This is a genomic window from Paenibacillus sp. HJGM_3, assembly GCF_045062745.1.
GTDB lineage: Bacteria > Bacillota > Bacilli > Paenibacillales > NBRC-103111 > Paenibacillus_AA.
In genome coordinates, this window is sequence record NZ_JBJGED010000046.1 from 1 (window position 1) to 49,110 (window position 49,110).

At 58.2% G+C, this 49,110-nt stretch carries 47 protein-coding genes, 17 tRNA genes and 1 pseudogene; 14 read left to right on the plus strand and 51 right to left on the minus strand.

Annotated features, from left to right (window positions below):
- The coding region (locus ACI5FR_RS32025) for an NAD kinase (RefSeq protein ID WP_405462180.1) at window positions 1-804 on the plus strand (804 nt) is incomplete at its 5' end.
- Between the two features lie 115 nt (window positions 805-919).
- Here the strand turns inward: ACI5FR_RS32025 and ACI5FR_RS32030 are convergent.
- Window positions 920-1,789 (minus strand): YutD-like domain-containing protein, encoded by an 870-nt coding sequence (locus ACI5FR_RS32030; RefSeq protein WP_405462287.1) that lies wholly within the window; start codon window positions 1,787-1,789, stop codon window positions 920-922.
- 47 nt (window positions 1,790-1,836) lie between these two features.
- Window positions 1,837-2,736: pseudogene (gene lipA / locus ACI5FR_RS32035) on the minus strand (lipoyl synthase); the annotation flags it as partial.
- 199 nt (window positions 2,737-2,935) lie between these two features.
- Between lipA and larE the strand changes: the two are divergent.
- From larE to larC, 3 genes are read left to right on the plus strand one after another with little or no spacing between them, the layout of a single operon-like run.
- Window positions 2,936-3,808 carry an ATP-dependent sacrificial sulfur transferase LarE gene (gene larE, locus ACI5FR_RS32040; RefSeq protein WP_405462182.1) on the plus strand — a complete coding sequence of 291 codons (873 nt, stop codon included), beginning with the start codon at window positions 2,936-2,938 and terminating at the stop codon, window positions 3,806-3,808.
- Window positions 3,808-4,611: a nickel pincer cofactor biosynthesis protein LarB gene (gene larB, locus ACI5FR_RS32045; protein WP_405462185.1), complete on the plus strand. Its 804-nt coding sequence runs from the start codon at window positions 3,808-3,810 to the stop codon at window positions 4,609-4,611. Before larE ends, larB begins: the two co-directional genes overlap by 1 nt.
- A gap of 4 nt (window positions 4,612-4,615) precedes the next feature.
- Window positions 4,616-5,659, plus strand: a complete 1,044-nt coding sequence (gene larC / locus ACI5FR_RS32050) for a nickel pincer cofactor biosynthesis protein LarC (RefSeq protein WP_405462187.1) — start codon at window positions 4,616-4,618, stop codon at window positions 5,657-5,659.
- Window positions 5,660-5,761: 102 nt separating this feature from the next.
- Here larC and ACI5FR_RS32055 read toward each other — a convergent pair whose 3' ends face one another.
- A complete protein-coding gene (locus ACI5FR_RS32055; protein WP_405462190.1) occupies window positions 5,762-7,633 on the minus strand; it encodes an LTA synthase family protein in 1,872 nt (623 codons plus the stop codon).
- Window positions 7,634-7,862: 229 nt separating this feature from the next.
- Window positions 7,863-8,333 (minus strand): nickel pincer cofactor biosynthesis protein LarC2, encoded by a 471-nt coding sequence (larC2, locus tag ACI5FR_RS32060; RefSeq protein ID WP_405462193.1) that lies wholly within the window; start codon window positions 8,331-8,333, stop codon window positions 7,863-7,865.
- A 189-nt stretch (window positions 8,334-8,522) separates the two neighbouring features.
- On the opposite strand from larC2, the gene ACI5FR_RS32065 reads away from it, so the two are divergent.
- The gene (locus ACI5FR_RS32065) at window positions 8,523-9,581 is read left to right on the plus strand and encodes a M23 family metallopeptidase (RefSeq protein ID WP_405462196.1); all 1,059 of its coding nucleotides are present in this window, start codon (window positions 8,523-8,525) and stop codon (window positions 9,579-9,581) included.
- 31 nt (window positions 9,582-9,612) lie between these two features.
- On the opposite strand, the gene yunB is transcribed toward ACI5FR_RS32065, so the two are convergent.
- Complete coding sequence (yunB, locus tag ACI5FR_RS32070) at window positions 9,613-10,434, minus strand: sporulation protein YunB (protein ID WP_405462199.1); 822 nt, start codon at window positions 10,432-10,434, stop codon at window positions 9,613-9,615.
- A gap of 230 nt (window positions 10,435-10,664) precedes the next feature.
- Here yunB and ACI5FR_RS32075 point away from each other — a divergent pair, with 230 nt between their 5' ends.
- The gene (locus ACI5FR_RS32075) at window positions 10,665-11,597 is read left to right on the plus strand and encodes a methylenetetrahydrofolate reductase (RefSeq protein ID WP_405462201.1); all 933 of its coding nucleotides are present in this window, start codon (window positions 10,665-10,667) and stop codon (window positions 11,595-11,597) included.
- Between the two features lie 52 nt (window positions 11,598-11,649).
- On the opposite strand, the gene ACI5FR_RS32080 is transcribed toward ACI5FR_RS32075, so the two are convergent.
- From ACI5FR_RS32080 to ACI5FR_RS32120, 9 genes are all read right to left on the minus strand, one after another.
- Entirely contained in the window at window positions 11,650-12,420 is a 771-nt protein-coding gene (locus ACI5FR_RS32080; protein ID WP_405462204.1) for a DeoR/GlpR family DNA-binding transcription regulator, read from the minus strand.
- Between the two features lie 50 nt (window positions 12,421-12,470).
- Entirely contained in the window at window positions 12,471-13,940 is a 1,470-nt protein-coding gene (locus ACI5FR_RS32085) for a rhamnulokinase (protein WP_405462207.1), read from the minus strand.
- 5 nt (window positions 13,941-13,945) lie between these two features.
- A complete protein-coding gene (gene rhaA / locus ACI5FR_RS32090) occupies window positions 13,946-15,205 on the minus strand; it encodes an L-rhamnose isomerase (RefSeq protein ID WP_405462210.1) in 1,260 nt (419 codons plus the stop codon).
- A 22-nt stretch (window positions 15,206-15,227) separates the two neighbouring features.
- Complete coding sequence (locus ACI5FR_RS32095; RefSeq protein ID WP_405462212.1) at window positions 15,228-15,602, minus strand: sensory rhodopsin transducer; 375 nt, start codon at window positions 15,600-15,602, stop codon at window positions 15,228-15,230.
- Window positions 15,603-15,639: 37 nt separating this feature from the next.
- A complete protein-coding gene (locus ACI5FR_RS32100) occupies window positions 15,640-17,709 on the minus strand; it encodes a bifunctional aldolase/short-chain dehydrogenase (RefSeq protein WP_405462215.1) in 2,070 nt (689 codons plus the stop codon).
- Window positions 17,710-17,831: 122 nt separating this feature from the next.
- The gene (locus tag ACI5FR_RS32105) at window positions 17,832-19,439 is read right to left on the minus strand and encodes a LolA family protein (protein ID WP_405462218.1); all 1,608 of its coding nucleotides are present in this window, start codon (window positions 19,437-19,439) and stop codon (window positions 17,832-17,834) included.
- Window positions 19,436-20,002, minus strand: a complete 567-nt coding sequence (locus tag ACI5FR_RS32110; RefSeq protein ID WP_405462219.1) for an RNA polymerase sigma factor — start codon at window positions 20,000-20,002, stop codon at window positions 19,436-19,438. Before ACI5FR_RS32110 ends, ACI5FR_RS32105 begins: the two co-directional genes overlap by 4 nt.
- Before the next feature lie 263 nt (window positions 20,003-20,265).
- On the minus strand, window positions 20,266-21,126 hold the full coding sequence (locus ACI5FR_RS32115) for a TrmH family RNA methyltransferase (RefSeq protein WP_405462222.1): 861 nt from the start codon (window positions 21,124-21,126) through the stop codon (window positions 20,266-20,268).
- Window positions 21,127-21,132: 6 nt separating this feature from the next.
- Window positions 21,133-21,795, minus strand: coding sequence for a potassium channel family protein (locus tag ACI5FR_RS32120; protein ID WP_405462224.1), 663 nt, complete (start codon window positions 21,793-21,795; stop codon window positions 21,133-21,135).
- 171 nt (window positions 21,796-21,966) lie between these two features.
- On the opposite strand from ACI5FR_RS32120, the gene sspI reads away from it, so the two are divergent.
- The 3 genes from sspI to ACI5FR_RS32135 all read left to right on the plus strand — a co-directional run bounded on the left by sspI (window position 21,967) and on the right by ACI5FR_RS32135 (window position 24,522).
- Complete coding sequence (gene sspI, locus ACI5FR_RS32125) at window positions 21,967-22,167, plus strand: small acid-soluble spore protein SspI (RefSeq protein WP_405462227.1); 201 nt, start codon at window positions 21,967-21,969, stop codon at window positions 22,165-22,167.
- A gap of 153 nt (window positions 22,168-22,320) precedes the next feature.
- Window positions 22,321-23,040: a winged helix-turn-helix domain-containing protein gene (locus tag ACI5FR_RS32130; RefSeq protein WP_405462230.1), complete on the plus strand. Its 720-nt coding sequence runs from the start codon at window positions 22,321-22,323 to the stop codon at window positions 23,038-23,040.
- A gap of 3 nt (window positions 23,041-23,043) precedes the next feature.
- Complete coding sequence (locus ACI5FR_RS32135; RefSeq protein ID WP_405462232.1) at window positions 23,044-24,522, plus strand: ATP-binding protein; 1,479 nt, start codon at window positions 23,044-23,046, stop codon at window positions 24,520-24,522.
- 110 nt (window positions 24,523-24,632) lie between these two features.
- On the opposite strand, the gene ACI5FR_RS32140 is transcribed toward ACI5FR_RS32135, so the two are convergent.
- From ACI5FR_RS32140 to zwf, 7 genes are all read right to left on the minus strand, one after another.
- The gene (locus ACI5FR_RS32140; RefSeq protein WP_405462234.1) at window positions 24,633-25,961 is read right to left on the minus strand and encodes an ABC transporter substrate-binding protein; all 1,329 of its coding nucleotides are present in this window, start codon (window positions 25,959-25,961) and stop codon (window positions 24,633-24,635) included.
- A gap of 266 nt (window positions 25,962-26,227) precedes the next feature.
- Window positions 26,228-27,058: a methyltransferase domain-containing protein gene (locus ACI5FR_RS32145; RefSeq protein ID WP_405462236.1), complete on the minus strand. Its 831-nt coding sequence runs from the start codon at window positions 27,056-27,058 to the stop codon at window positions 26,228-26,230.
- A 17-nt stretch (window positions 27,059-27,075) separates the two neighbouring features.
- Window positions 27,076-27,291: a helix-turn-helix domain-containing protein gene (locus ACI5FR_RS32150; protein WP_405462238.1), complete on the minus strand. Its 216-nt coding sequence runs from the start codon at window positions 27,289-27,291 to the stop codon at window positions 27,076-27,078.
- A gap of 10 nt (window positions 27,292-27,301) precedes the next feature.
- Window positions 27,302-27,784 carry a DUF2975 domain-containing protein gene (locus tag ACI5FR_RS32155; RefSeq protein ID WP_405462241.1) on the minus strand — a complete coding sequence of 161 codons (483 nt, stop codon included), beginning with the start codon at window positions 27,782-27,784 and terminating at the stop codon, window positions 27,302-27,304.
- Window positions 27,785-27,957: 173 nt separating this feature from the next.
- Entirely contained in the window at window positions 27,958-29,547 is a 1,590-nt protein-coding gene (locus tag ACI5FR_RS32160; RefSeq protein WP_405462243.1) for a peptide chain release factor 3, read from the minus strand.
- Between the two features lie 28 nt (window positions 29,548-29,575).
- Window positions 29,576-30,637 (minus strand): metallophosphoesterase, encoded by a 1,062-nt coding sequence (locus tag ACI5FR_RS32165; RefSeq protein ID WP_405462245.1) that lies wholly within the window; start codon window positions 30,635-30,637, stop codon window positions 29,576-29,578.
- 233 nt (window positions 30,638-30,870) lie between these two features.
- Window positions 30,871-32,445, minus strand: coding sequence for a glucose-6-phosphate dehydrogenase (gene zwf / locus ACI5FR_RS32170; protein ID WP_405462247.1), 1,575 nt, complete (start codon window positions 32,443-32,445; stop codon window positions 30,871-30,873).
- A 218-nt stretch (window positions 32,446-32,663) separates the two neighbouring features.
- Here zwf and ACI5FR_RS32175 point away from each other — a divergent pair, with 218 nt between their 5' ends.
- Window positions 32,664-33,152 carry a hypothetical protein gene (locus ACI5FR_RS32175; protein WP_405462249.1) on the plus strand — a complete coding sequence of 163 codons (489 nt, stop codon included), beginning with the start codon at window positions 32,664-32,666 and terminating at the stop codon, window positions 33,150-33,152.
- A 71-nt stretch (window positions 33,153-33,223) separates the two neighbouring features.
- Here the strand turns inward: ACI5FR_RS32175 and ACI5FR_RS32180 are convergent, their stop codons facing one another.
- The 9 genes from ACI5FR_RS32180 to ACI5FR_RS32220 all read right to left on the minus strand — a co-directional run bounded on the left by ACI5FR_RS32180 (window position 33,224) and on the right by ACI5FR_RS32220 (window position 39,998).
- The gene (locus ACI5FR_RS32180) at window positions 33,224-33,676 is read right to left on the minus strand and encodes a GNAT family N-acetyltransferase (RefSeq protein WP_405462251.1); all 453 of its coding nucleotides are present in this window, start codon (window positions 33,674-33,676) and stop codon (window positions 33,224-33,226) included.
- 290 nt (window positions 33,677-33,966) lie between these two features.
- Window positions 33,967-34,611, minus strand: a complete 645-nt coding sequence (locus ACI5FR_RS32185) for a response regulator (RefSeq protein ID WP_405462253.1) — start codon at window positions 34,609-34,611, stop codon at window positions 33,967-33,969.
- A 3-nt stretch (window positions 34,612-34,614) separates the two neighbouring features.
- Complete coding sequence (locus ACI5FR_RS32190) at window positions 34,615-35,643, minus strand: HAMP domain-containing sensor histidine kinase (protein ID WP_405462290.1); 1,029 nt, start codon at window positions 35,641-35,643, stop codon at window positions 34,615-34,617.
- Window positions 35,644-35,680: 37 nt separating this feature from the next.
- Complete coding sequence (liaF, locus tag ACI5FR_RS32195) at window positions 35,681-36,328, minus strand: cell wall-active antibiotics response protein LiaF (RefSeq protein ID WP_405462255.1); 648 nt, start codon at window positions 36,326-36,328, stop codon at window positions 35,681-35,683.
- A 205-nt stretch (window positions 36,329-36,533) separates the two neighbouring features.
- Complete coding sequence (locus ACI5FR_RS32200) at window positions 36,534-37,259, minus strand: PspA/IM30 family protein (RefSeq protein ID WP_405462257.1); 726 nt, start codon at window positions 37,257-37,259, stop codon at window positions 36,534-36,536.
- A 3-nt stretch (window positions 37,260-37,262) separates the two neighbouring features.
- Window positions 37,263-37,703 carry a PspC domain-containing protein gene (locus tag ACI5FR_RS32205; RefSeq protein ID WP_405462259.1) on the minus strand — a complete coding sequence of 147 codons (441 nt, stop codon included), beginning with the start codon at window positions 37,701-37,703 and terminating at the stop codon, window positions 37,263-37,265.
- The gene (locus ACI5FR_RS32210) at window positions 37,700-38,374 is read right to left on the minus strand and encodes a PspA/IM30 family protein (RefSeq protein ID WP_405462262.1); all 675 of its coding nucleotides are present in this window, start codon (window positions 38,372-38,374) and stop codon (window positions 37,700-37,702) included. Before ACI5FR_RS32210 ends, ACI5FR_RS32205 begins: the two co-directional genes overlap by 4 nt.
- 54 nt (window positions 38,375-38,428) lie before the next feature.
- Window positions 38,429-38,728 (minus strand): LiaF transmembrane domain-containing protein, encoded by a 300-nt coding sequence (locus ACI5FR_RS32215; protein WP_405462264.1) that lies wholly within the window; start codon window positions 38,726-38,728, stop codon window positions 38,429-38,431.
- Window positions 38,729-38,981: 253 nt separating this feature from the next.
- Window positions 38,982-39,998, minus strand: a complete 1,017-nt coding sequence (locus ACI5FR_RS32220; RefSeq protein ID WP_405462266.1) for a Gfo/Idh/MocA family protein — start codon at window positions 39,996-39,998, stop codon at window positions 38,982-38,984.
- A gap of 168 nt (window positions 39,999-40,166) precedes the next feature.
- Between ACI5FR_RS32220 and ACI5FR_RS32225 the strand changes: the two genes are divergently transcribed.
- On the plus strand, window positions 40,167-40,775 hold the full coding sequence (locus ACI5FR_RS32225; protein ID WP_405462268.1) for a hypothetical protein: 609 nt from the start codon (window positions 40,167-40,169) through the stop codon (window positions 40,773-40,775).
- On the opposite strand, the gene ACI5FR_RS32230 is transcribed toward ACI5FR_RS32225, so the two are convergent.
- The 3 genes from ACI5FR_RS32230 to moaA form a co-directional block, all read right to left on the minus strand.
- Window positions 40,695-41,885 (minus strand): GNAT family N-acetyltransferase, encoded by a 1,191-nt coding sequence (locus ACI5FR_RS32230; protein WP_405462270.1) that lies wholly within the window; start codon window positions 41,883-41,885, stop codon window positions 40,695-40,697. The two genes, ACI5FR_RS32225 and ACI5FR_RS32230, sit on opposite strands and share 81 nt — an antisense overlap.
- A gap of 457 nt (window positions 41,886-42,342) precedes the next feature.
- Complete coding sequence (locus ACI5FR_RS32235) at window positions 42,343-43,662, minus strand: molybdopterin molybdotransferase MoeA (RefSeq protein WP_405462273.1); 1,320 nt, start codon at window positions 43,660-43,662, stop codon at window positions 42,343-42,345.
- A 105-nt stretch (window positions 43,663-43,767) separates the two neighbouring features.
- Window positions 43,768-44,772 (minus strand): GTP 3',8-cyclase MoaA, encoded by a 1,005-nt coding sequence (gene moaA, locus ACI5FR_RS32240; protein ID WP_405462275.1) that lies wholly within the window; start codon window positions 44,770-44,772, stop codon window positions 43,768-43,770.
- Between the two features lie 250 nt (window positions 44,773-45,022).
- Here moaA and ACI5FR_RS32245 point away from each other — a divergent pair, with 250 nt between their 5' ends.
- Window positions 45,023-45,388 carry a response regulator gene (locus ACI5FR_RS32245; protein WP_405462277.1) on the plus strand — a complete coding sequence of 122 codons (366 nt, stop codon included), beginning with the start codon at window positions 45,023-45,025 and terminating at the stop codon, window positions 45,386-45,388.
- A gap of 182 nt (window positions 45,389-45,570) precedes the next feature.
- On the plus strand, window positions 45,571-45,963 hold the full coding sequence (locus tag ACI5FR_RS32250; protein ID WP_405462280.1) for a response regulator: 393 nt from the start codon (window positions 45,571-45,573) through the stop codon (window positions 45,961-45,963).
- A 72-nt stretch (window positions 45,964-46,035) separates the two neighbouring features.
- On the opposite strand, the gene ACI5FR_RS32255 is transcribed toward ACI5FR_RS32250, so the two are convergent.
- Window positions 46,036-46,797 (minus strand): sugar phosphate isomerase/epimerase family protein, encoded by a 762-nt coding sequence (locus ACI5FR_RS32255; protein ID WP_405462283.1) that lies wholly within the window; start codon window positions 46,795-46,797, stop codon window positions 46,036-46,038.
- A gap of 142 nt (window positions 46,798-46,939) precedes the next feature.
- Between ACI5FR_RS32255 and ACI5FR_RS32260 the strand changes: the two genes are divergently transcribed.
- Complete coding sequence (locus tag ACI5FR_RS32260; protein ID WP_405462286.1) at window positions 46,940-47,074, plus strand: hypothetical protein; 135 nt, start codon at window positions 46,940-46,942, stop codon at window positions 47,072-47,074.
- Between the two features lie 102 nt (window positions 47,075-47,176).
- Here ACI5FR_RS32260 and ACI5FR_RS32265 read toward each other — a convergent pair.
- The 17 genes from ACI5FR_RS32265 to ACI5FR_RS32345 form a co-directional block, all read right to left on the minus strand.
- Window positions 47,177-47,256 (minus strand) — tRNA-Leu (locus ACI5FR_RS32265).
- 14 nt (window positions 47,257-47,270) lie between these two features.
- A tRNA-Arg gene (locus ACI5FR_RS32270) sits at window positions 47,271-47,347 on the minus strand.
- Window positions 47,348-47,365: 18 nt separating this feature from the next.
- Window positions 47,366-47,454, minus strand: a tRNA-Leu gene (locus tag ACI5FR_RS32275).
- Between the two features lie 9 nt (window positions 47,455-47,463).
- A tRNA-Cys gene (locus tag ACI5FR_RS32280) sits at window positions 47,464-47,537 on the minus strand.
- A 7-nt stretch (window positions 47,538-47,544) separates the two neighbouring features.
- Window positions 47,545-47,619, minus strand: a tRNA-Gly gene (locus tag ACI5FR_RS32285).
- Between the two features lie 32 nt (window positions 47,620-47,651).
- Window positions 47,652-47,723 (minus strand) — tRNA-Gln (locus tag ACI5FR_RS32290).
- Window positions 47,724-47,737: 14 nt separating this feature from the next.
- Window positions 47,738-47,813 (minus strand) — tRNA-His (locus ACI5FR_RS32295).
- A gap of 20 nt (window positions 47,814-47,833) precedes the next feature.
- A tRNA-Trp gene (locus ACI5FR_RS32300) sits at window positions 47,834-47,907 on the minus strand.
- 29 nt (window positions 47,908-47,936) lie between these two features.
- Window positions 47,937-48,019, minus strand: a tRNA-Tyr gene (locus ACI5FR_RS32305).
- A 10-nt stretch (window positions 48,020-48,029) separates the two neighbouring features.
- Window positions 48,030-48,105 (minus strand) — tRNA-Thr (locus ACI5FR_RS32310).
- A gap of 17 nt (window positions 48,106-48,122) precedes the next feature.
- A tRNA-Phe gene (locus ACI5FR_RS32315) sits at window positions 48,123-48,198 on the minus strand.
- Window positions 48,199-48,238: 40 nt separating this feature from the next.
- Window positions 48,239-48,315 (minus strand) — tRNA-Asp (locus tag ACI5FR_RS32320).
- Window positions 48,316-48,321: 6 nt separating this feature from the next.
- Window positions 48,322-48,395: transfer RNA gene (locus ACI5FR_RS32325), tRNA-Met, on the minus strand.
- 29 nt (window positions 48,396-48,424) lie between these two features.
- A tRNA-Val gene (locus ACI5FR_RS32330) sits at window positions 48,425-48,497 on the minus strand.
- Between the two features lie 58 nt (window positions 48,498-48,555).
- A tRNA-Glu gene (locus ACI5FR_RS32335) sits at window positions 48,556-48,630 on the minus strand.
- A 172-nt stretch (window positions 48,631-48,802) separates the two neighbouring features.
- Window positions 48,803-48,890 (minus strand) — tRNA-Ser (locus ACI5FR_RS32340).
- Between the two features lie 7 nt (window positions 48,891-48,897).
- Window positions 48,898-48,970 (minus strand) — tRNA-Asn (locus tag ACI5FR_RS32345).
- Between the last annotated feature and the right edge of the window lie 140 nt (window positions 48,971-49,110).

A 49,110-nucleotide genomic window follows, 5' to 3' on the forward strand; every position in this document is an offset into this window, starting at 1 on the left:
TATAACGTAGTCCACCGCGGCGACGCCATTTCGGTACAGACGAAAGACCGCTTCCACGAGCTGGCGGCCGGCCGGGGGCTCGTGCTGGATCCCGAGCAGCCGGATATCGTCGTCTCCGTCGGGGGGGACGGCACGATGCTGCACGCGTTTCATCTGTACAAGGAGCAGCTCGAGACAACTTCGTTCGTCGGGATTCATACCGGCCATCTCGGGTTTTATGCCGACTGGAAGCCGGGAGAGATCGAATTGCTGGTGGACAGCATGGCCGCCGCCATGTCCTGCCCGCCCCTCAAGACGGTCAAGTACCCGGTCGTGCAAATTCAGATCGAGACGGAGCGCGGCACCCAGACGCATCTGGCACTGAACGAGTTCACGCTCAAAGGGGGCGAAGCGACGCTCGTCGCCGAGCTGCATATTAACGACGAACTGTTCGAGATGTTCCGGGGCGACGGCATCTGCATCTCGACTCCGTCGGGCAGTACCGGCTACAACAAGAGCTTGACCGGCGCGATCCTGCATCCGTCGCTCGACGCGATCCAGATCGCGGAGATGGCGTCGCTCAACAATCGCTTGTACCGCTCGCTCGGGTCGTCCATGGTGCTGCCGAAGCATCACCACTGCGACATTTACCCGAAGAAGAAAATGAACATGCTGCTCACGATCGACCACCTGAACGTACAGATGAACGACATCGTGTCGATCCGCAGCATGGTCGCCGAGGAGAAGGTGAGCTTCGCCCGCTTCCGCCCGTTCCCCTTCTGGAACCGCGTGCGGGAGGCGTTTATCGGCGAGATTGTGGAGTGAACACTCCCCGCCAAGTGACCTCAGGATTAATAAATTCTTTAAAAATAAAAAGACCTCCAGCGCCACCTGATCGGCGGAGCATGGAGGTCTTGTCTGTTCTATTCGCTGGAGCCGGTCAGGCGCGGCCTTGACGGTCGTGCTGGCGGCGGGGTTCTTGCTGGAAGGTTTGCTGTTGATTGTGCGCCTGCTGCTGCAGATTGCGGTCCTGATGCTGCTGCCGCTCCTGATGCGGATGCGGCTTGCCCTGATGCTCTTGCTTCCCTTGCGGCCTCACATCCCGATCCGGGCGCTCCTGCCGGTCGCCCCGCTCCGGCTTGTCCGGCCGGTTGTGCCGGTCTTGGCGCTCGGCTCGCTCATGCCGATCCGGCCGCCCATGGCGGCCAGGCGCGCCGTGCCCTTGAGATGTGTGCTGGCCTTGGTGACGCTGCTTTTGGGCGGCGCCTTGGCTCTGCCCCTGATAGACAGCACCGTGATGGCGATGCCGCGGCGACTGCTGCAACTCCTGGCTGGGCGGCGCCTGGTCCGGAACGGCCGAGGCTTGTGCGGAGTCGGTTCCTTGCCCCCTGAGCTGTCCTTGGCCTTTGGCGGAGTCATTATGCTGACCATGGCGGCTGCGCTGGTCGTACGGTCCGGACGCTCCGATCGAATGCCCCGGCTGACTCTGAGCCGATCCGTCCTCCTCATCCTCCGGTGCGTCCGAAAGCGATCGGGATGGGGACTTGGCGTTCGTCCGCTCCAGGACGAAATACGCGCAGCCGAAATTGCAATATTCGTTCAAATAATCGTTCAAGCCGGCTACCGTTGTGTCCCGGGTCGACTTTTGATTATTTTCCTTGAAAAACCCTTTCAGCCGCAGCTGATTGTAGCCCCAGTCTCCTACGATATAATCGTACCGCTCCAGCACTTCGCTGTATCGGTCGCGAAACGCCTCGTAATTGTAGGCATTCCGATGGTCGATTATCAGCTCGTAGACACGTCCCCCCATGTGAATCAATCGCTTTCCCTCCTCGACCTTGACATCTTCCAGCGCGATTAACGGCGCGCCCCGGCCTCGGCCGACCGCACCTGCTCATGCGCATGATAGGAGCTCCGTACGAGCGGCCCCGATTCCACATGGCTGAAGCCGCGCTTCATGCCCTCTTGCTTCAGCTCGGCGAACTGCTCCGGCGTATAGAACGCCTTCACGTCCATATGCTGCCGCGTCGGCTGCAAATATTGCCCGATCGTCATAATGTCGCAATCGACGGCCCGCAGGTCGTCCATCGTCTGCAAGATCTCGTCCCATTCCTCGCCCACGCCCACCATGATGCTGGACTTGGTCGGAATGTTCGGCTGCATCGCCTTCGCTCTCGCGAGCAGCTCCAGGGAGCGGCGATACTTCGCCTTCGACCGGACGCGATCGGATGTGCGTTCCACGGTCTCGAGGTTATGGTTCAGGATGTCCGGCTTGGCGTCCATCACGATGCGCAGCGACTCCTCGTTGCCCATGAAATCCGGGATGAGCACCTCGACGCCGCACATCGGCAGCCGCTTGCGCACCGCCCGAATCGTGGCGGCGAATATCGAAGCGCCTCCGTCGGTCAGATCGTCGCGGGCGACCGAGGTCACGACGCAATGCCGCAGCCCCATCTGCTCCGCGGCTTCCGCCACGCGCTCCGGCTCCTGCATGTCCAGCTCGGTCGGCAAGCCCGACTTCACCGCGCAGAACCGACACGCCCGGGTGCAGACGTCGCCCAGGATCATGAACGTTGCCGTCCGGTTGGCCCAGCACTCGTGAATGTTCGGGCATTTGGCTTCTTCGCATACGGTATGCAGCGTCTTGGAACGCATCATTTGCTTCAATTCTTTTACATGATGGAAGTCTTCGGCCGACGTCAGCTTGATCTTCAGCCAGTCCGGCTTCCTTGGGATCGGTTTGGTTGCCATGATTTTCTCGTCTTCTCGCTTTCTCGCGTGAAAATGCTAATCTGGTTTACTTTTCTGTATTATACCACGAATGCCGCAACATGCCACAAGCGCACCGACATTCTCCAGCTTTTCCGGCCGGCAATGGTTTCGGTGCCCTCCCGCTTTATGGTACACTTAGGCTGGAGTATTGCTAGCGAAGTCTGTAACGGATGGGAGATTGTACATGAGCGTGAGCGCTGACCAGTTGAAAGACGGCATGACTTTGCAGCAAAAGGATGAGGCGTTGGGCCGCATTTTTCAAGATATGGGCCGGGTTATGATTGCCTTCTCGGGCGGGGTGGACAGCACGTTCGCGTTGAAGAGAGCCCACCAGGTGCTGGGTGATCAAGTGCTCGCCGTCACCGCGGCTTCGGAGACCTTCCCTACGCGCGAGTTCAACGCGGCCGTCCGCATCGCGGAAGAGATGGGCGTGAACCTGCTCCGCACCGAGGTCAAGGAGCTCGACAACGCGGATTTCGTCGCCAACAACCCGGACCGCTGCTACCATTGCAAAACCGGACTGTATAGCCACCTCAAGCGGTTGGCCGCCGAGATGGGCTATCCTTATATCGTAGACGGTTCGAATATGGACGACCTGGGGGATTACCGCCCCGGACTTGCGGCCAAGAAGGAGCAAGGCGTGCGCAGCCCTCTGCAGGAAGCGCAGTTCTACAAGAATGAGATTCGCGAGCTGTCGAAAGAGTTGGGGCTCGTCACCTGGAACAAGCCGTCCTTCGCCTGCCTGTCGTCCCGGATCCCGTATGGGACCAAGATCGAGCGCTACAAAATCGACCAGCTCGACGAAGCGGAAGATTACTTGTATCAGCTTGGCTTCTGGCAAGTGCGGGTACGGCACCATGACAAGGTCGCCCGCATCGAAGTGATGCCGGAGGAGATCGCGCGGATTATCGAGCTGAAGGAAGACATCCATCGGAAATTCACGAGCCTAGGGTTCACATACGTGACGCTCGATCTAGCCGGCTACCGGACCGGCAGCATGAACGAGGTGCTCCAGGCCGCCAAGAAAACTCCAGAGAAAGAAGCGGCGGCTCTGTAATGGGACAAGATGAACGGACAACTCCACTGGACTTGGAACAACTTTTGAAAGACGTGCAGGCGGGCGCGCTCGATCCGCAGGAGGCGAAACGCCTGCTCGAGGAGCAAGCAAAGCGCGAGGCGGACGGCAAGGTCGACGACCTCGGCTTCGCCCAGCTCGATCTCGACCGCGAGAAGCGCACCGGCTTCCCCGAGGTCATCTATGGCCTCGGGAAGACCGCGGAGCAGCTGGCCGCCATCTTCCAGCGGCTCCAGCTGCATGCCGACCGCGTGCTCGCGACGCGGGTCGACGCGGCCAAGGCCGAGTACGTGCTCGCCGCCGTGGACGGCGTCCAGTACCACGCGACCGCGCAGGCGCTCACGTGGTTCAAGAAGCCGATCCTGCAAGTGAACGACGGCTATGTCGCCGTCGTCTGCGCCGGCACGGCCGACTTGCCTGTCGCCGAGGAAGCGGCCGTCACGCTGGAATGCATGGGCAACCACGTCGAGCGGGTATACGACGTGGGAGTCGCCGGCATTCACCGGCTGTTCCGGCGACTCTCCGTCATTCGCGAAGCGAATGTGATCATCGTCGTCGCCGGCATGGAGGGCGCGCTCGCGAGCGTCGTGGGCGGCCTGGTGGCGAAGCCGGTCATTGCCGTTCCAACCAGCGTCGGCTACGGGACGAGCTTCGGCGGCGTGTCCGCCCTGCTCACGATGCTGAATTCGTGCGCCAACGGAATCACCGTCGTCAATATCGACAACGGCTACGGGGCCGGCTACAGCGCCGGCCGGATCAACAAATTGATGTCGAAAAGAGCGTGACAAGATGCGAATCGTATATCTGGACTGCTTCTCCGGGATTAGCGGAGATATGACGTTAGCCGCGCTGGTGGACGCCGGCGCGGACCGCGACTACATCGAGCAGGAGCTCGCCAAGATTCGGATCGAGCCGTTCCGCCTCGAGTGGCGGCGCGTGAACAAGCGCGGCATCTCGTCGCTGAAGCTGGACGTGGAGCTCGATCCGAGTAAGCCGCCTACCCATCACCGGCACTATTCCGAGATCGTGCGGATGATCGAGACGGCTGGCTTGGGTGAGCAGGTGAAGCGGCTCAGCCTCGCCATCTTCGAGAAGATCGGCATCGCCGAAGCGAAGATCCACGGCATCCCGCTCGATAAGGTGCACTTCCACGAGGTCGGCGCGATCGATTCGATCGTCGACATCATCGGCATCGCTCTCGCCCTCGATTCGCTTCAGGCCGAGCGCATCTACTGCTCGCCGGTGCCGCTCGGCTCCGGCACGGTCAAGTGCGACCACGGCATCTACCCGGTGCCCGCGCCGGCGACGCTGGAGATGATGAAGGGGCTGCCGATCGCTCCGACCCCTTACACGATGGAGATGACGACCCCGACCGGCGCCGGCGTGGTGGCAGGCGTCGTACACGAGTTCTTCAAAGGCTTGCCGCCGATGGTCGTCGAATCGATCGGGTATGGCGCCGGCACGCGGGACTTGCCGAACCAGCCGAACGTGCTCCGGGTTGTCGTCGGCACGACGGATCCTTACCTGACCAAGGCGCAGGTGCAGCTTGGGCTGGCCCAATTGCAGCAGGCGCATGAGCATGCGGAGCATCATCACCATCATCATGGGCATGACCATGACCACGGACACCATCATGACCATGACCATGTGCACGATCATCACCACGGGCCGACTTACAGCGACCGCCTGGAGCCGGGGCCTCGGGTCCATGAGCGCAAAGTGCTCTACCGGCCCAAGCACAGTCACGACCACAGCCATGATCACGACCATGATCACGACCACGGCCATGACCACGACCATCCGCATTCTCACGGGTCTACGCCGAAACAATAACTATCCACCCGGGTTCCGGGCCTGCACACCCGTTCAATCCCAAAAAACCTCCGAGGCCTTCGCCTCGGAGGTTTCGCTTGTTTACGCCGACTCTGGCAACGTTTAATACCCCAACTCGCCCGCCAGCTTGCTGATGTCGCCTTCCGAATAGTACTTGGCGACATACTGCTGGCCGAAGAGCTGGTCGTACTGCAGCTGGCGGTACTGCTCCAGCGGCGCCTGCGCCGATTCCGGCGCGGTCGGGTACAGATTGCCGGCCGAGTCGACGGCCAGATTGCTGAGCAGCCCAGGCAGCGTCGCCGACAAGCCGCTGTTGAACGCGAACTGCGCCGGCTTCTCCAGATGCAGCGCATCGAGCACGAACGAGCCGAGGAACGAGTCGCTCAGGATCGGCACCGTCTGCTGCGGCATGTTGAAGTTCGACCAAGTAACGAACGGCACTTGGTGCATGCTCTTCAGCTCATCCAGCGACCACTGGGTCGCGTCGCTCGAACGGATGAAGCCCGCCTGCTTATAGACGTCATAGTCATACCCGAGCATCGGCAAATGGTCGCCGAAGAACACGATCAGCGTCGGCTCGTCGGACTGCTGGAAGTGGTCGATCAGCATTTGCAGGCTCTGATCGGCATCATAGGCGCCTTGCGTATACGTCTCCAACGTCGACTTCGCCGCCGGCGTCAAATTGCCCTGCACTTGTATCGTATTCTCGGCATAGCGGGGCGTATCATACGGCCCGTGGTTCTGCATCGTCACCGCATAGATGAACGCCGGCTCCTCCGACTCCTCGACGGCGCTAACGATGCTCCGGGACATCTCCGAGTCGGCGATGAACGTCCCCTTGTACTCGGGATCGACGAACTGCTCCTGGCTTTTGAAGCTGTCGAAGCCAAGGGATTTATACACATTTTGCCGGTTCCAGAACCAGCCCTCGTACGTATGCATCCCCAGGCTGCTATACCCCAAGCTCTTGAAGAAGCTCGCCAAGCTTGGGAGCGGCTTCGTGATGTACTGCTGATACGGCACGGAGCCCGCCGGCAGGAAGCTCATCGATTGCCCGGTCAGCACCTCGTACTCCACATTGCTCGTCCCCCCGCCGTATTGCGGCGACAGCAAAAACCCGGACGTGCTCTCCTGTTGAAGCCGGTGTACGGTTGGCAGCGGATCCGAGCTGAAGCTGACGTTCGTCAGCAGCGTGGGGTCCCAGAACGCCTCGTTCATGATGAAGATGACGTTCGGCTTGCGCCCGTTTAATTCTTCCTTCACCGCCGACGTTTGCTTCAGTACCTGCAGCTCCTGCTCGTTCAAGCTTTGAGCCAGCGTGGAGATCGATTCTTCCCCGTAGCCCGACGGCTTCGGCACAACGGAATTTTTTACATTTAGCGTAAACGCGAGCGCGAGTCCGTTGTCCGCATAATTTTGCTGCTGGTCCCACGTGGTCTCATAGACCCCAGCCCGGCTGAGGGCTTCCGCCGCCCAAGGCGAGCGCACGCCGAACGAGTACAGGGCGACCAGCGCCAACGTTCCCAGCGCCAACCGGGGAACAAGACGCATTCCGAATCGCGGCAGCACGAGGCGGAGCAGCAGCAGCGCGACGACGATCGCGATCAGCACCCCGACCCGTTTCATGGCCGCAGGACCGGCGATCAGGGGAGCGATGTCCATACTTTCTTTCTTCAGGAATAAGTCCCAGGGAAAGAACGGCTGCCCGATCAGTTTCGTTTTGAAATAATTAATGAGCGTCATCAGCGACATGATCGCGGACACCACCCCAATCGCGGGGAACAGCGTCCCGAGCAAAGCATAAACGACGAGCAGTACGCACAATTGCAGCATTCCGTTCAGCAGCACGAGCTTCGGATGAGTCACCATCCAGCTCCAAGTCCCGGCGACCGAGCCGCGTCCGATCAGCTCCATGCCGAACACGAGCGCGAGCGGCACGACCGCGAACGCCAATACGAGCACCAACCTCCTCACCGTTCGATTGTCCTCCATCCAGCTCAATCTGGACCGCACATTCCTCCCAATAAGTCGCATTGTCGAACACTTCCTTTACTTATTCAAAACTCGCCCATTCCGGATCAGCTGAGTCCATTATATTAACAAAAGCTTAATATTCCCTGAAAATAGCGCTCGATGGGACAATTTGGACAAAAAAAAAACCGCGCCAAGGCGAGTGGCAGCAGTTTGAGAGCGGTCTTCTTCCCTACTTATGAGTCGCGGCGAACGCCCGCCGCACTTCTTCGTACACTTCCTTCAAGGCAACCCCGTGCGCCCGGGCGGCCTGCTCGCATTCCTTGAATTCCGGAGCGGCTTGGACGAGCTCGCCTTTATATGTGCCGGTCTTGACCGTTATGGCCCCCCAAGGCGTATCCACCTTCACGAACGCCCGGCCAAGCCGGTGGCAGTCCGCGCGGAGATAGCGCAGCCCGAGCGTCGTCGTCTCGCGGAAAATGACGTCTTCCATCTCCGTGAGCCGCTCCTCCGAGCACAGGACGTTCAGCATAAAGCCGGGACGCCCTTTTTTCATCACAATCGGGATCCAAAACACGTCATTGGCCCCCGCCTCGAACAACCGGTCCATCACGTACGAACAGTATTCGGGGTTCATATCGTCCAAATTCGTTTGAATAAGCACCATGCCTTCTTCCGTATGCTCGGTGCGATGCTGGAACATGAGGAATCCTCCTTACGCGGATAGCGAACGAAACGCGCTTCGTAACAGGACGGATCGCGTTTCCGCAGTTACTCGTATCGTAGCAAACCCGCCCGTCCCTTGTAAATGGAGCATAGATCGGCTTGGCATAGTCTACCGAAGTCGGGCGCATGCTATATGTATCCATCTTTGCTTCTGGGAGGAAGTTCGATGAAACGTTCGTTTAAGCCCTGGGCCGCCGTGCTGCTCGCGGTTAGCCTGGTGTGGATGGGGACTGCGTCCCCTTCGCGAAGTCGCGCCGAAACGGCGGCGCCGGCTTCCGGCTCCAAGGCCGACAAGCCGATGAAAGAAATATTCGCCGAGCGCAAAGTGCTGCTCGACCAAGCGAGCCAGGCGTCCGGCATTCCTTGGTCTTATCTCGCCGCTGTGGATCAATACGAACGCTCGCTCAGCATCGCCAATCCGAAGAAGCGGCCGCTTCGCAAAGACGGGCTCATCGGCATTTATTACTCGGAGCTGGAATGGGTCGGCATGAACAATCCCGATCATGAAGATACGGATCTGCGCAGCATCGCCGTGTTCGGCGGCCGAGGGCGGGACGGGTCAGGCGACGGGCTCGCGGACCGCAACAACGATCTGGACCTTCTGTCGACGGCGGCGGCCCATCTGGCCCGGCATGGAACGCAGCCCGATCAGCTGAAGCAGGCGCTCCAGGAAACATACAAAAATACGCGGGCGATCGAACGAATCGAGCAGTTCGTCAAAATCTATGAAACGTTCGACCGACTCGACCTGCATGAGCATGCCTTTCCGCTCCCCGTGACCTCCGAGTATTCGTACCGGGGCACGTGGGGGGCCGCGCGAGGCTGGGGCGGCGCTCGGATCCACGAGGGAACCGACCTGTTCGCGAGTTACGGGGTTCCGGTCCGCAGCACCTGCTACGGCATCGTGGAAGTGAAGGGCTGGAACAATTACGGCGGCTGGCGCGTCGGGCTGCGTGACCTGAACAACGTGTACCATTACTACGCCCATCTCTCCGGCTTCGACAAATCATTGAAGCAGGGCGACATCGTGAAGCCGGGGCAGGTGCTGGGCTGGGTCGGCAGCTCCGGCTACGGCAAGCCGGGTACGCAGGGGAAGTTCCCCCCGCACTTGCATTACGGGCTGTATCGCGATAACGGGACGAAGGAATGGTCGTTCGATCCGTATCCGTATTTGCGCAAATGGGAACGGGAAGACCGGCTGCGCAACAGGAAACCGACGAGTTAATCTAGTGGCCCACATCACTATGTGGGTTTTCTTAATGCCCGGACTTGCTCTCTCCCGTGCCGGGCGTAGCCCCCGCAGGTTTGCTCTCGCCCGCCCCCGCGGTCGGACTCGTCTGACTGACCCCGCTGCCGGCGGCCCCCTCGCCCTTCACTCCGGGCAGCGAGATGCTCGGCGGCAGCGCCGGGGAGCCGTTGGTCGGGTTCCCCTTGTTGTCCATGTAGTACATCGGCACATCGCCGACGACGAGGACGTATGAGATCGGAATCTCCGTGTCGACCACCTCCGGCTCCGAGTCGAACGGGATGATGATCGAGACCTCCGCCGTAATTTTGATATACACCTCGACGAGAATCATATTGATCCCTGCATTTTGCTGACGCGTGCTCAGGTCGACCTTCACCGAGCCGGCCGGCAGGAGCTTGATCGGCACCTTCGGGCCGAACGAGGCGATGATGGCGCTATCCATCGCTTGGCCGAGCGGGATATGCTCCGGAATCTCCTGCAGCCCCTGCAGCGCCGTCTGTACCGTTTCCACCGCTTGCGAGCGAATTCGCATATGCTCCGAATAATTCAGCATGAAGCCGTTGATCTTGCCGTTCGTCGCCATCTTCCACTCGATCAGCCGCTCCAAGTCCGTCCCCTGGGAAATGCGTTCGGAGATCGCATTGTTGATCGCTTCCGTGGCGATCTGCTTCACCCGGACTTTCGCCAGGTTCATCAGCGGCGGCCACAGATTGCGGTCGATGTAGATGAACGATTGGATGAAGAACAGGAAGGCGATGAGGAGCGCTATAAAAAACGTCTTCCGTTTGCTTTTCTTCGTGGAGCGGCTACGCCAGCGGCGCTTGAACACAGGGCATCCTCTCCGATCTGGAAGCATCGGTCCGATTTTTCCTTACCCAGTGTATGCAGCTGTCCCGTCAAAAAGACGACCTCTCCCGGCCCTATCTTACGGCTTCGGATTCCCGGATGTAAAAAGTTACAGCCGGTCCCGAGAAGGAACCGCCCGCTTCATAGCGAATATAGGACTGGGAAGCGATAACCAAAGCCGATCGGAATGAGCGGGAATCGAGGATGTAGCGTATGAATTTAAAAGAAAAAATCATCGGAAAGCAGGCCGGCATTCTCTCTTACGGCATGACGCCGCCCAAAGCGAATACGCCTCCGGAGCAGCTGGCCGAAATCGCCCGCAAGCAATGCGAACGGCTGCGGGATGTGAACATGGATGCCCTTATCCTGTACGACGTCCAAGAAGAAAGCGACCGGGTCGACCAGGAGCGGCCTTTTCCCTATACGACCTTCGTCGATCCTACCGAGTACAGCGAGCATTATATGGCCGCACTCGATCTGCCGAAAATCATCTATCGGTGTGTCGGCAAATATACGAAAGCGGAGCAGGCCGAGTGGATCGCGAGCGACGCGGACCGGGACCGGTTCGCCGTGTTCGTCGGAGCCGCTTCGCGCACGCAGCCGGTCAAGTCGACGCTGGCGGACAGCTACGCGTTGAGCGGGGAATTGAACGGCCGGCTGCTCTTCGGCGGGGTCGTCATCCCAGAACGGCATCTGAAGTATGGCGACGAGCACCTGCGCATGGTGAACAAGATCCGTCAAGGGTGCCGATTCTTCGTCTCACAGGCGACCTATAACATAGAAGCGTCCAAGGACCTGCTGTCCGATTATTACTATTACAGACGCGAGCATGGACTTGAGATGGTGCCGATTCTGTTCAATTTGGCGCCGTGCGGCTCTCCCAAGACACTGGCATTCATGAAATGGCTGGGCATCAGCATGCCGAGGTGGCTCGAGAACGACCTTGTGCACTCGGCCGACATTCTGGAGAAGTCTCTGCATCAGTCCCGGACGATCTTCGAAGAGCTGTTCGAGTTCGGCCTGGAGAAAGGCATCCCCGTCGGCTGCAGCGTAGAGAGCGTATCGACCCGTAAAGTGGAGATCGAAGCTTCCATCCAGCTGGTGAAAGACATCAAGGGGTATATCGATCGAAAGCTCGGGTCCTAACCGTCAAATGAAAACCTCAGGAGCTACTAGTGCTCCTGAGGTTTTTGGTCGTTTAAACCGTCGTAACCGCGATGCCCCGCTCGGTCAAGACGTCGTACATCTCGCCTGGCAGCCGGCGGTCGGTCACGATCGCGTCGACCTCGCCCAGGTCGGCTACGTGCGTGAACGCCTGGACGCCGAACTTGCTCGAGTCGGCGAGCAGCACGACTTGATCGGCCATGCCGATCATCTTCATCTTCACCCGAGCCTGCAGCTCGTTCGATTCACTTAAGCCGCGGTCGAGGTGAACGCCCTTGCACGAGAGGAACGCCTTGTCGACGTGATACGCGTCGAGCGACCGTTCGGCCAGCGGGCCGACATAAGACAGCGAGCGCGCCGCGAGGATGCCGCCCGTGGAGATGACCTCGATCTTCTCCTTCGCGCTCAGCTCGACGGCGACTTTGATCGAATTCGTCAACACCGTGAGCGGGATATCCGGCAGGCTGGACGCCATGTACCAGGCGGTCGAGCTCGCGTCGAGCAGGATCCGGTCATGCGGCCGGATCAGCTTGACCGCCTCGAGCGCGATCCGCTTCTTCTCCTCCGCACGCGTAATCTCCCGCTCCGCGTAAGGGATCTCCGGCGGCTGCTGCCCCTGGTAGTCCTTCACGCTGACCGCCCCGCCGTGCGATCGGCGCAGCCGGCCGGCCCGCTCCAGCCGGTCGAGGTCGCGCCGGATCGTCTCCTCGGTAACTTGGCACAGCTCGCTCAGTTCCGTGACACGGATGCTGCCTCGCTCATTGACCAGCTGAACAATTTTCTCATACCGCTCCGCAACCAGCATAGCTGCCCTCTTTTCCTAACATGATCTATCTAGGCTTGCTCTGGACACCTTCATAACCCCGTCACGGCAAGGAAGCGGCCGTACGCGTCCTGCCAGGCCGTCTGATCGGACGGCTCGTAGACGGTCACCGGGAACGAGTCCCGGATCGCCTGCCGCGCTTCCCAGATGTCGGCGAATTGGCCCTGCGCGATCCACTGCACGACCAGGTTCCCGATCGCGCTGCCCTCCGCGGGGCCGGCCCACACCGGCTTGCCGATGGCGTTCGCCGTCCACTGGCACAGCAGCGTATTGTTGATCCCGCCGCCGACCATATGAAGACCGCCGAACGATTGTCCGGACAGCCGTTCCGTGACCTCCAAGGCATACCGATATTTTAAAGCGAGGCTCTCGAGAATGCAACGGACGACCGCGCCCGGCTCCTCCGGCGCCTGCTGCCCCGTCTGCGCGCAATACTGGCGGATACGTGCCGGCATGTCGCCCGGGGGCAGGAACCGTTCGTCGTCGGGGTCGATCCAAGCCCGGCACGGCGCCGCTTGCTCCGCCATCCGGACTAGCTCCGGGAATGTGTACGAGCTGCCGGCGCGCTCCCACTCCCGGCGGCTCTCCTGGAGCAGCCATAGCCCCATGATGTTCTTCAGCAGCCGGTATGTGCCGTCTACACCGCCTTCATTGGTGAAGTTCGACTGTCGAGCCGCTTCCGTCAGCACCGGACGGTCGACCTCCGTCCCGATCAGCGACCACGTGCCGCAGCTCAAGTAGGCGAAGGAACGGTCCACGGTCGGGACCGCGGCTACGGCGGAGCCGGTGTCATGCTCGGCCACGGCGTAGACCGGGACCGGCGCGATACCCAGCTCGTCGCAGAGCGATGCGCGCAGGCTCCCGACCTGGGTGCCGGGCTGCACGACAGGGCCGAACCAGTCGGCGGGAATGCCGATCCGGCCGAGCAGCTCCTCATCCCAGCGGTTGTCCACTGCATTGTACAGCTGCGTCGTCGTCGCGTTGGAGAACTCATTGCGCATCTCCCCGGTCAGGAAGTACCGGAGCAGGTCCGGGATCATCAGGAACCGGCTCGCTTCCCGCAGCAGCGGCGAATTCGCCTGCTTCAGCGCGAACAGCTGCACGATCGAGTTGAACGGCAGGAATTGAATCCCCGTCCGCGAGAAAATCTCCGACGCCGGAATGCGCTGGAACAGCTGCTCCAGCATCCCGTCCGTATGCCGGTCGCGGTAATGGTACGGGTTGCCCAGCAGCTCGCCGTTTTGGCCGATCAGGCCGAAATCGACAGCCCAGGAGTCGATCCCGAGGCTCGCGAGCTCGAGCTTGCGATGCTTCGCCGCAAGCAGCGCCTGCTTCATCTCATGCAGCAGGCGGAGGATGTCCCAGTGCAGGCGGTCGCCCACCTGCACCGGGTCGTTGGAGAAGCGGTGCAGCTCCTCCACCTCGATCTTGCGGTCGGTCAGCCGGCCGAGCAGCGCTCGCCCGCTGCTCGCCCCCAGGTCATAAGCGAGTACATGCGTCATCCCGGCTACCCCCGCTTAAGCTGAACTTGCTCTTCGTAGGCCTTCACGCGGTCCAGCCAGCTCTCGCGGGTCGGCACGCCCATCCGCTCGCAATACGCATCCCAGATAATGCCGAACGGGTACGATTTGAACTCCTCCTGCAGCGCGAGGCGGGTCGTGTAATCGCCTTGCAGCTCCGCTTGCCTCAGCCGGTCGGCCGGCTCGAGCATCGCGCGGAGCAGCGCCTTGATCGTGTTGCGGGTCCCGATGACCCATGCGGCTACGCGGTTGATGCTGCCGTCGAAGAAGTCGAGCCCGATGTGCGTCGTGCCGAGCAGATTGTGGCGCACAAGCTCGCGGGCGATGTCCTGCAGCTCGTCGTCGAACGTCACGACATGATCGCTGTCCCACCGCATCGGACGGCTCACGTGCAGCAGAATCCCGTCCGTGAACAGGGACAGCGAGCTCAGCTTGCCCGAGATCGTCTCCGTAGGGTGGAAGTGGCCGGCGTCGAGGCAGATGAGCTTGTTGTTCTGCATCCCGTAGCCCATGTAGAACTCATGCGAGCCGACGACGTAAGCTTCCGAGCCGAGGCCGAACAGCTTGCTCTCGACTGCGTCGAGGTTGTGGGCGGGATTGAGAGGCTCAGCGAATACCGCATCGAGCGAAGCCTTCAGCCTTTGGCGCGGCGCCAGTTGATCGACCGGCTTATCCTTATAGCCGTCCGGCACCCAGACGTTCGTGACGCACGTCTGCCCGAGCTGCTCGCCGAAGTAGGCGCCGATCCGGCGCGAACGCTTGCAGTGCTCGATCCAGAACTCGCGGATCTCGGGATCCGGATGGCTGAGCGTGAAGCCGTCGCTCGCCTTCGGGTGGGAGAAACAGGTAGGGTTGAAGTCGAGCCCCAGGCCATGCTCCTTCGCCCAATCAACCCAACCCTGGAAGTGACGCGGCTCGAGCTGATCGAGATCGACCTTCTCGTCGGTGTCCGCATAGATCGCATGCAGGTTCAGCTTGTGCTTGCCGGGAATGAGCGAGAACGCGAGCTCGAGATCGCGCTTCAGCTCGGCTGCCGAGCGGGCCGCACCCGGGTAGTTGCCGGTAACGGAGATCCCTCCGCTCAGCTCTTCATTGAACAGGAAGCCTTTGACATCGTCGCCCTGCCAGCAATGCATCGAGATTTTGATCTTCGCCAGCTCGTCCAGCACCCGCTCCACATCGATGCCGTGCCGGGCGTACAGGCCTTTCGCCCACTCGTATTGCGCTTGCAGCTCTTGTGTCGTCATCTCAACTCAACCGTCCCTTCGATTATCGTAATGGATACGCCATCACACTCATCAACGCGTTTTCCGCCTGGGTCGCGTCCAACCGGGAATATTGTACGATTACAGGAATATCGCTCTTCACCTCGATCGCGTAGGGGACGCCCTTCGGAATCCCCTCCCCGTCCATAGTCAAGCCGCTCGTACGAATGTGCTTCGTCCGTCGTGCGGGGACGATGTACGGGATGTCTTCGATCGGGTCGCGGTCTTCGAAGTAGATCGTGAAGCGGACGGTTGCGTCCTCCGAACCCGTATTCAGGACGCAGACCGATTCGTGGCTCTCGTATTCGCCCGGCGCGCTCGTCGGGGGAATGTAGCCGTCGGGGATGAACCATAACGTTTCGCCATGCGCTCTATGCATAGGGATATGCTCCTTCGCCTCTGGGAATGATCCGGAATTAGCGGGTAAAGGCAGCCGGAACGCCGCCGTCGATCGTCAGCATGCAGCCCGTCGTCTTGTCCGCCTTCGACGAGGCGAAGAAGGCGACGCCTTCGGCAATGTCTTTCGGGAAGATGTTCACGAGTAATGTAGTCCGTTTGCGGTAGTATTCTTCCAGCTGGTCGGGCTCGATACCGTACGCGGCGGCTCGCTCGTTGCGCCAGCTGCCGTTCCAGATCGCCGACCCTTGCAGGATCGCGTCCGGCAGGATCGTATTCACACGGATGCCGAACTCGCCGCCCTCGGCCGCGATGCAGCGGGCGAGATGGGCTTCCAGCGCCTTCGCCGCGCTGTAGGCGGTTGCGTTCTTGCCGGCGTAGACCGAGTTCTTGGACCCGATGAACACCATGTTGCCGCCGATGCCCTGCTGCTTCATGAGCTTGAACGCTTCGCGCGCGACCAGGAAATAGCCGGTGCCGAGCACATTGATGTTCAAGTTCCATTCCTTGAGCGACGTCTGATCGAACGGACTCGATGTGGCCAGGCCGGCGTTGTTGACGATAATGTCCACGCCGCCGAACTGGATCGCCGTCTCGGCGTAGGCCGCTTCGATGTCCTCTTCCTTCGTCACGTCCATCTTCACGGCGATGGCGCGATGCTCGCCGTACTTCGCGTTGATCTCGTCCGCGACCTTCTGCGCGCCCTCGAGATTCAAGTCCGCGAGCACGACATGCGCGCCCTCCGAGACGAGACGGCGCGCCGTCTCGCTGCCGATGCCGCCCGCTCCGCCTGTGATGAACGCGACCTTGCGGGAGAACTCCGCCTCCGGCGGCGCCAGCGTCAGCTTATACAGCTCGAGCGGCCAATATTCCACGTTGTACGATTCGTTCTCGCTCAGAGAGACGAAGCGGCCAAGTGCGGTCGAGCCGCGCATGACGGCGATCGCCCGGTGGTAGAGCGCTCCGCTCACCTGCGCCATCGCCCAGCTCTTGCCGGTGTTGATCATCCCGACGCCCGGGATGAGGATGACGCGCGGCGCCGCTTCGAACATGACGTCGCCCTCGTTCTTGTTGCGCTCGAAGTACGCGCGGTATTGCTCCTTGTACGCGGCGACGCCTTCCTTCAGGGACGTCTTGAGCCCTTCGACATCGTCCGCGTCCGGCGTCCAGTCGATATACAGCGGCACGACCTTCGTATGCACGAGATGATCCGGGCACGCCGCGCCGACCTGCGACAGCTCGGCGGCATCGCGGCCGCCAACGAACTGCAGCACGTCCGCCCCGTCGTCGAACGTCAGGAGCATCTTCTTCGCGTCGCTCACGGCCCCGCGAATCGTCGGCATCACCTGCGCGGCGATGCTCCGGCGAACGTCGGCGGCCAACGCTTCGTGCTTGACGCCGCCGAACAGGTTCGCCTCCTCGACGCGTGCCTCGATGAACGCCTCCGCCTCGCTAATGATGGCGATCGTCTTGGCGTAGCACGCCTCGGAGGTGTCGCCCCACGTGACGAGCCCGTGCTTCTCCATCAGTACCAGCTCGGCGTTCGGATTGTCCAGGACGCCCTGGGCGATCATCTTGGACAGCGTGAAGCCCGGGCGTACATACGGCACCCAGACGAAGCGGTCGCCGAAGATCGCCTTCGCCAGCTCACGGCCGTTGTCCGCACAGCATAGGCTGATGATCGCGTCCGGATGTGTGTGGTCGACATGCTTGAACGGCAGGAATGCGTGCAGCAGCGTCTCGATCGAGGCGCGAGGGTGCTTGGCGTCGATCATGCAATGCGCCAGATAGCCGACCATCTCTTCGTCGGTCATCGACTCCCGCTCGAACAGCGGACGGATATCGTCCATGCGCAAGCCGGTGAAATTGCCGGCCTTCATCGTCGCGAGGTCCGAGCCGCTGCCCTTCACGAACATCACTTCGACGTCGCGGCCGCGAAAATCCTTCACGACCGTCTTGCTCGACGTATTGCCCCCGCCCCAGTTGCAGACGCGACGGTCCGCACCGATGATGTTGGAGCGGTAGACGAGCTGCTCCAGGCCGCTCTGCCATTCCGCCGCCTTCGAAGAATCCCATAAGCTTTGTACCATGAGTCCATGCCTCCAAGATATTTTGTTTGTGTTTGTTTTTATCATAGCATGTTTGTTTGTTTTTGAATATACAGAATTCAAACACAAAAAACCGGACATCTCTGTCCGGCTGTCTTTATTTTTCATCTCGGATCATAACCGACGACGGTCCATATTCCTGTTGAGTCCTGCCTTACCAGTCGCTGCAAGTAAACTTTTCTTATGGGAGAGCTTTCGTCGCTTACCGTAACGACCGCTTCCTTACCGTTATTGTTCACGATGGCCAGATCCTCCATCTGAATCGGGTATTCACCGGTAATGCCTTGAGGAGACATCTGTAAACTAACAAACACCTGTGCTGCATAGATGGGGTCGAGCTTCCATGGAGAGCTGCCCGAATCGACGCTTTTTTGATCATTCGTTTCAACGGTTAAGTCGTAGGGAACTTGAACTTGAGGTTTCGCAGCCGTTTCATTTCCTGAAGGAATTTCCAGCGTGCCGTTCATGATCCCTTTGGCGAAAGATAGCAGATCCTCTAATGGAGCATCGCCCATTACGGAGTATTCCTCTCCGTCCTGCCGCCATCTAACGGAGCTTGTTCCCGAATCCTCCGCTCTAGGTGCCTGGATCTCAACGATCCCGTTGTTCATGCGGCCAATTATTGCGTTGGGAACAGGCTTCAGCTCCCCAGTCGATGGGCTTTGTTCTAAGAGAACCCGGTAATTTTTAGTCGGTGCGCTGTAATAAATCTTCACAAGATGTTTATCCGGAATGACGGAGAATCGGTCTTGGAAGTATCCGGTCGGGAGGAGCTCAGGCGTTCTTGGGGCATAGCCGACGACGCCTTGTGCTTCGTTCAGATCGGTTACGAATTGTTCAGGGTTGGTGTCAATCTCCTTAAAGCCCTCAGGCAGACGATATGCGATCAATGGCTCGGGGATGGCATTGGTGAACTCGATTTGCGTGTAAGTGATGTTATATTGAATGCCATGATACAGGGCCGTTTGTTTTTGCAGCGGAAGCTTGGTTTCCTTATCGATCCATATCCGGTACGGCAATCCGCCTTTTGGGGTCACCTCCAGAATAGTCGTTCTTCTTCCGGCCACCGTATCTTCGCCAACCTCCGTCGCGGATGAAGCATTTCTCACTTCCTGAATTTCATTGCCCAGCTCAAACTGAAACCGATAGGAGTCCGGGAAGGCCGGGAAGAGATGGACTTGTTTGGGGCCGGACTGAATCTGCCATTTCCTTAGTCCATTATTGACCGTGACGAGATCCTTGTTGGGCCCTTCCAAACCTTGGATATAATAACGTCCCTCTTTATCCGCCCAAACCTCCAATTTCGCTTGCTTTGCAGATTCCCCGTTTGCGTTTGTTTCTACGATTTCAAGTGTTCCATGGTACGCTTGCACATTACGAAAAGCCTTTTCCATGGCATGGACCACATTGGTGTTGCCGAGGGGGATCGTGAAGTTCAGCAAAAGAACTAAGAGGGCCACACCGGCTACGCCGAGGATCCAGCTCCATTTGGACTTTGGACGATGCCTTCGCGGAAGCTGATCTGCAACGGATTGAACCAGTTTCATGGGATAATCGGGTCCCGGCATGGCGGGCTCCTTCAAGCTGCGTACCAATCTTATTGTCTGATAAAGTTCGACTAACTCTTCCGAAGCCTGCTCGTCTTCGTCAGGTTTTCGCTCTTCATTCAACCTATCGATATAATCGGATACTTTCCGTTCCATTTCATTCATGGATTTTGTTCCTCCGCATCCTTAGTCGTTTTCAGAATATCGGCCAAATTTTTTAAGGCCCGATGCTGCATGACACGAATGGCCCCTTCTTCTTTCTTCATGACCCGAGCGGTATCGGCGACCGATAACCCGGAGAGAATTCGTAATTTAATCACGGTGCGCTGCTCTTCATTCAGCTTCGCTAAGGCATTTTCTATAAAATGACGCTGAGTGCTAGTTTCGGCGTGATCTCCGACCGCATAAAATTTCGGATGGATGGATTCTATACTGACGGGGATCCCCCTGCGTTTCTTTTTGCGCCAAACATCCCGCAGCAAATTGGTAGCCACCTTTTTCAGAAAGGCGATATATTTGTTCGGAGCCACTTTTCCATTTTGCAAATAAGAGAAGGCTTTTACATAGGTTTCCTGGGTGATATCCTCCGCTTCTTCGCGGTTTTGAACCTTAAAATAAACGAACCGGTATAAAGCTTCCCATGTAGCCGAGCATACTTCTTCGATGTACTTTGGATCAACCGCTGTCAAATGGGTTTCACCTTCTTTCCTGACTTCATTGTTTGGCATAATAAGAAACGTCCGGACCGTTTGAAACGTTACATACAGGGTCCCGCATCCTACAAGGATGCGCACTTTTCCCTAAAGAAACGCAATAGCCCCGTCGGATCCGGATGGGATCTAACGGAGCTATCTTAGTCATAGCGACCTTGCCGTCCATTCATAAGCTCTGCGTGCTTCAGCAGCCTTCCTATCCTCACCGCCGCTTCGGCACGCGTGCAAACAACCCCGAACCGTCCTGCGGGACGAATCGGGGTTGTACATGAGCCAACTCAAGTCAGCCGCTGCCGGGAAGCCTCGAACAACAGCACCGTGGCGGCCATCGCCACGTTCAGCGATTCCGCGTCGCCCGCCATCGGGATAATGACACGGCGGTTCGCGAGCCGGGAAGCCGTCTCGGACACGCCTCGAGCTTCATTGCCGACGATGAACCACGTGCCGCGGGTGAAATCGACGGCATAGCACGACTCGCTCGCTTGCAGGCTCGCTACGACGAGCTGCAGCTCGCGCTCGCCGGCCTCCTCGAGCAGCGGCCCAAGCTCCGCCTCCACGATCGGGAGGTGGAACAGCGAGCCCATCGTGGAGCGAACCGTCTTGGGGTTGTAGAGGTCGACAGTACCCCGCCCGAGCACGACCGCCGTCGCGCCCACCGCATCCGCGCTGCGGATGATCGTGCCGAGGTTGCCGGGGTCCTGGACCCCGTCGACTACGACTACGAGCGGCTCGCCGGAGCGGCCCCGACGGCCGGGCTGATCCTGTCCACCTCCGCTCCACAACACCTCGAGACTCCATGCCGGCTTGTTCACGACGGCGAAGATGCCTTGCGGCGTCTGCGTGTCCGAGCACTTCAGCAGCACATCCTCGCTGACGCTGATCCACTCGAATGCCGGTGCACCCGCTCCCGCTCCGGCCCTTGCCTTTTCCACCGCCTCCGTAGCCGCTTGGTCCACCTCCGACGGGATCCCCCGCGCTTCCGAGTAGACCACCGCGTCGATGGGCGCGCCCGAACGGATCGCCTCCGTCACGAGGTGAACGCCTTCTATGAGGAACTGCCCTTGCTTGTCCCGTCCTTTTTTGTCCAGCAGCTGGCTCCACAGCTTAACCCGCGCATTTTGTACCGAAGCGATATGCATCACGGTCTACTCCGAGAACGTCTCTTCGAACCGCTGCAAATTCTCGTTGCGGCCGACGACGACGAGGATGTCGTTTTCCTTGATCTGATCTTCCGCGTACGGCGCAATATTCATCTTGTCCCCGGTCTTGAGCGCCATCACGTTGCAGCCGTACTTGGCCCGAATGTCGAGCTCCCGCAAGCTTTTGCCGAACATCGAGTGGGAAGCCCTAATCTCGGCGATGCTGTAGTCGTCCGATAATTCTATGTAGTCGAGAATATTGGGAGAGATGAGGTGATGCGCCACCCGCACCCCCATGTCACGCTCGGGATAGATCACCTTGTCCGCGCCGATCTTCGTGAGCACTTTGCCGTGGAGCTCGTTTTGCGCTTTGACGATCAGGGCCGGCACGCCCATGTCCTTCAAGATCAGCGTGGTGAGAATGCTCGCCTGGATGTCTTCCCCGATCGCCACGACGATGACGTCGAAATTGCGGATGCCCAAGGCGCGGAGCGCCTCCTCGTCGGTGGAGTCCGCCTGCACCGCATGGGTGACCATATTGACGACCTCTTGCGTCCTCTGCTCGCTAGAGTCGATCGCCAGCACTTCATACCCCAGGGTATGCAACGATCTGGCCACGCTTGAGCCAAACCGTCCCATGCCGATGATCGCGAATTGCTTCTGTTTCATACCGCAAGCCCTCCCACGCGTATCTACGGGTTATTTTCCAACATTATAGCATATTTCATACCGGTTCCCCTAAAGCATTCGCGCCGCATACATGTTGTCGTAGAAATTGAGCAAGCTAACCCAGATGACCGGAAGGTCCAAGATTAGCTTACGATGGAGGGACTTGTTCGAATGGATTTGGATTTGCGACAAGCGATTATTGGCCAGGTGAAAAACAATACGACCGAGCAATTGCATGAAGTGATCATGGATTCCGTACACCAGGAAGAGAAGCTGCTGCCCGGGCTCGGGGTGCTGTTCGAAATCATATGGGATCACAGCGACCCGACCGCCCAGAACCAGATGGTGCAAACGCTCAAGGACAACTTGTAAGCCGCACCCTCGTTCCATTCTTTTTGCCGGATACCGGATCCTGCTGCCAGGAGCGGTATTTCGGCATGCTCAGGAAATGGTTGCGTCCTCTCTATCGGTCGAATATGCTAGAGTCATGTCAAGTGTGTGACGAGACGGAGGGGCAGCGCCTACATGAGCTTGAACCTGTTGATTGCTGAAGACGACCGGTCGGTCTGCGAGATGCTTCGGCTGTTTTTGCTTCAAGAAAAGATCGAGCCCACTTTCGTCTACGACGGCCACGAGGCCGATCGGCTGATGGCTGCGCAGCCCTGGGACCTCGTCCTGCTGGATTGGATGCTGCCCGGCAAAGACGGGATTCAGCTCTGCAAGGAGTGGCGGGCGCAGCGCAATGCGGTACCGATCATTCTGCTGACCGCCCGGACGGAGGAGCAGGACCGGATTCTGGGTCTGAATCTGGGTGCCGACGATTACGTGACCAAGCCGTTCAGTCCGCTCGAGCTCATGGCCCGGATTCATGCGGTGCTGCGCCGGTATAAGGCTCCTGAGCGCGGTCTCGCCACGGCGCCCGATCTGCTCGACGATCGCGAGGAGGATGGCCTCCTTCGTTATAAAGAGCTCAGCGTCGATCCGCGGAGTCGGGAAGTGACCGCCGGGGGGCGCAAGCTCGCTCCGCTCACGCCCAAGGAATTCGAGCTGCTCCACCTCTTCATCCGGAATCCGAGGCAAGTGTTCTCCCGCGAACAGCTCATCGAGCAAGTGTGGGGCTATGATTACCTCGGCGAGGACCGGACGGTGGACGTCCATATCAAGCGATTGCGCAACAAAATCTCAACGCCGGATCGTCCGTGGATTGCCACGGTGTGGGGCGTGGGCTACAAGCTGGAGGAATAGCGGATGAAGCTTCGGATGCCGCGATACCGCTTTACTTTTTTTCAACGGCAATTTCTCAGCCACTTGTTTATCGCCCTGCTGCTGCTTATACCTCTAGCATTCGGCTTCTACTATTTCGCCAAGCATTCGATCCTTTACAAGAATAAGAGCGAGGAGCTGCTCGCCGCCGCGAAAGTCGCGGCCCGCGCACTGACACGCGAAGAGCGGACGAAGGCCGAGCAGCAGCTCGCCACGTACAAGCTGCTGCTGACGGAGCGCAAAATCTCGATCATCGCGCTCGACCGCAAAGGCGATGTGGTGAACATCCCCGCCTTGGCCACGACGGACTGGAGGAACAAAGCGCTCTTGGACCGGTTGCGCAAGCAAATTTTCCATGTGCAGAACGACGCCGTCTTCCTGTTGGATTCCGTTGAGGGCGTATCCGCCTCCATCATGGTCGCACCCAAGCTGGTCCGGCCTCTCGGGGAGAAGGACTACATCTATCTCTTCGCCTTATCTCCGGTGCAGGGATTCTCCGGCATCGTCGGCGGAATGAACCGGACGGTGCTCGCGGCCGGCGGATGCTTCCTCGTGCTCGTCCTGGCGATCAGCTTCTGGCTGTCCCGCAGCATGAGCCGGCGCGTTCGCCGCCTTCAGCTCGCGACCCGCGGGATTGCGGAAGGCGACTACGCCGTGCGGCTGGAGGAAAAACGCACCGACGAGCTCGGCGACTTATCCCGCGACTTCAACTCCATGGCGCAGCAGCTCCAGGAGGCCTCGGAGAAGCTCGCGCGGTTCGAAGCGCGCCGGCAGCAATTCATGAGCGACGTGTCGCACGAGCTGCGTACGCCGCTCACTTCGATCCGCGGCCTTATCGAGGGCTTCCGCAACAACCTCGTCGCACCCGAGGAGCAGGCGAAGTACTACTCGATCATCGAGAAGGAGACGTTCCGTCTCATCCGGCTCATCAACGAGCTGATGGACATGGAGCGGATCCGGACGAACCAAGTCCAGCTCGATCTCGAGTGGCATCGCGCCGCTGACATTCTCGAGGTCGTCGGCGAATCGCTCGAGCTGCTCGCCGCCGAGAAGAAGCTCCGGCTCGAAGTGCAGTGCGCCGACACCGCGAGGATCTACGGCGATTATGATCGGCTGATGCAGATCATGATCAATCTCGTCAAGAACGCGATTCAGTTCTCGGACTACGGGACGGTCCGCCTGAGCGCGGAGGAACAGGACACGCACACGGTGCTGGAGGTGGCCGATCAAGGCCGAGGGATGACCCGGGTGCAGGTGGAGCAAATGTGGGACCGCTTCTACAAGGCCGACCCGTCGCGGGTGAAGGAGAAGAGCGAGACCGGGCTCGGGCTGTCGATCGTGAAGCAGCTCGTGGAGGCGCATGGCGGCACGATTGAGGTGAGGAGCGAGCCGGGGCTCGGCACTACGATACGGCTCCGGCTGCCGAGGGCGGCTGCCAACGCGGACGAGCCGCAGGCGGGGTGAGCCGCAGGCAGGGCGAACCTTCATTAACTCTCCTTGTCAGCGGCCGCCTCTCCCGGGCGTCCCCCAAAATCAGAGGCTGACGACACTTGTCGTCAGCCTCTTGTCCTTCCCTATTGACCGGATGCTTTCAATTTTTCTATCTCCTTCACGGCATTCTCATCCGCCATCCGCAAGGTGGTATTGATGTCAAGCTGACCTTTACCGAGCTGGTACCAGAGCTTTTCGAGCTGGTTGTTCGTAATCGCTTGATAAGGCGATTGCTGGAATGGAGCAGCCGGTTTGTTTTTCGCTAGAGCCTTCAGGTTTTTCCCTTTCAAATTTGGATTGTCTTTACCGAACGCGTCTTTTGCCGATTGAGTTGTGATGACCGGGAGTCCAAGTGCCTTTTGGGCCATTTCGGTTTGAAACTCATCACTCGTCATATAAGCGATGATATCAAAGGCTTGTTCCTTATGCTTACTGATGCTTAGGACGTAAGCCAATGTGAGCGAGGCTTGCGAACCGACGCCGCGGAGGTGGCCGAATTCCGGTAAAGTGACCAAATCCCAATTCACGTCTTGCGGAGTTCCAGGAATCGAGGCGGCATACATGGCCGCTACTTTCGTTTTATAGAACAAGTTGTTGATCCCGGTAAAGCTGCCTTCCACCAGGGCATTGCCCGGAATTTCGTAGAACCGGTTTATGTTCTTGACCAACTGTGCCCAACGCTCATCGGAGTAGAACAACGGTTTATCGGTTTTGGGATCGGCGAATCCGAGGGACAGTTGGTTTTGCCAAGCGATGCTGTAAGATTGGGTAATGAAGCCTCTGTATTGCGTTTCTCCTTCTTTACGAGTGAGCCGCTTAGCCAGCTCGTATGCTTCGTCCCATGTCATGCCGTCCGTTGGATAAGGCACCCCGAACTTGTCGAAAATGTCTTTATTATACAAAAGGGACATTACATTCATCCTTAGCGGCAAAGCATATATTTCCCCCTTTGGAGAAAGCGCTCTCACCGCTTCTAGCGTACTTGGCTCGAGACGGCTCTGATCATAGCCGGTTTTCTTTATCATTTCGGTTAAATCGTATTGGAAATTAAACGGCGTAATGTAGCGGTAATGGTTCGTATCGCCGTTGAGGAAAATATCGATCGGTTCCTGGGCGGAAAGCAAGCTGGCCAGATGACCGGCCGGGTTTGTATCCGGGGAGTTGAGGACTTTTAAAGTAACATGCGGAAATTTCTTGACGATCGCATTCCCATACTGTTCCATGAAAGTTGCCGTATCCCCGGCGTACGGCAAATAGAAGGTAATGGTGACCGGCTCTTTCGGTTTTTCCTCCACCTTCGCCGCGACCTCCGCCGCTTGACCGGCTTTGTTTTCTTGTCCCCCGGTGCATCCGGCCAACAGACTGACGACCGCCATCAACAGCACCAACCACATTGAGATTCTTCTTTTCACCAAACCATTCCACCCTTTCTGCACAAGTAGTAATCTAATCGATCCGTTACCATCGTACGAGTCGGGGCCCTGCAAAAGAAACTGCACTTTGCGTCACAAAGATGAACCTTGCGACGCATCGCGCACACAGCTTGGTGTGAACAATATGCACTTTCATGCGTTCTATCTACTTTTCACTCTCGGTTAGAATCAGCAAAAAAGCCGGCGGACCTTTATTATACAAAGGCCACCAGCTTTTTCAGGAAACGATTCCTCTACAGCGGCGCTCAAAAATGCTCGGGCTTCTTGCCACAAGCCATTACAAAAGTCATCATCGCGTATGCTTCAGGTGAATGGTTAATATTCTCCGATGCCTGTTGGATTTGCTCAAATTCCTCTTCGTTAATAATTCCATTCTTGTAAAAAACCTTAAACCGGTTAAGATCAAACTGCCGCTTAAACCCTTCCATTCCATGAAGATCGCTATGCTGAATAACGGCATCCATATCCAAATCGATATAACCGGATTTGGCCAAGAGTCGAGGCAAACTCCTCCCGATATAGCGATTGCCCCCTTTGGAAGCTTGGTGGTCCGCCAACTTGTTTATGACAGAAGGCAGCAAATTCATATTCGGGCTGATCGCACCAAAAATTCCGTCATCTAGATCAATGATAACAAGCTTTCCCCCGGGCTTTAGCACGCGATAAATCTCTCTGGCCGCCTCCGCTGGATGGTGCAGATGCAGAAAGAGCAACCTTGCAATAGCAAAATCAAACGAGTCGTCAGGCAAACCAGTGTCATATACAGAGGATTGGACAAATCGCAGGTTGGACGAAGGAATACGATCCAACCGGGCTTTAGCTTCGTCCAGAAGGGTTGAATCGATGTCCAGAGCGGTAATTTCACTTTGCGGTAAGTTGTTGACGAGTTGTTCGGTAATGAATCCGGGGCCACTGCCAATCTCTAACACGCTCATGCCGTTCTGGAGTCCATACCATTGTAAGTGACGGAACTCTTTCTCCCATCCCATCATCGCTTGTACTTTCAACCGCTCAATCTCCGCTTGATAACCCAGAGTTGCATGGCGAATATTGTAAGTAGAATTACGTTCCTTCATAGGGTATCCCCTTAATCCTAGAGTGTTTCGTCATTTTTGTATTCTAAAAGATCTCCAGGCTGACAGTCTAAAGCCTTACAAATCGCCTCTAAAGTGGATAATCGAATCGCTTTTGCCTTTCCATTTTTCAAGATAGAGAGGTTTGCCATTGTGATTCCAACCCTATCCGAAAGTTCGGTTACGCTCATTTTTCTTTTGGCCAGCATCACATCGATATTGATTATAATCGCCATGTTCTTCACCTCAGACCGTCAAATCATTTTCGGATTTTATATCAATAGCCTCTTTCAAAAGCATTTGGAGAACAGCGGCAAAAACGGCAATCACGATGGAGGCAAAAATCACGATCAATCCGATTACTAGGATCCCTGGGGCATCGTCTTTCTCGGCCAGGAGATAGAAAAGCGGCATGCCTGCCACATACACGATACTGATTGCAATTGCGCAGTTTTTTATATTCTTCAAGGCCTTTACCGATAATTCCGAGAACGCTTTGTTCATGTCGATATTGCATAAAAGTCTAAAGGCCTGGTAAAGGGCAATGTAAAAAGGGATCGCCGATGCATACAAATCGATAAAAACGAGATATTTCAGATAAGTCATCTCGGGATACAAGTCCACTGCAAAGTTCGCGATCTCAGGCACCAAAAAGATGCACAAAGCAAGAACCGGGATGCCAATAAGAATAACCGCCGCCTTTAAAAAAAGTGTTGTTCCTCGCTTCATAAAAAGCCCCTCGCTTATGGTTGATTTTATGTTGACTTTATCACAATATTTATCGTTTTTCAATAAATAATTACTGATATTTGATGCATTGTTGTTGTATAAATTTCGTTTTTACGAAAAGAAAAAAGCATTTCCTCCATACAAGGAAATGCTCAAATGCTCTATAACTTGCCTTACGGAGCCGTCTCCAAAAACTTCGCCGTCGGCATCTTTTCCATCGCCGTCCGCATCGCATACTCGTTCTCGAACAACGCCACGAAGTTGTCCTTCTTGTCCTTCACGAGCAGCGAGTTGATGCGGAACTTCGTCGGATCGAGCTTCTCGTCGATCACCCAGCGCGCGAACTGATACGGCTGCCGCTGCAGGAGGATGTCGACCCCGTATTCGGTCCGCATCCGGTGCTCCATGACCTCGAACTGCAGCTGGCCGACAACGCCCAGGATCATCTCGTCGAAGCCGGTCGTCGTGCGGAACACTTGCACCGTGCCTTCCTCGGTCAGCTGGTCGATCCCTTTCTGGAACTGCTTCTGCTTCAGCGCGTTCTTGATCGTCACCTTGCTGAACAGCTCCGGCGAGAAGATCGGCAGTTCGTCGAAGACGAGCTCCTTGCCTTGCGCCAGCGTATCTCCGATGCGGAAAATCCCCGGGTCGAACAGCCCGATAATGTCGCCCGGATACGCCGTGTCGACAATGTCGCGGTCCTGTGCCAGGAACTGCTGCGGCTGAGACAGCTTGATCTCCTTGCCCGCCCGCACGTGCTTCACGCTCATGCCGCGCTCGAACTTGCCGGACACGATGCGCAGGAATGCGATACGGTCGCGGTGCGCCGGGTTCATGTTCGCCTGGATCTTGAACACGTAGCCGGTGAACGGGCCGTAGCTCGGCTCGATCTCTCCGTCGCTGCTCTTGCGCGGAGACGGCGACGGGGCGAGCGACAGGAAGTTCTCCAGGAACGTCTGGACCCCGAAGTTGTTGATCGCGCTGCCGAAGAACACCGGCGTTAATTCGCCATCCCGCACCTTCTCGAAGTCGAATTCGTCGCCCGCCACATCCAGCAGCATCAGATCCTCCTGCAGCTGGTCATACAGATGCTGACCCGCCATCTCGCGAATGATCTCATCGTCGTAGCCGCTGACCGGCGCCACGCTGATCTCCTGGTGGTCGTCGCCCTTGAACAGCTCGACCTGGGTCTTCTTCCGGTCGTAGACGCCGCACAATTGCTTGCCGGAGCCGATCGGCCAGTTCATCGGATACGACCGGATGCCGAGCACATTCTCGAGCTCCTCCAGCAGCTCGAACGGGTTGCGGCCTTCGCGGTCCATTTTGTTAATGAACGTGAAGATCGGAATGCCCCGCTTCCGGCACACCTGGAACAGCTTTTTCGTCTGAGCCTCGACCCCTTTGGCCGAGTCGATCAGCATGACGGCGCTGTCCGCCGCGGTGAGCGTGCGATACGTGTCTTCGCTGAAGTCTTGGTGGCCCGGGGTATCTAGAATGTTGACCCGGTGGCCCTTGTAGTCGAATTGCATTACGCTCGACGTCACGGAGATTCCGCGCTGCTTCTCAATCTCCATCCAGTCGGAAGTCGCGTGCTTGCTGGCCTTGCGCCCTTTGACCGCACCCGCCAGACGAATCGCCCCTCCGAACAGAAGCAGCTTCTCGGTCAGCGTCGTTTTCCCCGCGTCGGGGTGAGAAATAATCGCGAACGTGCGCCGTTTCTCAATCTCGGATTCAATCTCGTTACTTATCGCATTGTTACTCATTCAGTCTATCCCTTCTGTCCCTTATCGATTACGCTTTGGCCCGCTCCAGCGGAATGCTCCACCGGGCTGCGTCGATCCAAGCCTTTTTACTGAATTCCCGACCCCGCAGCTCCACGCGATCTTTATAAAATTGCACATACAAGCCTTGCGACTTCACCTGACCGCCAGAGCGCGTTCGTCCGACGGAGGCGTTCACGATCCAGTGGAACGTTTCTTTGATATAATGCGTCGTGCCGTTGTCGAAATCTTGGTGCGTATGCCCCGAGACGACGAACACGTTCGGATACGGCTTCAGCATGTCCCGGAACGCCTTGGCCGGAATAAGCCGGTGCGAGCCGCCGTCCTCTCCCTGATTCGGCAGAGGCTGATGGATCAGTACGAGGATCGGCTTCCCGTCCGTGTGCTCCGCCAGCTTCGCCTTCAGCCAATGCAGCTGCTCCTCCGAGTACCAGGCGCCTTCCCCGACTTCGGGACGCTCCTGCATATACGCTTCCTGCGACAGCATGACGAGCAGCACCCCGTTCATCACTTCGGCGTGGTACGGCTTCTCATAACCCAGGAATTGCTGAAACCGTTGCCGGGACTGGGCGTCCGTCTTCCCGTTCGGGAGCGCCGCGGTGTTGAAGCCGCCGTTCTTATCGATCCAGACATCGTAATAATCGTGATTGCCCATATTGCCGTGCAGCTTAGGCAGCTTATAGGCGGCCAGAATGTCTTTCAAAAGTCCGTACTCCATCGGGGTGCCATAATCGGTCAAGTCCCCGCCCAGCAAAATGGTATCGACCGGCGTCTCGAAGGCGGACACGTCGTTCAGCGCCAGCTTCAGCTTCTCGGAAGTGGTCGCGTCATACATCGAGACGTGCATATCGCTCAGCACGAACAGCGACAGGAGCGGCACCGCGGACGGAGGCTCCGGGGTCGGCGTCACCTTGACGGAAGTAGCGGGCGACGGATCCGGCTCAGCGTCTCCGTTGGACAGCACCGTATACGGACTGTCCGAACCGGACAACCATTTGTAGAAGGCGAGCCAAGCCGTCGCGAGCATCGCGGTGAGCCCGATCAACCACTTCAGAAAGGAGCGTCTGGACATAGTTCACTTCCGTTTCGGCAAGAATGCATTCTTATTATATCCCTTTTGATTGGCAAATGTAAGAACTCCCCCGCCGCCCGCTGGGTAAAAACCGTAAGAAATATAATCCCGGGGTCCCCGCAAAGTAATACGAATAAGCTCCGTAGGGGCCACGTCACTTTGTGGGGTGAAAAAAAAAGCCTGCACGGCGAAACCGAGCAAGCTTCCGACACTTCCATTCCCATCCGGCAACTTTAATGCGGCTCCTTGCCCTCCACGGCGGAGGACACCCAGACAACCTCGCCTTCGCGCTGGCCATTCACCGGCCACCAGCGGAAGCCGTCGCGATCCAGCAGCTCCGTCGCCGGAGTCGGCCCCCAGGAGCCGGCCGGGTACAAGTACAATTCGCCGCGGCCGTTCTTCCAAGCCTGCTCGATGCGGTCGACGAACTTCCAGGCGAGCGCCACTTCATCCCAGCGGGTGAAGTACGTGGAGTCGCCGCGCGCCGCGTCGTACAGCAGCCGCTCGTACGCTTCCGGCGTATTGATGCCCGCTTCCGCACTCTGGGTGAAATCCATCGCGATCGGGATGATCCCCCATTGCGAGCCGGGACGCTTAGCGTTCATTTTCAGATAAATGCCTTCGTTCGGATTGACCCGGAACACTAGCAGGTTCGGCTCAAGCGACGTCTTCTGGGAGAAGTAGATGTTGTCCGGCATATTCTTGAATTCGACGACCACCTCGGTCGTCTTCGCCGGCAGCCGCTTGCCCGTCCGGACATAGAACGGCACGCCCGCCCAGCGGAAATTGTCCACGTACACCCGCGCCGCGAAATACGTCTCCGTGTTCGAATCCGGCGGCACCGCCTCTTCGGCGCGGTAAGCCGGCAACGGCTTGCCCTTGTGCATGCCGGCCGCGTATTGGCCGCGCACCACGTTCGCCTGCACGTCTTCGTCCGTCATGTACGCCCGCAGGGAGCGCAGCACCTTCACCTTCTCGTCGCGGATGTCCTCCGGATGCAGCCGGCTCGGCGGCTCCATCGCCATCATCGTGACCATCTGGAGCATATGGTTCTGCCCCATATCCCGCAGCGCGCCGGAATGATCATAGTAGCCGCCCCGCTCTTCCACGCCGACCGTCTCGCTCAGCGTAATCTGGATGTTCGCGATATACTTGTTGTTCCACAGCGGCTCGAAGAAAGCGTTCGCGAACCGGACGACTTCTATATTCTGCACCATTTCCTTGCCGAGGTAATGGTCGATCCGGTACACCTCTTCCTCGCGGAACACTTCGCGGATCTGCTCGTTCAGCTTCTCGGCCGAAGCGAGGTCGTAGCCGAACGGCTTCTCGATGACGAGCCGCTTCCAGCCTTCCGCCTGGAGCAGGCCGCCGGACTTCAGGTTATACGAGACACTGCCGAACAGCTCGGGGGCCAGCGCGAGATAGAACAGGCGGTTGCCGCCGATCTGGAATTGCTCGTCCAGCTTGTCCGCCAGCCCGCGCAGCTGCACGAAGCCGTCCACGTGGTTAATGTCCAGCGACATGTAGTGGAAATGGTCCGAGAACGTCCCCCAATTGTCGTCGCCGTCCGCCTTGTAGCGGCAAAATTCCTGGATCGAGGCGTGCAGGTCATGACGAAACTGCTCGTTCGAGCGGCTGCGGCGGGCGAGCCCGATCACCGCGAAATTCTCCGCTAGCTTCCCTTCCCGATACATGCTGTATAGAGCGGGGAACAGCTTGCGCCGGGCCAAGTCGCCCGTAGCTCCGAAAATAAAAAAGACTACGCCTTCCGATGCGCGTAAGACGCTGGCAGAGTGGATAGTGTTCATCTCGTTCCTCATTCTTTCCTAAGACTATGTAAAAGTAGTGTAGCATATCGGAGGCGGACAATCCATTCCCCCTTCCCATAAGAGTTGCAGCCCGCTTAAGCTCCCCTCCGGGGCGGTCCGAAAATGGGCGGCCGTCCCCTAGGCGTTCAACCAAGCATATCCGTACCGCCGAGAATAGCCTATACCAAGTAGTCAACATGGGAGGTGCTTATGAGAAAATGCTGATCCACCCTATCGAAGCCAAGGAGTGCGAGCCATTCCGCGGCCAGTACGTCTGTGCCGTCATGCAGGACAACAATCGCCATTACGGCATTCTGAGCCGGGCCGACAAGGGCAAGCTGTACCTGAACGACTTCGGCTCACATAGCGATAAAAGCCAGAGAAGCCAGCACAGCGAGACCAGCCAGCCTGCCCAGCCAAGCTACAAGGACCAGGCAGAGAAGTCGCGGAGCAAGAAGACCTCGGGCCACTCAAAGACCAATGTCAAGACGAAAAAAAGCGGGCTATCGTCCAAAAAGGCCGTCACCCGCCAAGACGCAGAAGTCCCGCAGCAGCAATCCGATTCGGGTACGGTGTTCGACTTCTTCGCTCCAATTCCCAGCCCCAGACCGGTCACATCTCCCGCGAATACCGACGATACGGATTCCCCATACGGCAAAAAGGCCGTGTTGAATCTGAACGAGATCGCAGCCTTGTACCCCGTGTAATAGCGCCGTCGGTCCCGAATGACGAAAACCGGTACTCTCATCCGAGTACCGGTTGGGTAGGCCGACGCCGCTCATGACAAACTGCGCAGCGGTTTCCGCATCTCATAGCATTGAAGTCCTTCCAAGTAGCTCACAAGGGCGTAGCCCTTCCTCCGGTAAAAGCGTTGGGCCCCCCGGTTCTGCTGGTCTACATAGAGCACCGATTCCTGACACCCCCGCCGAAGGCCAAAACGCTCCGCCGCCCCCATTAGCGCCGACCCGTATCCTTTGCCCTGCGCTTTGCGGTCGATGGCGATCATGTCGATATGCAGCGTTCCGTCCTCCGTCAGGCAGCTCACGAACCCTACTGTGTGCAAGCCATTCCTCGAGCACACGTACGTCGTCAGGCCGGACAAGCGCTCCTGCAGAATGTGCCGGTCGATCGTCATGCCCGGGAACGTGCGATTCGTGTAGGGCAGGAGCTCGCTGCGGATCAGCTGCAGGATCATCCGGTCGTCCCGTACCGGAATACGTCTCCTGATCATACCGGCATCACTCCCGATCCAGCTTCGACTTCTTATTACTATATGCGAACGGCAGCCGCTCGGATATGGGAACATGCTCCCTTCCAAAAATAAATAACAGGCACCCGCCCTATCGGGGGTGCCTGTTATTTGCGCCATTTTTTGCTCATCGCCCAAGTGAAAGCCACCGTCAGCACGATGAAGAGGACAAGCACGATCGCTTGCGTTCCGCTCATTCTGGTACATTCTCCTTATCCGTTACCGCCAATCCTTACCATTGTAGCCTCTTTGCGCCGGTAGTGTCAAAGCCCTTATTCCGCCAGTCCGTTCTTAACGGCATAGATCGCCGCCTGTGTACGGTCGTCGACGCCAAGCTTCGCCAAGATGTTCGTGACATGGAACTTCACCGTCTTCACCCCGATGTACAGCTCGTCGGCGACCTCTTGGTTTGATTTGCCCTTCGCGATCAGGCGCAGCACTTCCATCTCCCGCTCCGTCAGATCTTCGTGCGGCGCAGCTTCCTGCTTCGGCCGGCGGAAGCGGTTCATCATCTTCGCCGCTACCTGCGACTCGAGAATCGACTGACCGCGCGCGGCGGCGCGGATCGCCTGCGCGATCTCCGAAGCGCGTGACGTCTTGAGCAAGTAGCTGAACGCGCCGGCTTCGATGACGGGATACATCTTCTCGTCGTCCAAGTAGCTGGTCAAGACGATCACCTTGCAATCCGGGTGCTGCTGGAGCAGCTTCCGGGTCGTCTCGATGCCGTCCATTCCCTCCATGACCAAATCCATCAGCACGACGTCCGGCTTGTACTCGAGCGCGAGCCGGATGCCCTCCATCCCGTTGCTCGCTTCGCCGACGACCTCGATCTGGTCTTCCGTGCCGAGCACGGCGGCCAGGCCGATCCGCACCATCTCGTGATCGTCCACGAGCAATACTTTGATCGCATCCTCCATCGCTTACTGTTCCCCTTCCTCTTCCGCCAATATGGGTACGCGTATTTCAATCCGGGTGCCCTTGCCCGGAGCCGTAATGAAGTGCACGGTGCCCCCGATCTCGTTCACCCGCTCCTTAATCGATTGAAGCCCGTAGGACGCATGCTTGCCCTCGTCCAGCTCGAAGCCGACTCCGTTGTCGCGGATCGACAAGCGGATGCTGTCCGAGGGCCGCAGCAGCTTGAGCTCCATCTGCGTCGCCTTGGAATGCCGCAGCGTATTGGACAGCGCCTCCTGCACGATGCGGAACAAGTGATCCTCGATCCCCTTCGGCAGCCGGATCCGCTCGTCCATATCCCAGGCGATGTCGATCGGCACCTTCGCCTGCAGCTCCTGCAGCAGCTCCATGAGGCCTTGCGACAGCCGCTTGCCCTCCAGGTGCACCGGCCGCAGGTGCAAGAGCAGGGCACGCATCTCCGACTGGGCGACGGACGACATCTCTTCGATCAGGGCGATCTGACGCTTCGCCTTCTCGAAGTCCTTGTCGAGCGTGCGCCCGACGGCCGTCGCCGTCATCGAGATCGCGAACAGCTGCTGGCTCACGGCATCGTGCAGGTCGCGCGCCAGCCGCTGCCGCTCTTCGACGACGGCTGACAGCCTCGCCTTCTCCGCGAGCTCGGCGTTGTTCGTCGACAGCCGCTGCAGGGACGACACCTGCTCCTCCCACTTCGTGCTGATCCGGCTCAGCTGCACGCCCAGGCGGCCGATCTCGTCGTCGCCGAGGTGCGGGATCGCCCGGCTCAGATTGCCCTTCTCCAGGTGGAGCATGGAATCGCCCAAGATCTCGAGCCGGCGCCTTGTCCGGCTGCTGGACCAGAGGCCGTACCCGCCGCCCAGCAACACGACGATGCCGAGCAGCAGCACGCTGAATTTGAACCCGTCCCACCAGGTCGGGAACGGACGGATGTAATCGTAATAGTAGAGCAGGTAGACGACGGTGCCGAAGAGCGTGAGGCTGAGAACGATCGATTCGCCCATACTGCGCCAGATCATATTGGTCAGTTTTTTATCCAAAGGACGGTCCTCCGCGCTACACAACTTTTATATCAATATCCCCTACGAGGTAAGAGATCATCAGTTTCACTTTCGTATCGCTCGTGGCATAATTCGGCGATTCCCATACGATCTTGTTCAGAACGCCGGTCTCCTTCTCCCGAACGACGTCGATCTGGCCCGCGATGACCGAAGCGTTCACGCTGACACCCAGATCCTCCGGCACGATGATGTCCACATCGCCCAGCACGCCTTGAAGGACGAGCGTCGTTTCCTTCTGTTCCGGGATGGCAAGGGACAGGTCAATATAAATTTCTCCGATAATGTTCCACAAGCTCGCGTTTTTGAGCACCCAGGATTCTTTGTCCCACTTGATGCTCTCGATCAGATTATGCTTCTGGTAATGGCCTTCTCCGCGATGGGCCCGCTTCGAGCTGATGTAGAACAAGCCCAGCGACATCAGGACGATGGCCAGCACGAAATGAAAATGTCCGCTGATGAAAATGACGACTCCGATGCCCAGAATCCAATAGCCGGATTTGTCCGGGGACGAGCGGATTTTGTACAAGCCGAGCAGCACTAAGACGAGGGCGGCAGTCGTGAAGAAGCTGACGTAGTGATTCAACAAAATAAACAACCCTGCCGCGATCAGCACCAAGGCCGTATTTCGATTTCGCTCATCCATGTGCCGCACCTCCTGTCTCTACCCCAAAAAGTGAAGTTTTCCTCTGGAGCTTATTCCTATTACTTTTCGGGGACCCCGATTTCAACCCTTATAAAACATCCCCCACCCTAGATGGGGAACAGCCATAGGGGCGACTAGCGGCCGTCCTATGGCTGGCTTTTTCTAGAATATCACAGTTGGTTGCACGCTTCCAACCCTTTCTTGCTTACTCCGCGGACGCGGTCACGGCGTCTTCCTTTGCCGGAACGACCGGAGCGGCCGGGGACAGCTTCGCCTTCAACAGCGCAAGCTGTTGATCCACCTTCTCTTGCTTGGCCAAATCCACTACCGGAGCCGATTGCAGCGCCGAGGCCGGGACGAAAGGTTTGCGGGAAATCTCCGCTTCCACTTCCAGCTGCATAATCTTCTCTTCCATGCGGTGGAAGCCGCGGGACGCACTTCCGGACTCGATCGTGTTCGAGTAGCTGACTTGCGCCATTTGCTTCTTGGCGTTGGCCAGTTGAGCACGGGTGACGAGCTCGTTGCGCTTGTTACGCATTTTGTAGAACTCATCCTTCATATCGTGCAGTTGCCCGAGCAGCTCTTCGGCTTGGCCTTTGGACTGGGCGTGCATTTCGCCGTATTCCACGATCTTTTGGTCGTAGTACAGCTTCTCTTCCAGCGCTTGGCGGGCGCTAGCTTCCTGCCCGTTCTTCAGGGCATCGGCCGCACGGCCTTCACGGTCGGCGCTCAGGCGCACCGCTTCGTTCAGACGTTCTTGGAGCTTGCGCTCATTGGCGATTTGGCGGGCTACGGTAACTTCAGCTTGCGCAATTTCTTCCTCCATGTCGCGAATGTATTGGTTCAGCATTACGACCGGGTCTTCTACCTTATCCAGCAGCTCATTGACCGATGCCTTCGTCATATCCTTGATTCGTTTAAATACTCCCATTGTTTACACTTCTCCCTTCTCATATTGAGACAGTTTAGTTTTCAGTTCTTGGATTTCTTTCCACATGGCCTTCTTCTCGATATCTTCCATCACGGTATCCAGATGCGCCTTCTCCGAGGGAGCCGGGCGGGTGAATACGGCGTTGTTCCCTTGTGCCGGGTAAGTTGCGGACGGCCGAGCCGTGCTGTAAGCCGGTCCCGCAGCGAAGTCTGTCGCTCCATAGCTGTTCCAGCCGCTCATCATCGGAGATTGGAACGTCGGCTCCTTTGGAATCACCATCGCGGCGATGAAGTAGATCAGGATCAGCGCGCCGCCGGTGAAGAAGGTCGTGGCGATCACGATCAGACGCAGCAGGGTCGAGTCGACCCCGAGCAGGTCGGACAAGCCTCCGCATAAGCCGAACAGTTTACGATCCGTTTGTGAACGATACAGCTTCTTGGTCATTTCAACCAACCTTCCTTCTCCAGCTTTTGCCGAAGGTTATGCATTTCCCGTTCCAGCGTTTGCTGAACGGCGACTCCGGCGTTCGACAGCTCGCGGCCCAATTGACGGATGTCCCGGAGAGAGCGAGCTTCGTATTCCATATCGGAGATGCGCTCCTCCAGTCGGGTGAACGCCCGGCTGCCGGCTCCTTCGCTCAGCCCGTTCATGCGAGCATTCATCTGCTGCTGCAGCCGTACCGACTGCAGGCGGGTCATGTAGTAGTGACGCTTGCTCAGCACCTCGTCGAAATCTTTCTTCATCTGCGCGAGACGATCTTCCAATTCGATGATCGAGAGCTTGCTCTGCTCATAGAGGCCGGCATAACGCTCATACGTTTCCTCGTGCTGCAGCTTCTCTTGCAGCGCCAGCTTCGCCACTTGCTCCTCGCCGGCCTTCAGGGCCACCATCGCTTGCTGCTCCCGCTTGTCTCTCATCTGCTCCGCGGTCATCATATGGCCGCGAATCGTTTGCGTGTGGCTCATCATTTGGTGATACAATTGCTCGGACTCTTGAATTTGCAGCTTTTGCGAACTGAGATATTGATCGATCAGGCGAACCGGATCTTCCGATTGCTCGAGCTTTTCATTCAGCGTCGCCACGGTAATATCCCGCATCCGTTTCATCACGCTCATGAATCGTTTCCTCCTTAACTCTGGTATGGTGCGGCTAGTATGTGTATCTGGAATCTAGTGAACGCCCGGATTTCGTTTCAACAGCGTCACGCCGTAACCGATCAGCCCGGCTGCGATCAGAATCGCGAACAGTCCGGAGAACTTGCCGAGCAGTGCGAGCAACCCTATGACCAGGATCACCCAGCCGATAAATTTGCTGCCGTTCCGGATTCCGAGGTAACCCAGGCCGATCATCGCGATCGGGAACAGGTAGCTCATCAGATGGCCCAGCCCGAATCCCAGCTTGCCGATCAGGATCAGCGCGCCGCATGCGATCAGGAAGAGCGCCCAGCCTGAATTCCGATTGATCTTCATGTACTCACCGCCTTTCTTGTTTTCGTTTCGTTCATGTCTTTATTCTAGGCCAGATCCGATTTCTCCAAAACGGACTCCCGACGGTTTCTGTACTGGACCTTGGTCGAGTGGACGAGCCCACCCTAAGGTAGGGTAAGGGCTGGAGCCTACTTTTACTCGATGGCCAGATTAAAAAAGACCGAGCGACAAGTTCACCATTCGAACCGTCAGTCAGCCTCTAGACCTTTCCTTTTCCACTTCTAAACCCGTCCGGTTATACGACCGCCAGCTCCGTCCCTAATCGATGCGACTCGTACATCGTATTGACCACATTCACGACGCTGCGCGCGTAAGTGCCGGAGCAGCCCGGCTCCTCGTCCCGCTCGATGGCGCCGAGCAGATCCTCGAACTGCAGCACGAACGAGTTGACCGCGCCGGACAGATCGACCGGCTCATAGGCGCCGTTCTGACTGATCCACAGGCCGGAGCTCGTCGCGAGCCGCATCATGCCGCCGGTGAACAGGAACTCCGCCTCGTTGCGGTTCACGCCGCCATGCCCGCTCTGCGCGATTGTGGCCACGACGCCGGACGCCGTCTCGACGTACGCGATGCCGCTCGACTCCACGTCCCCGATCGGGAAGCCGTACTCGAACGAAGCCTTCACCTTGACGATCGGACTGCCGGTCATCCACTGCACCCGGTCGATCGAGTGGGTCCCGAGATTCGTGAAGATGCCTCCGCCGGCTTGGGCTTTCCAGTAGCACCAGTTCGGACGGTTTGGCTGGTAGTACTTGATATGCCGGGAATCCGTGATCATGATCAGCTCTCCGAGCTGTTTCGATTCGATGATGGACTTCGCCGCCAGGTTGTCGTGAATATAATGAATCGTATGCCCGACGAGCAGCTTTACCTTATGCTGCGCCGCGGCTTCGATGATGGCTTCGCAGTCCTCGATCGTAGGGGCCATCGGCTTCTCCAGGAGGAGATGGCACCCCTGCTCCGCACACCAGACCGATACCTCCCGATGCAGAAAAGGAGGCAGCGTGTTCACGACGATATCCGGCCGTTGCTCGAGCACCATTTCCTTATAATCGTTGTAGGCCTTCGTCCCGTATCGCTCGGCAGCCGATTCCGCCCGCTCCTGTACAACATCGGCTACACCTGCGAATTCCAGCCGATCCATCTGGGCAATCGCTTTCAAGTGACCGTTCGAAATATTGCCCGCTCCAATGACCGCAACCTTGTATCCCATGAGTGCCTCCAGCTCCTGCCGATAGTCGGCGTTTACCATAATTGTAGAACTCGGTTCCGGTTATGGACAAGTCTTTTAATCGTCTCTTTAACGGAAACAAGCGGCGGGATGCGCCAACCGCGCGTATAATTTTCTCTCAACCGTACAAGCTAGCCCTACAATGCTGGAATCGCACGCCAAAAAAGCGACCCGGCGAGGAGCCGCCTAATGAACGCATACAACCGAACATACTGTGGAATCGAGTTCCAGCAGAACCGTACGGCTAGCCGTCTGCGCCGAAGGATAGCCCCAGTAGGTCGCCTGCTGGCGATCGCCCTGCTGCTCATCGCAGCCGGACTCGGTAATCCGAAGCCAACGTCCGCACAGCCGAACCAGGTCGAAGTATTCGACGTCAAGGCCGGCAAGGTTGTGCGTCAGTTTCCCATGGCACCGGACATTCGCTCGAATGCGGAGCGTTGGATCGGCTCCATCTCAGGAATCGTGGCTAGCGTGAACCCGGAGCCCAAGGAAGGGATCATCATCGGCATTCCGCTAACGCCGTCTTTGCAGGTAAACAATAACTGGGTGCGGGACAAGGCGAAGGTGCTGTTCGTCTTCATCAACCGAATGAATATCCGCCAGCCCACGCTTCTCCTGATCAATGAAGAAGACCAGCCGTTGCTGTATCAAGCGACGGTCGATATGAGCCCCTTCCTCGAGCAATACAGGCTAACCGAGCTGCTGCGGACCCGATCTTCAGAAATAGTCCGCCAAATAAGTGCTCCGGCGGGGGAGGAGCTGTTCCAACAGCTCAACCGTTTCTACTTCCGCAGCTAACAGCCCGTACCGGTGCAGCTCGGTCGGCCGCTTATACCCCATCAGCATCGCGGTTAACGTCGAGACCCGGCACTTCGCTACCGCCCCTGTCCGCACGGACATACCTCCCGTCCCCTCCCTCTGCGCCACCCTGACTTTACCGTCCGGCTCCACTTCCAGCTCGAACGTACCGTTGTTCCAGTCCGCGTGTTCGTCCTCCACCTGCAGCAGCAGGTTGACGGGCTTCCCAGTCCCGGCGAAAGCCATCTGATTCACAAAAGCGGCCACATCCACGATACGGGCCATGAAATATGGCTCGATCTTCCGCTTCACCCGGGGATTGAACAGCAGGAACGATAACGGGTCGTCCACCGGAGCCCTTAGCGTAATCCGGTCGAACATCGAGTCGTGATTGGCGATAAACCGCCATAGCCCGTGCCAGGCGTCTAGATCGAGTGCCACGAACTCCCCGATCTTGAGTTGCTTGTTTTTCACCTCGTAAAGCAAATAGCCCGCCGCTTCCCCCGACGCCTTCCGGTAAAGGACCGCCTGGCCGGAATTCCGCTTGAACACTTTCTGGCTCCACCACGCTTCGTCGCGGGCCAGCATCCCGTTATATCCCGCGGCATAAGCCGAATAGAGCGGATGCAGCAGCGTCCAGTCTTTGGCCACGCGCTCTACGTACCCCTCCGAGGCCGGCCCGCTGGGCAGCTGGGAAGCTTCGAGCTCGACCTCCATGTAATCGGCGTACAGCTCCCAGCCGAATTTGCGGTAGAACGGGATCGAGAACGGATGCAGGAAGGAGACGCTCTGTCCCTGTTCCTTCATCACCTTCAGGGCGTTAACCAGCAAGTGGCGCACCAGGCCTTGGCGCCGATATTCCGGCCATGTGGCCACACCGGCCACCCCGCCCATCGCTAACAATCGGCCGCCTACATAGGTATGCATCGGGTGAATCGTCATTTTCGCCGCCAACCGGCCTTCCACGAAGTATCCCCAGATCGTATCAGGCGTCGTATGCGCCTTGCGCGCAGCCCTCTCGTCGGGGTCCAGCTCATATTGAAACGCAAAGCATGACAAGTCCAGACTTTCGTCCATCTCCTCCAACCGCAGCGTACGAATCTCGTCCAACCGAATGCCCCCTCATCAAATTGTCAGAAGCCGCCTAAGCCCTAAGTCCAGGATGGCTATTCTCGGCTTGATCTCATCGGATCGCCTGTTTCTTCCTCCTTATTCTAACAGCTCGAGCAGGTTCCGGGTAGCTTCCATGCGGCTCGTGCTCCTCCGCCGACGAAGCCTATTGGTCATGTCCCCAAAAACCGGGCGGATGCACAGGGCGAATGTCCAGTCTCGTAGGCCGCAACCGGCATATGCTGGACTATCAAGATTGAAAGGGGGATGCTGCATGGGAGCTGTTGGCGGATTGGGAGGATTCCACACAACAATTGGTGTAATTCTGGTACTTTTCATCCTGCTGGTCATCGTATTGGCATCTTGTTTCTGCATCTAAGCGACGCCTAACCTGCAGACACGCATACAGAAAGCCCGGCGTTCGGACGAACGCCGGGCTTTCCTCGTGTGTAAAGGGTTATGGAGTCCACAAGGCTCCTTCGATCGGATGGACCTCCACGAGGTCACCCGGCCGCACGCCCTCTCCGCCCGGCGGGACGACAATCAGGCACTGCGCCTCCCGGAGCGAGATGAGGTCGCTGGATTTGTTCCCGCCGGCCGGCCGTGCGTACGCTCGTCCGCCCTCGAGGCGCAGCCGGCCCCGGACATATCGCTCGAAGGCGATGCCGGGTATCGGGGCGCCCTCCAGCACCGCCTGGGCCGGCGGCTCGTCGTGCCTGCGGTGGTCCGGGCCCGGCGCCGGCTCGCCCTGCATCTGCTGCAGCGCCGGCCGCACCAAGAGTTCGAAGCCGACGAGGCAAGCACTCGGGTTGCCGGACAAGGCGAACAGCAGACGGCCGTCCCGCACCCCGACGCTGGTCACGCTGCCCGGCCGCATCTGCACCTTGTCGAACAGGCGCACGCCGTCCCAGTGCCGGAGCAGCTCGGTCATCACGTCGTAGTCGCCGACGGAGACGCCGCCGCTTGTGAGCACCGCGTCGTACCGGCCGCCTGCGAGCGCCTCCAGCACGACCGGCAGGACATGATCCAGCCGGTCGTCCAGCGGGCCGAGCAGCTCGGCGTCCGCGCCGGCGGACCGCGCCAGCGCCGCGAGCATCGCCGAGTTGCTGTCGCGGATGCGGCCCGGCGCGAGCGGCGACGGGGCCGCGACCGGCAGCAGCTCGGCGCCGGTCGCGAGCACGGCCACGCGCGGCCGTCGCCAGACGGCGACGCGGGCGTGGCCGAGCGCCGCGAGCACCGCGATCGCGCCGGCGCCGACGCGCGTGCCGGCCGCGAGCAGCCGCTCGCCCGGCGCCGCCTCGCGGCCCGCGGGCGTGACGTTGTCGCCGGGCGCCGCCGGCTTGCCTACGCGCACGCGGCCCGCGGCAAGGGCGTCCGCCGCCGGCACGCCCCAGGCGTCGGTCTGCTCCAGCATGATGACCGCGTCCGCCCCCTCCGGGAGGGGGGCTCCGGTCATGATGCGCGCGGCTTGACCCGCGCCGATCGGTGCTTGCGGCACTTGACCGCAAGCGATCGACTCCGTGACGTCCAGCTCGGCGGGACGTCCCGAGGCCGCGCCGGCGGTGTCCGACGCGCGCACGGCGTAGCCGTCGACGCCGCTGCGACGGAAGTGCGGGATCGGCTGATCCGCGCACACGTCGCGCGCCAGCCGGCGGCCCCAGGCGTCCGCGAGCGGCACGTGCTCGGCGGCCAGTCCGATCGGCACATGCGTCGCGATCCGGCGCTGTGCCTCCCGGACGGGAATCGCCGTCCGGTGCGGCGCGCTGCGGCTGTCCATCGCTTGCTCTCCCTTCTAGTCACACACGTGTTGATGGTGCTTGTGTTGGTCGTGCTCTTCTTCGTCGTTTAGGGCGTTATCTCGGACCCTCAGACCCTCGAACACTTACCCGCCGATCTGCGACATCCGTCGGACCGTCGGCGTGTGGGACTGCGCCTGCTGTGCAAGCGCCTGCGCCATCTCATGGTTCAACGGCTTCACGTCCAGCGCACGGAAGAACATGTCCTGCATGCCCTCCGGATTGCCGATGTACGTCCGGACATTGAATTCGTCCGTCCAATACAGGCACGGCTTGATGTTACCGTCCGCCGTGAGCCGCAGCCGGTTGCACGATTCGCAGAAGTGGTCGCTCACCGGGTGGATCAGGCCGAACGTCCCGCGAGCCCCTTCGATCCGATAATTGCGGCTCGGCCCGTTGCCGTACACTTCGCCGTGCGGCGCGACAGCCCAGCCGTTGTCCGCACAGACGTCGAGAACTGTGGACAGCGGTATATACCGCGTCCGCCATCCGTCATCGTCATGCCCGATCGGCATATACTCGATGAACCGGACGGTAACGTCCCGCTCTATGGACATCCGTAGGAAGTCTGCGATCTCGTCGTCGTTCACGCCCTTCATCAGCACGACGTTCAGCTTGATCGGCTGAAACCCGACGCGCACCGACTCCTCAAGGGAAGCGAGCACCTTCGTGATATCGCCGCCGCGGGTGATGAGGGAGAACCGGTCCGCCCGCAGCGAATCGAGACTGATGTTCACCCGGGTCACCCCGGCTTCCTTCAATCGTTCCGCCCGCGGAGCGAGGAAGATGCCGTTCGTCGTCAGAGCGATATCCTCGATGCCGGGAATGGCCGAGAGCCTGCCGATCAGCACCTCGAGGTTTTTGCGCACGAGCGGTTCCCCTCCGGTGATGCGCAGCTTCCGTACGCCTACCCGAGCGAGCACCTGCACCACTTCGACGATTTCGTCGAACGTGAGGATGCGGTCATCCGGTTCGAATTCCATGCCTTCCTCCGGCATGCAGTATACGCAGCGCAGGTTGCACCGGTCGGTGACCGAGATGCGCAAGTAATCGTGCACCCGGCCGAAACGATCCACCAGAAGCGTCTCCATGCGGCCCCCTCCTCTACAAGTGCTTCATTTTCTTTATTTTAACACACTGCACGGCCTTATGTCGGGGAAGTTGCTGAGATCACCTCGACAAATATTCTTATTTTTCACCAATTCCATGCCTTAAGTCCTAACGATCCGGCGGGAAAAGGTGACGGGAGTAACTTCTCAATGACACCGCCTTGGGCCTAATATTAAGAGAAAGACTTTTCCAGTTTTGCCGGAGATTTCGATGCCGAGAGAAGGTGATCGCATGCACACCGTCATGATCGTGGACGATGCCGCATTTATGAGAACAATTATCAAAGACATTGTGTGTGAGATCGGGTGCAGCGTCGTCGCCGAGGCCGAGAACGGAGAAGAAGCCGTAAAGATGTACTCCCGCACGCGGCCCGACCTGGTCACGATGGATATTACGATGCCGCTCATGGATGGAGTTACCGCGCTCCGCAAAATCAAAGCGATCGACCCGCAGGCCAAGGTGATCGTCTGTTCCGCTATGTCCCATCAGCCGATGGTGATCGAGGCCATCTCGCTCGGGGCCAAAGATTTCATTGCCAAACCGGTTCAGAAGGAACGGGTCCAGCATACGATCCGCAAAATATTGGAACAAGCCTAAACGTTTGCCCCCAGCTATTCTATCAACCTATCGGTCTACTCGCCTATTCGGGCAAATCCCGCTCCTCTCGATGCATTTTCCGTTCTAAGCCATCGCCTCCATTAATAGATTGGTATAGAGGCGTGACCGAATCGGCCATGCAAAATACGAGGTTTTGCGAGTAACCCGAGAGGATGAGTGCCGTGGCGAGAATTATGATTGTCGACGATGCCGCCTTCATGCGGGCAATCCTAAGTCAAATGCTGCGCGAGAATGGATATGAAATCGCGGCGGAAGCCGCGAGCGGCGAAGAAGCGATCCAGCTGTACCGGGAGCGTCGGCCCGATTTGGTGACGATGGACATCACGATGCCGGACATGGATGGGATCACCGCCATGCGGCACATTCGCCAGTTCGATCCGGCGGCGAAAATTATTATCTGCTCCGCGATGTCCCACCAGCAAGCGGTTATCGACTCGATTGCGAACGGAGCCCGAGATTTTATCGCCAAGCCGCTGCAAAAGGAGCGGGTGTACAGCGCAATTGAGCGCGTATTGGCGGAAGCCGGTACGGCGCCCATCATCAAGCCGGTATAGCCGCGCCGATCCAAATGAAACAACCCTCTTGCGAGACGAGGAGATTCGTCGGCTTGAGGGTTGTTGGTTTCTTCAGGCTTGCCGAGCCGCGTTCACTCGTTCTACCAAGCGCTTGAGGGTCACCGCATCCTGAAGGAATTGCTCCGGCACGTCGTCCTTCACGAACTCCAGCATCGCGTAACGCTCCGTCTCCGGGACGGCCCGCAGATAGCGGACCCAAGCCTCCTCGCCGTCGGCGAGCGGATGCCGTACACGGTCGACCCAATGGTACACGTGTATATTCGTCAACCATGGCTCCAGGGCGGCGATCGCCGGCAGATGCTCTTCCTCGGCTATCGTAGGCAACGGCTGCCAATACGAGTACACGTTCGGATGATCGACTCCACGCAGCAGCTTAAGCGCCGTCTCGAGCGTATCGGTAAGCGTGTTCCCATGGAACTCGAAGGCGACCTTGATGCCCACTTTTGCGGACTCCTCAGCAATCGCTCGTGTATCCTGGATCACCGTATCCCACCAAGCGTCGTCGGCAGCCGCCGAGCCGCGGTTTCCCGCCCACACGCGGATGAGCGGAGCCCCAAGGGCAGCGGCCGAAGCCAGGACGTCCGCGAAGTTCGTGTCCACTCCGACTTTGTAATACGAGCCGTATGCCGCGACTTGCACCCCGGCTTCTTTCGTCAGCCGTGCGGCATCCTGCGCCGCTTCGATATTCCCCGGGGGGACATGAGTGTCGCCCCCCCATTCGATCCCGTCCAGTCCCGCTTCGGCTACGAGCGATACGATCTGCTCCCGGCTCAATTGGCGAAACGTTATGGACAGCAGTCCCGTGTGCAGCATCCCCAACATCCTTCCGTTATGTATGTTTTTTGCGTCGAAGCCATTCCTTTATTATACCGCTTTCCGCATGTTTCGGACAGCCAAGAACCGCCCTCATAAAATGTCCCCGGCAAGCGCATGTTAACGGTGGAGGTGATGGGACTTGGCACGGAACAAACTACCTGCACATAAGACAAACAAATTCGTGACCGACGAGAAGGATCCGATCAGCACCAAGAAGGCGGCCGACTATCCGCCCAGCTTAAATCACATTCCGAAACAGAACAATCCGCAATAAAAAAGGACCGGCCTTGGCGGAACTCATTTCCGCTAATCCGGTCTGATTATTAACCCACGAAAAAACACTGACAGGAACGAATGTCCTGTCAGTGTTTTGTAGTGCCGGTGAAGGGACTCGAACCCCCACGGTTTCCCTCACGATTTTGAGTCGCGCGCGTCTGCCAATTCCGCCACACCGGCATATGAAGTTAAAATGGCGTGCCCTAAGAGATTCGAACTCCTGACCTTTTGATTCGTAGTCAAACGCTCTATCCGGCTGAGCTAAGGGCACAGATTGCGGAATTGCTGATGGTGCCGAAGACCAGACTTGAACTGGTACGGTGGTCACCCACCGCAGGATTTTAAGTCCTGTGCGTCTGCCGATTCCGCCACTCCGGCGAAGCTAGATGGAGGCGCCACCCAGACTCGAACTGGGGGTAGAGCTTTTGCAGAGCTCTGCCTTACCACTTGGCTATGGCGCCGTGAATTTGGAGCGGACGACGAGATTCGAACTCGCGACCCTCGCCTTGGCAAGGCGATGCTCTACCACTGAGCCACGTCCGCACGCTATATAAAAAATGATCCCAGAAAGGAAACTGGGGATCTAGGATTCGAACCTAGGAATGACGGAGTCAAAGTCCGTTGCCTTACCGCTTGGCTAATCCCCAATATGGTGAAGTTATGGGGCGATCGATGGGACTTGAACCCACGAATGCCGGAGCCACAATCCGGTGCGTTAACCCCTTCGCCACGACCGCCATACGCTTCAAAGTTCTTCTGGCAGGGGCAGCAGGAATCGAACCCACACCAAAGGTTTTGGAGACCTTTGTTCTACCTTTAAACTATGCCCCTGTATGATCTTCACCTCTAGGGTGAAGCTATGGAGGATGATGGATTCGAACCACCGAACTCGTCAGAGAACAGATTTACAGTCTGCTGCGTTTGGCCACTTCGCTAATCCTCCATGTTAAACATGGTGCCGTCGAGAGGACTTGAACCCCCAACCTACTGATTACAAGTCAGTTGCTCTACCAATTGAGCTACAACGGCATATTCATTTAGAAAGATGGTGGCTCGGGACGGAATCGAACCGCCGACACGAGGATTTTCAGTCCTCTGCTCTACCGACTGAGCTACCGAGCCTTACTGCCTTAGTACATTGCATGATCGCTTAGAAAATAAATGGCGGAGCCGACGGGATTCGAACCCGCGGTCTCCTGCGTGACAGGCAGGCATGTTAGGCCTCTACACCACGGCTCCACACTATTGCGGGGGCAGGATTTGAACCTGCGGCCTTCGGGTTATGAGCCCGACGAGCTACCGGGCTGCTCCACCCCGCGTCGATGATGATTAGGTATTCAGTTACCTATGGAGGCTGAGGGGATCGAACCCCCGACCCTCTGCTTGTAAGGCAGATGCTCTCCCGGCTGAGCTAAGCCTCCATGAAAGGACAAAGAATAATATAACAAATTTCTTAGTTTAAAGCAAGTGGAAATTTGATGGTGACCCGTAGGGGATTCGAACCCCTGTTACCTCCGTGAAAGGGAGGTGTCTTAACCCCTTGACCAACGGGCCATGTTATTAAATGTTATCAGGTTCTTATCCCTCGACAAGTTGTATTGCTACGGAGAGCGAGGGATGCTCTTCGGGCTAACGCCCTTCGAGAATGCGAAGCATTTGCTAACGAAGCTTATGCTCCACCGTCCCCTCTTATCGGGTTTGAATCCCTCGACAAGTTGTATTGCTACGGAGAGCGAGGGATTCGAACCCTCGAGACGCTTTTGACGCCTACACGATTTCCAATCGTGCTCCTTCGACCACTCGGACAGCTCTCCATGGGTACTCCCCGAACAGGACTCGAACCTGTGACAACTCGATTAACAGTCGAGTGCTCTACCGACTGAGCTATCAGGGAATATTGTTCAATTGTCAGGGTTTTATTCCCTGAAAACTGGGTGCGAAACGATAACGTTGTACTTGTGTTGGATAAGCCCTCGACCGATTAGTATTCGTCAGCTGCACGCATTGCTGCGCGTCCACCTCGAACCTATCCAC

Bases quoted from the DNA above. Each gene is read 5' to 3' on its own strand.
- ACI5FR_RS32160 (WP_405462243.1), bottom strand. From the start codon at position 29,547: ATGAGTAACAATGCGATAAGTAACGAGATTGAATCCGAGATTGAGAAA.
- sspI (WP_405462227.1), top strand. From the start codon at position 21,967: ATGGATTTGGATTTGCGACAAGCGATTATTGGCCAGGTGAAAAACAAT.
- moaA (WP_405462275.1), bottom strand. From the start codon at position 44,772: ATGGAGACGCTTCTGGTGGATCGTTTCGGCCGGGTGCACGATTACTTG.
- ACI5FR_RS32120 (WP_405462224.1), bottom strand. From the start codon at position 21,795: ATGAAACAGAAGCAATTCGCGATCATCGGCATGGGACGGTTTGGCTCA.
- ACI5FR_RS32030 (WP_405462287.1), bottom strand. From the start codon at position 1,789: ATGGGGGGACGTGTCTACGAGCTGATAATCGACCATCGGAATGCCTAC.
- ACI5FR_RS32155 (WP_405462241.1), bottom strand. From the start codon at position 27,784: ATGAAGCGAGGAACAACACTTTTTTTAAAGGCGGCGGTTATTCTTATT.
- ACI5FR_RS32095 (WP_405462212.1), bottom strand. From the start codon at position 15,602: ATGCATAGAGCGCATGGCGAAACGTTATGGTTCATCCCCGACGGCTAC.
- larC2 (WP_405462193.1), bottom strand. From the start codon at position 8,333: ATGTTCCAGCATCGCACCGAGCATACGGAAGAAGGCATGGTGCTTATT.
- ACI5FR_RS32185 (WP_405462253.1), bottom strand. From the start codon at position 34,611: ATGGAGGATGCGATCAAAGTATTGCTCGTGGACGATCACGAGATGGTG.
- ACI5FR_RS32115 (WP_405462222.1), bottom strand. From the start codon at position 21,126: ATGCATATCGCTTCGGTACAAAATGCGCGGGTTAAGCTGTGGAGCCAG.
- ACI5FR_RS32205 (WP_405462259.1), bottom strand. From the start codon at position 37,703: ATGACCAAGAAGCTGTATCGTTCACAAACGGATCGTAAACTGTTCGGC.
- ACI5FR_RS32215 (WP_405462264.1), bottom strand. From the start codon at position 38,728: ATGAAGATCAATCGGAATTCAGGCTGGGCGCTCTTCCTGATCGCATGC.
- ACI5FR_RS32255 (WP_405462283.1), bottom strand. From the start codon at position 46,797: ATGCTGCACACGGGACTGCTGTCCATAACGTTTCGCCAATTGAGCCGG.
- larB (WP_405462185.1), top strand. From the start codon at position 3,808: ATGGGACAAGATGAACGGACAACTCCACTGGACTTGGAACAACTTTTG.
- ACI5FR_RS32165 (WP_405462245.1), bottom strand. From the start codon at position 30,637: ATGTCCAGACGCTCCTTTCTGAAGTGGTTGATCGGGCTCACCGCGATG.
- ACI5FR_RS32100 (WP_405462215.1), bottom strand. From the start codon at position 17,709: ATGGTACAAAGCTTATGGGATTCTTCGAAGGCGGCGGAATGGCAGAGC.
- ACI5FR_RS32075 (WP_405462201.1), top strand. From the start codon at position 10,665: ATGAATTTAAAAGAAAAAATCATCGGAAAGCAGGCCGGCATTCTCTCT.
- ACI5FR_RS32175 (WP_405462249.1), top strand. From the start codon at position 32,664: ATGCTGATCCACCCTATCGAAGCCAAGGAGTGCGAGCCATTCCGCGGC.
- ACI5FR_RS32220 (WP_405462266.1), bottom strand. From the start codon at position 39,998: ATGGTAAACGCCGACTATCGGCAGGAGCTGGAGGCACTCATGGGATAC.
- ACI5FR_RS32150 (WP_405462238.1), bottom strand. From the start codon at position 27,291: ATGGCGATTATAATCAATATCGATGTGATGCTGGCCAAAAGAAAAATG.
- ACI5FR_RS32085 (WP_405462207.1), bottom strand. From the start codon at position 13,940: ATGACGCATGTACTCGCTTATGACCTGGGGGCGAGCAGCGGGCGAGCG.
- ACI5FR_RS32135 (WP_405462232.1), top strand. From the start codon at position 23,044: ATGAAGCTTCGGATGCCGCGATACCGCTTTACTTTTTTTCAACGGCAA.
- ACI5FR_RS32080 (WP_405462204.1), bottom strand. From the start codon at position 12,420: ATGCTGGTTGCGGAGCGGTATGAGAAAATTGTTCAGCTGGTCAATGAG.
- ACI5FR_RS32200 (WP_405462257.1), bottom strand. From the start codon at position 37,259: ATGGGAGTATTTAAACGAATCAAGGATATGACGAAGGCATCGGTCAAT.
- ACI5FR_RS32105 (WP_405462218.1), bottom strand. From the start codon at position 19,439: ATGAATGAAATGGAACGGAAAGTATCCGATTATATCGATAGGTTGAAT.
- ACI5FR_RS32130 (WP_405462230.1), top strand. From the start codon at position 22,321: ATGAGCTTGAACCTGTTGATTGCTGAAGACGACCGGTCGGTCTGCGAG.
- larC (WP_405462187.1), top strand. From the start codon at position 4,616: ATGCGAATCGTATATCTGGACTGCTTCTCCGGGATTAGCGGAGATATG.
- ACI5FR_RS32225 (WP_405462268.1), top strand. From the start codon at position 40,167: ATGAACGCATACAACCGAACATACTGTGGAATCGAGTTCCAGCAGAAC.
- ACI5FR_RS32245 (WP_405462277.1), top strand. From the start codon at position 45,023: ATGCACACCGTCATGATCGTGGACGATGCCGCATTTATGAGAACAATT.
- larE (WP_405462182.1), top strand. From the start codon at position 2,936: ATGAGCGTGAGCGCTGACCAGTTGAAAGACGGCATGACTTTGCAGCAA.
- ACI5FR_RS32180 (WP_405462251.1), bottom strand. From the start codon at position 33,676: ATGATCAGGAGACGTATTCCGGTACGGGACGACCGGATGATCCTGCAG.
- ACI5FR_RS32210 (WP_405462262.1), bottom strand. From the start codon at position 38,374: ATGAGCGTGATGAAACGGATGCGGGATATTACCGTGGCGACGCTGAAT.
- zwf (WP_405462247.1), bottom strand. From the start codon at position 32,445: ATGAACACTATCCACTCTGCCAGCGTCTTACGCGCATCGGAAGGCGTA.
- ACI5FR_RS32145 (WP_405462236.1), bottom strand. From the start codon at position 27,058: ATGAAGGAACGTAATTCTACTTACAATATTCGCCATGCAACTCTGGGT.
- rhaA (WP_405462210.1), bottom strand. From the start codon at position 15,205: ATGACGACACAAGAGCTGCAAGCGCAATACGAGTGGGCGAAAGGCCTG.
- liaF (WP_405462255.1), bottom strand. From the start codon at position 36,328: ATGGATGAGCGAAATCGAAATACGGCCTTGGTGCTGATCGCGGCAGGG.
- ACI5FR_RS32235 (WP_405462273.1), bottom strand. From the start codon at position 43,662: ATGGACAGCCGCAGCGCGCCGCACCGGACGGCGATTCCCGTCCGGGAG.
- ACI5FR_RS32190 (WP_405462290.1), bottom strand. From the start codon at position 35,643: ATGATCTGGCGCAGTATGGGCGAATCGATCGTTCTCAGCCTCACGCTC.
- ACI5FR_RS32110 (WP_405462219.1), bottom strand. From the start codon at position 20,002: ATGCCAAACAATGAAGTCAGGAAAGAAGGTGAAACCCATTTGACAGCG.
- ACI5FR_RS32065 (WP_405462196.1), top strand. From the start codon at position 8,523: ATGAAACGTTCGTTTAAGCCCTGGGCCGCCGTGCTGCTCGCGGTTAGC.